This is a genomic window from uncultured Paraglaciecola sp. (genome assembly GCF_913058035.1).
Lineage (GTDB): Bacteria > Pseudomonadota > Gammaproteobacteria > Enterobacterales > Alteromonadaceae > Paraglaciecola.
The window spans coordinates 1-57,671 of the sequence record NZ_CAJXPA010000005.1 but is presented as its reverse complement, the minus strand read 5'-3'; the positions used below and the strand labels follow the sequence as shown (position 1 = coordinate 57,671).

The following is a 57,671-nucleotide window of genomic DNA, read 5'->3' as shown; positions in this document are numbered from 1 at the left end:
TGAAAACCAGTTATCAGTAGGCGATACGATCGAACTCAAGTTATTTATCAAAGAAGAAGCCACAGCCATTTTTTGTTTTGCTGAAGTTATTGCTTGTAAGCCTGTGGAGGATAAGTACCATGTGTCTATCATTTTTACTCGCATCCGTGAAGAAGACCAAGACTTATTAGTCAAAGCCAGTTTACACTTGCAGGCAGCAAATTTACGCAAACGCAAGAGCCAAGAAAAAACTTAAAAAAGAACGAGAACGAAATTAATTAATGACTCACAGTATTTTTTCGCCACCTTTACCGCACAATACTCTTAAATCAAAAAATGATGTTCGTCATTGGGGTAATCTCCAAGGCAGCAGCACGGCATTAATATTAGCTAATGCAGCAAAACTAGCCACCGGCCCGATATTATTAGTTACCGCAGATACGCCGAGTGCTATTAAGCTCGAAAAAGAACTCGATTATTTTTTACAGGGTCGAGCCGTTGATGTGCAACTTTTTCCAGATTGGGAGACGTTACCGTATGACAATTTTTCTCCTCATCAAGATATCGTTTCCCAGCGCCTAGAAACACTGTATCAACTTACCCAAAACGAGCGAAGAGTATTTATTGTACCCATCAATACCTTAATGATGCGTATGGCACCCGTAGATTATATTAGTAAATATTTATTAATATTAAAAATCAATCAAAAGATAAATATTGATGACTTTCGCTCAGGGTTGGAGCGTGCTGGATATTTGCATGTCAATCAAGTGATGGGACATAGTGAGTTTTCTATTCGTGGCAGTATTATTGATTTATTTCCAATGGGTAGCCAACACCCCTATCGAATTGATTTATTCGATGATGAAATAGACACCATCAGGCACTTCAATCCAGAAACTCAGCGATCTGGTGACAAAGTTGATGAAATTAAACTTTTACCTGCAAGAGAATTCCCTACGGATAAGGATGCCAGTTTATTGTTTAGGCAACAATATCTCGGCAAGTTTGCTGCAAATAACTCTAAAGAGTCTATTTATTACCAAGTAGGCAAAGGTCTGATGCCAGGTGGTATCGAATATTATTTGCCTTTATTTTTCGACAAGACCGCAACTTTATTTGATTATCTTAACCAAGATACAACCATATTAATGCACGGTGATTTACAAGTAGCCCATGAAAATTATTGGAAAGATGTTACTCACCGGTACGAACAATTACGCTATAACCTTGCAAGGCCTTTACTCCATCCAGCCGATATTTATATGCGTTATGAAGAACTTTTTGGAGCTCTAAAAGAGTGGCCAAGAGTTCAGATACAAAACGAAGTTCTAGATGCTAAAAGCGGGAGTTATAACTTTGCCACTGCATCAGTGGGTGACGTCGCGCTTAAACCACAAAATAAATTACCTTGGGCATCACTCAAACAACAAGTAGAAGAGTGGCAACAACGAAAAGTTAAAGTGTTGTTTAGCGCTGAGTCTGCTGGACGCCGAGAAGGGCTGTTAGAAATACTGTCAAAAGCTGAAATTAAGCCCAAGGTTTTTGAACATTTTAATGACTTTATGAAAAGTGCTGAGACGATTGGTATTTCAGTGGGAGCGGCCGAATTTAGTTTTTTACTGAATGAGCCTAAATGTGCTATCGCTTTTATTACTGAAACTGAGTTACTTGGGCATAAAATCAGCCATCGTCGCAAGCGTGATAAACGCCAAGGCACTGACGAAAATGCCATCATTCGTAATTTGGCAGAATTACAAGTAGGCCAGCCAGTGGTTCATTTTGACCATGGCGTGGGTCGTTATTTAGGCTTGCAAACATTAGACGCAGGCGGGATTACAACAGAATATTTAACCATAGAGTATGCCAAACAAGCCAAATTATACGTGCCTGTAGCGTCTCTTCATTTGATCAGTCGTTATAGTGGTGGTGATATTGACCATGCGCCTCTGCATCATTTAGGTACCGACACTTGGACAAAAGCCAAGAAAAAAGCAGCTGAAAAAGTGCGAGATATAGCTGCCCAGTTATTAGATGTTTACGCCAGACGAGCAGCCAAGCCTGGACATGCTTTTAAAATTGCTTGGGATGAATACCAAGCCTTTAGTGATAGTTTCCCGTTTGAAGAAACCATTGACCAGCAAAAAGCCATCAACGCTGTTATCCAAGATATGGGGTCAGGCAATGCGATGGACAGATTAGTCTGTGGTGATGTAGGTTTTGGTAAAACCGAGGTTGCAATGCGTGCGGCCTTCATCGCTGCTAACCAGGGTAAACAAGTTGCCATATTAGTTCCTACAACATTGCTTGCTAGTCAACATTTTGAAAATTTTAAAGAACGTTTTGTCAACTGTCCTTTTAGAATTGAAGTGTTGTCGCGTTTTGTCAGTGCCAAAGATGCGAAAGGAACCGTTATAGCTATCGGTGAAGGTAAAGTGGATATAGTGGTTGGCACTCATACTTTACTGCAAGACCGCCTTAAATTTAAAGATTTAGGTCTAGTCATCATCGATGAGGAACACCGATTTGGTGTTCGCCAGAAAGAGAAATTTAAAGCGCTTCGTTCAGACGTTGATATCTTAACCTTAACTGCAACACCGATACCAAGAACATTAAACATGGCCTTAAGTGGTATGCGCGACTTGTCTATCATCGCCACACCTCCAGCTAAACGTTTACCAATCAAGACCTTTGTGCAACAACGTAATAAAGGATTAATACGTGAAGCCATCATGCGAGAAATCTTGCGTGGTGGACAAGTCTACTTTTTACATAACGAAGTAGACACCATTGAACGTACTGCTGAAGAAATTGCTGAAATAGTGCCAGAAGCACGTATCGCTATTGGCCACGGTCAGATGCGCGAACGTGATTTAGAGAAGGTCATGTCAGACTTTAATCATCAACGTTTTAATGTATTATTGTGTACTACGATTATTGAAACTGGTATTGACGTACCCTCAGCCAATACAATAGTGATGGACAGAGCTGACCATCTTGGTCTAGCGCAACTTCACCAATTACGTGGCCGCGTTGGGCGTTCTCATCACCAAGCTTATGCTTATTTATTAACACCTCATCCAAGACGTTTAAGCAAAGATGCAGCAAAACGTCTAGATGCGATTTCATCCTTAGAAGAGTTAGGAGCTGGTTTTGCGCTGGCAACACACGATCTAGAAATTCGTGGTGCAGGTGAATTATTAGGTGATGGTCAATCAGGCCAAATTTCAAGTATCGGCTTCACTTTATATATGGACATGTTGGACCAAGCGGTTGAAGCACTCAAAGAAGGAAAAGAACCCTCTTTAGAATCCGCACTTGCTGAACAAACTGATATTGACTTACGTCTACCCGCATTGTTTCCTGATGACTACATTCCTGATGTGAATACACGTTTGTCCTTATACAAAAAACTTGCTGGCTGCAAAGATGAAAGAGCTGTCAATGAGCTACAAATAGAACTGATAGACAGATTTGGTTTGTTGCCACAAAGTGCTAAAAATCTATTAGATATGGCCATGCTTAAAATAAAAGCCAAACAAATTGGTATCTCCAAAATAGAAGGCACGAATAAAGGTGGATTTGTTGAGTTCTCACAGAAAACCCAAATTGACCCGAGTTTTATTATTAAGTTGATACAATCACAACCGAAAATTTACAAACTAGATGGCCCACAAAAACTTAAATTTAACGTGCCTACTGAATCAGCCAAAGATAGACTTGAGCTGTTCAATAGAATACTAACCGAGTTTAGCCAACAATTACGAGTTGCTTAATGACAGATAAAATAACCGTGCATCCTATAAAAAAAATAGTTTTGGGTGCTTTTTCTGTAAGCTGGGCAATTGCTTTTTTACTCAGTACCAGCGCTTTAACTCAGGCTGTTCATGCAGCTGAGCAGGAATGGTGGTTTGATGTTGAAGTGATTATTTTTGAACGTAATATAGATGCCGCTGATATATCTGAAAAATTCAAACAGTCTCGACTTGAGCAACCTGCAAATGACGTTATAGATTTAATTACACCCTATTTGAATCCCAATTTAAGCTATCTACGGGCGGGTTTACCTTATTGCCGAAATTCAAATCGATTAGCAGTAAAAACTCAATATGAACAAGACTTTAGTTTTCCCTTACCAGCGCCCGAAACAGAAAAGTCATCCGTAACGCAGACAGACAAACAACTAGAACAACCAAATCAACAATCAGGTCTTAATTTATCTATTAACCCTGATGAAGTAACTGAAAACACTGTTCAATATGAAGTTACTACAACAAATATCTTTGTTCAGCCCACTGACGAAGGGTCTCCAATACAGTCAACCGATGCCAGTTCTGATGTCGAAAATATTAGCCTATTTGACTCATCCCAAAATAATAGTACTGACTTAGCGTTACAAACAAATAGTGATATACCTGCTGAATTTGATTTAGTTCGACAACCCATTAAAGTTGAATTTATTGAATGGCAGATACCTAGCGAATTTCTTTGTGCTTACGCAGAACAGATTGACCCATCTTTTGCGTCAATGAACGCTTTGAAAGAAGATACACCGATTGCTCAATCAGCATATACAATCAAGCGCGTTCCAGACATCATCAATGGTGTTGAGTGGCAAAAAAGACGCAGCGCATTTTTGTTGCCTACTTCGACGATGTATATGCGCGACCTTTATGAAAAAATTAAAAGGCAGCGAGATATCACCCCAATATTACATCTAAACTGGCGCCAAGAAGTCAAGTTTAGTCGAGCTAAAGGCCAAACATTCAGGCTATTTGCAGGTGAAAATTTTGCTCAGAAATTTGATGCTAACGGTTTAGCTGCTGTTGATGACACGGATAGTTTGTTTGATAAATTGAATCAACCAACAGACGACTTTTACATACCCAAGCAGGAACTGGCAGGTTTAACACCAGAACAGCAACAAGTAATATTAACACGTGTTAGTGGCGAAGAACGAGAAGCGGTTACAGATGACTTATTGACAAGGATTGCCACTGCTTTAGCAGATGATACACCAGTTAACCTTGAGCAAGACATGAATACTAACCAGCAGGGCAAAATTGCTGACTCAGTCATGCTCAAAGAACTCTGGCAGTTAGACGGGGGGATAACTGTATATCTTCGTAATATAAATCGCATACCCTATTTGCACATCGATAGCACTTTGGATTTTAGACAGCCAATATTTGACCCAGATAAAGTTCAGCAAGTAAAAGGTTTGCCATCTAGTTTGCCTGACCAAAGTGTAATAATTGTGAACGAACTACCACAATCAATGGCTTTTCAACCCAACCTTCAGGAACCGGGCTCTCAAGAACCGAATTTTTTACAAAGCGTTAATTTTAATCAGCTCAGACGCGTTATCAGTAAACAAGTGCATTATTTTGACCATCCACTATTTGGTATGATTGTGCGCCTTAATCGTTATCGATGGCCAGAAGAAGACACCGAAATTAACAAAAACGAACTATAAACTGAAGAAATAAATGTATATTTATAGCAGCTCGAGGTCGACCTTAAGGGTATCAATCATAATTAGGCTACAGTTGTTACCATAACCACTTCGCCTTAATGGTAGAGCATTAAGAAAACCGTCTTAAAGACGGTTTTTTGTTTTAACACACAATCTTTACCCAATTAAAATGAGTAGTTCAACCGCGCATAGTAGTAACCACCTTGCCAATCAACAATGTTAGCAGACCAGTAAATAGCGCCACAACACATGTCGCCTTCATCTTCGTCTGGGTAAGTGTCTAATATGTTTCGGGCACCAGCAGAAACACTCAAACTATCACTGACTTGATAGTTCACTTCCACATCAAATAATACACTAGCATCGTACTCTTGGATGTTAGTACCGGCTGAATTAGTGGCGTTTTCATAAGCACCATATACATTTGCCCTCACCAGTAAAGTCAACATATCGAAATCATGTTTTGCTGAAAGCACACCGCGCCATTCTGGAAGGGCATTTTCTAAATCAAATTGATCTTCGCCATTCAAATATTCAGACACTACATCAATGTTTGTATCGATTTCTGTTGAATTATAGTTAACTGAACCGGTCAGCAAAGTATCACCCATTGTATAAGTGGCTACAAAATCAAAACCTGAAGTGGTTGTATCAAATGCATTTTGAAAATAGTTTACACCACCAATAGTATTTGCCCCATCAACGCCGGCAGCATCAAGAGCTAAAAAGTTATTATAAGCTTCACCTGATGTCGTATCAGTTGACACAGCTAAGGTTGAAACAGCATAAAAACGGTCTTCTAGAGCAATGCTATAGAAATCTAAAGTAATATTCAAATCATCAACATTACCCGTAAAACCGATGGAGTAGTTAACCGATGTTTCTGGTCTTAAAGCTTCTGCACCTAATGCTTGGCCTACAGGACTGATAGCAGGGAATAAACCCGTGGCAACTGGGAATCCGTTGGGCAGTCGAGTCGAAACATTTGTTGTCCCTTGTTGACCAGGGGTGGGTGCACGGAAACCCGTACCCATAGAACCACGCAAATTAAAATCGTCAGTTAAGCTGTATTTAAACGCAACTTTTCCTACTAACTCGGAACCAAAATCAGAATAATCTTCATAACGTAATGCACCTTGAACAAACAATGCATCAGAAACATCAGTACTCACGTCTATATAGATACCAGCCATGTCACGTTCGTATTTACCTGAGTATTCAGGCGAGTACCCTGGGAAACCGTTTGAACCGACTCCAACCGCTGTGTAAACCGCATCACTGCTATCAGCACAATCCAAGGTTGAGCCGTTTGCAATTACTGCTAAGCCGGCTGCAGTTGCAACATCATTGTCACAGAAACCCCAAGGGTCACCTAAAGAATAAGGTCCTGCCGCATAGGAATCCACATCGTTACCTACTAACTCATAGCTTTCTTCCATGTAGGTTAGACCAAAGGCAAACAGCACTTCGTTTTCCATACCCATATCAATAATTTGGACAAAATCTGCAGAGAACTGTAATTCCTCGTTAATCAAATCACCTGGGCGAAATGAAGTAGGCGAATCAGGACCCATTGAAGGATTAATAGTATTCTTGAGTGTATATTGAATTTCATTTGAACCAAAACGACCGCTGAAATCATAAGTCATTCCATTAGAAAATTCACCTTCCAGACCACTCAAAATTGACATATCGGTGATGTCACCAAAAAATCGCGGTGTAAAACCACCTGGGAATTTTTCTAAAGGACTATAGAGTCCCCCATCTTCGGTTCGTAAATTTTCAATCGTGCCATTGCCAGGATAACGATAATAAAAACTACCATCTCCTTCACTTTCAGAATAATTACCAAATGCGTAAAACTTCATGCTGTCGCTGATTTCATAACCAGAGTTAAAGAAAAGACGCACCGCAGAGTTATTAGGTTGGCCCCAAGGTTGGACGACACTCTCTCCACCTAAGTTGGCAGTGCTTAGACCAGCAACATACGTTTCATCAGAATATCCAGAAAGTGTATTATCGAAACGGCCACCCCCTAAATAATTATCGTTATTGGGATCTAAGCAAGCGTTGCCAGTACAGTATTGCACTGAACGCGACGTAGATTTAGTATCAGAATATTCACCTGAAAGGCTAAAGAAACCTTTATCACCTAAAGCAAAACCCATATTACCGGTCATGGTAATTTGTTCACCATCCCCCTCATAAAACTGCCCAGTGTTAAGGGAGAATGAACCGCCTTCGTCATTATCCTTCAATACAAAATTGATGACTCCAGCAATCGCATCTGAGCCATATTGAGCGGCGGCACCATCGCGAAGCACTTCTACTGCCTTAAGTGCTGAAGCAGGAATAGTAGCTACATCAGGTCCTTGTGTGCCAGAACCTCCAATCTGCACCAGAGCTGAACGGTGTCGGCGTTTTGAATTAACTAACACTAATGTTTTATCAGTCGGCATACCGCGCAAAGACGCAGGACGAATAAATGAAGCACCATCGGAAATAGGTTGACGTGTCAAAGAATAAGAAGGCACCAACGTTTTTAAAATGTCGTTAGTATCTGAAAAAGGAACAGATACTAAGTCACTCTCAGTAAAAACATCCACCGGTACAGGTGAATCAGCAAGAGATCTAGGCGCTCCTCTGGAACCAGTTACAACAATTTTTTCTAAATTAGGTTTGTCTGTCTGGTCTGTGTCTTGTGCAAGAATGCTCTGTGATACAAATATTAGTCCTGAAGTCGCTGCAATTGCAGGCAATGTTCGCCTGATAGATTGACTAAGTTTATGAAGTTTGAGCATGTTTAACCTCTTATTATGTCTGATATGTGTGTTTCTGGAAACGAAGTGCCTAACACTTTAATAAACGTTAAACACTATTTTTGAAAAGTGGGGTGAGTTCGTGCACTGCACCTTTTTAGGTAGCAAAACATTAATAAAACCGGCTTATCAATTATATTTAGCAACACAAATGCCAATCAGACATGCAAATTTCATGTCTTCCCCCCTTGTTTTTCTTATGCCCATTAAAGTCCTCTATATTACTGACATTGAAAGAATTCAGTGGCATGGTAATTGTATCCAAAAAGTATCGAGCTATAAAACGTGTAGTTAAAACTAGGTAAACATTCATAAAATAACGACTAAATGTGCATTACAGGCTCGATTGCACAGCTATGTTGCAAGACTCAATTAACAGGTATGAACACCGAATGAATAGTAAGCAGCTTAGATACTTTTTAAAAACGGCGGAAAAAGGCAGTATTACTGCGGCGGCGAAAGCACTGGATATAGCGCAACCGGCTGTAAGTCAGCAAATCTCTAACTTGGAACACGAATTATCAGTGCAATTGTTCGAGCGAGACTTCAGAGGGGTGAGGTTAACTATAAGTGGTAAAAAATTCTATCTTAGAGCTAAATCTATTGTAAGTCAGATGAGCATCGCTAAGAGTGAAATTGTTGATAATGAAGCAAATCCATCAGGTCACATATCTCTCGGTATAACTCAGGCCGCTTGTAATGTATTAGCTATTCCATTAACTCAGGCCATTCAGAAAAATTACCCCAATATAGAACTGACATTGCAATGTGGAACAACTGATTTTATAAATCAATGGCTGAGCAGCGGGCAAATCGACTTAGCCATCACCTATGAAAATACTCATTTGGATAAAAACTTTTTCAGCACACCGCTAATTAAAGAAAATATTTATCTTGTCGTTGGTACTGAAAAAAAATCTAACATGTATCAAGAGCTTGTCAAAAAAGATAAAATTGAATTAAAGCAGTTAACAGAATTTGAAATTATTCTACCGCAACAAAATGATCCCATAGTACAAATGTTGAATCGTTACGAAACTCAAACCGGAGTGAGGATCTGGGGCAAACCCAACTTTGGTTTGTTGATGACAAATTTACGCTACGTTACCGACGGGTTTGGGTTGATGCTTTTACCATCCTCAGCTGTCTTTCATTTAGAGAAGGCGAAACAATTAAAGGCTATATCTGTTATAAATCCAGAGCTTACACGCACAGTTCTATTGCAAAACAACACAAAGAAAACGTCAAGCCTTGCTATGCAAGTGGTCAGTAAAACTGTTTTGAATTTAGTAAAAAAAGCCCATTCCTTGGGCGACTGGAGAGGTCAGTTATTATTTTGAATAGTTATGTGCAAGATAATGTGCAAGATAATATTTAAGGGTGTATTCAAGATAATGCTAATGTCTGTTCCAATGCTCTTGGCAATGCATTGACATATTTTTGCACATCAGGGATGAGACCCATACTCACTCGAGACCAATGATCATAATCGTGATAAATGCCTCGAATTAACACATTTTGTTCAGCCATTTTTTGTCGAAATATTTCAGCATTGCCTTGTGCCAAATCGACAAATATAAAATTAGTCGAAGAAGGCAGTGCCTTTAACCCATTTGCCTTAAGTGCATCCAACACCATTTCGCGTCCCTCAACAATTTTTGATTTGGACATCTTCAAAAAGGCTTCATCGTTATAACTGGCAATAGCCGCAGCTAATCCAGCTTGGTTCATGGCATACCCGCCCAAACTAAAGCGGTTAATATTAGCGGTATTTTCTTCAGACGCCATCATATAACCCACACGCATACCTGCTAGGCCATATATCTTAGAAAAAGTTTTAGCGATTATTACGTTATGCCCTTCTCTGACCAAAGAAACCATTGAGTTGGTCTCAGGCATATCGGTGACTTCATTATAAGCTTCATCCACCAACACTAATGTTTTCTTAGAAGCCTTTATACAAAAATCCCTTAACTTTCCAGCATCCAATAAACACCCAGTAGGATTATTTGGATTAGTAACGTGTACCATAGCGACATCACTATCAATAGCAGCATACATGGCATCTAAATCAATACTTAAATCAGCAGTTTTGGCTATACGTTTGATTTTTGGTCCGCCAGTTTTCTGTGGAGCCTTAGCCGTGGTATCCCAAAACAAATCAGGTCCTAGTATTAGGCCTTTTGTAGCAGCAGCGTTAGCAGCATAAGACAACACACCGCTGGAGCCAGCACTCAATGAAATTTGGCTACTATTCAAGCCATTTTTCTCGGCTATCATATCAACCAATACTTTGTAGGGCTCTGCAGCATAATATGCGCCCTTAGCGCTAGCTTGCATGATAGCTTTCATTGCACTTGGGCTTGGGCCATAAGGATTTTCATTGGCGTTAAGTTTAGCAATACCCGCAGTTGGTCCATAGTTAATAACCGGAGCAGTATGATGTCCCGCAAGCGCGTTACCCGACAAAGAAACCAACCCACCTGCTGCTACTGCAGAAACGGTTGCTATAGTCCCGCGTAAAAATAATCGTCTACTTAAATTGTCTGTCATGTCATTATCCTTTCGTTGTCTCTAATTAGATTTAAAATGCTTTGTAATACATAGAAATGGACACCACCACCAAGTAAAGTCCAAACATTCGCTTTAGACTGACCTCGTCCAAACTATGCGCCCATTTAGCACCTATAGGTGCTGTCAATATTGAACCCGCACTGATGGCAACAAGCGCAGGTATATTGATATACCCAACTGTACCGTATGGAAGATTGATGACGTTGTGCCCCATCAGCAAAAATCCAATTGCTCCAGGTAAACCAATAATAAAGCCAACACCTGCAGCCGTGGCGACTGCTTGGTGAACACTGCGATTACAAATCACCATTGTCATGACTGTAATCGTTCCACCGCCTATCCCAAGCAAAGCCGAAAACCCACCTAAAAAAGAAGCTAACCCTGCTTTAAATGCGCCTTGCGGCATAGTTAAGGTGTTTGAAGAACCACTAAAAATTCCTGGAAATAAAAAATATATTGAATAAAATAAAACACCTGTAGCAAACACAAGTATTAAACTCTCTGGACTTGTTTTCGAGGCTATATATAAACCAATTAACACCCCAATAACCAACCAGACTGACCAGTCTTTCAAAATTGCAAAGTCAACGGTATTCATTTTTTTATGTGCTTGCACAGAACGGGCACTTGAGACAACAATTGATGCCAAAGAAGTACCAATAGCGACTTTAATGAGTTCCCCCGACGATTCAGTAAAAAATGGAAAAACCGCTAATAAAGCTGGAACCACAACAAATCCACCACCATTTCCAAACAATCCAGCTGTAATACCCGCAATTGCACCCGCTATACATAGCGTGCCTACAAACAACAACAGTTCAACTTCCATAACACCCCTTAGCAAAATTTTCTATAAATGGGAATACAGGAGAAAGTGCTGTACCAAATCTACATAGCAGAATTGATGCCAGCCTTGTACGGCCACTATTTACACGGAGAGTGATCAAGATCTAATTTTGATTTGCACTAAACTAGTTATCTAGTGCGCAAAAATGATGCAAAAGGAACTATGTGATTACTTTATTAACTGACAACAAATTGGTCACAGATATCAATCGTTACCAAGTTAAAACATAGCTTATTAGAAGACGTACTAACTTAAGATAAAGTCACGTAGCTCACTGCAGTTATTATAAATGCTAAGATTATATTGAGCATTAAACCTTCTCTGGCCATGGTCTTAATGCTGAATTTATCCATGCCATAAACTATGGCATTAGGAGCAGTAGCAACAGGTAACATAAATGCACAACTAGCACTGATAGCTGCTGGCATCATCATTAAAGCAGGATCAATACCAGCTGCAACACCAGCTGCGGCGAGTATTGGCATCAACAATGTTGCAGTGGCCGTATTTGAGGTGATTTCAGTTAAAAAAGTCACAAACAAACATATACACAAAATTAACAAGGGCACTGGTAGGTCAGATAATCCCGTTAAACCGTCTCCCATCAAAGTACTTAGTCCGGAGGCAGAAAACGCTTTTGCTATACATATACCACCTGCAAATAACAACAACATGCCCCATGGAATGGACACAGCGGTATCCCAGTCAAGTAATTTATCTGACTTGAGTTTATTGGTTACTTCACCAAATTTACTATTTTTAACAGGGGTCTTTATTGTTTCAACTTTATTTCCATTAGGAATAATAAACATTAGCACCACCCCGGCCAAAGCAATGCTGCTGTCGCCGATACTTGGCATATTTAGCCATACTGTCCAATAGGGTCTAAACATCCATGCTAAAGCAACCATAACAAATGTTATTAGCACCCGCTTTTCAGCTGGTTGCCAAGCGCCGGATCTGGGTAAAATATATTCTTGACTGCTCTCCAGATTACGGGTTAACCACCACGCAATAATCGGAATACCTATAACAACTATAGGTACACCTGTTTTCATCCATTCTATAAAACTGATTTCTTTACCTTGTGTTTCAAGATAAACACTCATAAAAATAATATTTGGGGGTGTGCCGACTGGGGTACCAACCCCACCTAAGCTGGCTGCATAAGCAATACCCAGCAACATAGCAATAGTCAGCTTAGGATCTTTTACATGCTGTAAAACTGCAAGCGTAATAGGTAAAAGCATTAAGGTTGTGGCTGAATTGGAAATCCACATACTGAGAATGGCAGCGGTCAGCATAAAACCAAATACCAACCGTTTAGCACTTTTACCGCCAGTTAGATTTACTAGGTAAAAAGCCAATCGGCTATGTACATTAGATTTTTCCAATGCCTTTGAGAGCATAAAAGCACCCATCAATAATAAAATAACGTGACTGCCCAGCGCTGATGCAGACTCTTTATGAGTCAACACCCCCGCCATAGGAAAGCCAAAAAATGGAATAAGCGACGTAACAGGAATAGGCAGCGCTTCAGTTACCCACAACATGGCAGTTAACAGCGTGATAGAGGCTGTAGAAGCAATCAAGTGGGGCTGACCAACAGCTATTAGCCCAAAATACATAACAATGGAACTAATAGCCGAAAGTAAGATTAGTTTATTGTTAGTTTGCATAAAATTGGTCCAATACTTTACAAGCAACTTGATGGTCAGTATTTTTTTTCAGGTTAGAAAAATCTAAACTAGGATTTTTCATGAGGCGTTTAATTCTATCTAAACTCTTTTTATGTAAGCTCAAACCTAAGGGTAAACCATCAATCACCTTTACTGCCCCTTTGGGATCATTGCACACTAACACCATGTCGCAACCTGCTTTTATAGCCTGCTCGGCACGCTCTACAATATTGCCTATTTGTACCGCACCTTGCATAGACAAATCATCAGAAAATATGACCCCATTAAAGTCCAATTCTTGGCGTAAAATCTGATTGATCCAGATTTTTGAAAAACCCGCAGGTAAGTTGTCTACATCAGGATAAATAACATGTGCAGGCATCACCGCGTCAAGTAAACCTTGTTGGTGAATTGATGTGAAAATTGACATGTCAAGGGCAAATATGTCTTCTTTACTACGGTGATCAACCGGTGTTGCTATATGAGAATCCTCACGAACGTTTCCGTGGCCTGGGAAATGTTTACCGGTGGCAGACATACCAGCTCGGTGCATCCCTTTAATAAATTCGCTGGCTAATTGAACAATTATTTCAGGGTCTTGATGAAAACCACGATCACCAATCACTTCAGATACACCCTGTATGTCGAGCACAGGAGCAAAACTAATATCAATATCGAACGCGAGTAATTCTGCAGCCATTAACCAGCCAAATTGCTCGCATAAATAGCCTGATTCTATAATATTTTCATTTGTTTGAAGGATGATACTACCCATTGCAGGAATTTCACTAAATCCTTGACGAAAGCGCTGCACCCTTCCCCCTTCATGGTCTGTAGCAATAATAATGTCGTTACGCGTAACACTTCTTATGTGCCGAACCAAGTCAGAAAGTTGTTGTTGGTCGTGGTAGTTACGGCTGAATAAGATAAGTCCCCCAACTAAGGGATGGTCGAGGATATCTATCTCTTCATGTGTCAGTTCAAAGCCTGACACGTCTAACATTAATGGCCCCATTAATTAACGCTCTTCTTTTATTGGTACACAAATTTAAAGTCACACTATAGGGAGGATCATTTCCTGTAGTCAATCAAATAATCCAAACGAAAAATATGACTTTCAATCTCTCCCATGGTTATACTCTAACAAATAGTAATTTATGTTGTTTTCAATGAAGTTTAAAACCGTAGGTTTAATTGGCAAACAAGCGCATCAAGGTGCAAATTTAAGTCTCAAGGCGTTAATAGTTTATTTGACTAAACGCGGTTGTCGGGTGCTAGTCGAAAAACAAACCGCACATAAATTAGATACTAATGGTTTTGAACCTACAGATATAACAGATATTGGTAAACAAGCTGACTTAGCTATAGTTGTGGGTGGTGATGGTAATATGCTTGGTGCGGCTAGGATCCTGGCAGAGTTTAATGTAGCTGTCGTCGGTGTTAACCGAGGTAACTTAGGTTTTCTGACCGACATTGCTCCTGAAAATTTTGAACCACAACTTGACAGTATTTTTGATGGCGAATGCCAAATAGAACAACGTTTCTTGCTAGAAGTGGAAGTCTATCGAGATGGTAAAGTACAAAGCAAAGACTCTGCGGTAAACGAAGTGGTTATTCATCACGGTAAAGTAGCACATATGATGGAATTTGAGGTGTACCTCGATGATAACTTTGTATTTAGCCAGCGCTCAGATGGGTTAATCGTGGCTACCCCAACAGGCTCTACGGCTTATTCGTTATCCGGTGGAGGTCCGATCCTTACGCCTAACTTAGATGCTTTAACCTTGGTACCGATGTTTCCTCACACATTAAGCAGCCGCCCCATAGTGGTAGATGCCAACAGCATAGTAAAGTTAAAAGTATCGCCTGAGAATACCGATAATATGCAAGTCAGTTGTGATAGTCATATTGTACTAACAGTGTTACCAGGTGACGAAATTGTTATAAGTAAAAACCCAGCGAAGTTGTCTCTGATTCACCCCAAAGACTATAATTATTTCAATGTGTTACGTACAAAACTTGGTTGGGGTAGTAAATTATATTAATCAATTTATGTATTTTTTAAGAAACATGGTGGTAGTAGTTAAAAGTTTAATTTTTGGAAACGATAGAAACTACATATTGCAGTCACTGACTGAAAAATTTACATTTGAGCATTCATTGAGTTTCTACATATCAGCGTCACAAGAACTAACTTCCAAAGGCCCCCTCCAAGATCCAAAGCAGACCTTAAGCGTTATTCAGTGAACAAAACAGTGCTAAATGCTAAAATAATGGCGAGTATTCATGAACAATTCAGTTCAATTAGAATATTTACATTTTTGAAACGCTGGAAGATGAGCGTTAAGATATTAATTTGTATCCCAATATCGGCAGTATTTACAAATAGGTTACTTTAATAACGGGTCAAAAATACAATTAACCATAATGATGTGATTAGCAGAGAACTAAAATGGATGACAAAAACATAAGTATTGGAGTTGAATAAAAAGATTGGCTTAATATGGAGCCAAATTCTTCAGATTACCCAGTCACTGTTAGAGCAACAAGACAGGATCTTACGTTGAGCTTGCCGAATAGTTAATTTATGGACAAAATGCGGGATTGGCGGGGGAAGTATCATACTGATTTAGTTCAGTTCAACTGGCTAATCTGCCCTAGACTTCGGGCAGTCAATTTCTGTAAATGCTGAAATTTGAAAATCACTTTGCGCCCAGACGTTGAAAAATGTTCGAGAGTATTAATGTTTAACACTAAAAACTAATGTTTGAAACTGACCAGAAAGAAATTCGAAAAGTATCTCACCATTTTGTCAAAGCTGCTAAAAGATGCATCGCCAATAATAAATTCGGTCTTATGCCATAAAATCACTTCCCTTAGTGGTGGTAAAGTAGAACGTCATTTTTCATAAAATCAGATGACATGGTGCCTTATGTTTTCTAAATTGACGTCCACTTAATGTTCATAATGGAGTGAAAGTCGGATATTTTTCTTTTACTAATCAACTGTATCTACGTTATTCATAATTTAAGACAAGCACCTCAGGTTGATGTGCAAACCAGTTTTTAACTGGTTTGAGATGCTATCCGGATTTTACAGATACTTTTTTACTGTTCAGATCAGCTACTTTCTGCTCTTCATTTATTTGTGTAATACTTCCATTTACTTTTGCTCCGCTTGAAATACTAATGGAATGATGCGTAATGTCACCACTGACATCAGCTGTCTTTTCTAACGTCACTTCAATCGCATTAATAGCACCAGTAACCTTACCCTTAATGACAACTTCTTGTGCGTAAATTAGACCATCAACCCAGCCTTGTTCTCCAACTGTAAGGCTGTGAATACGAATTTCACCTTCAAATTTACCATCTAATTGCACCAAACCTTGACTGGTAACATTACCTTGAATCACCACATCTCCTCCAATAATAGAGGGAGTGCTATTTTTGTTTATGACTGCAGGGCTTTGTGCGTCTTTATTTTTAGAGAACATGTTTGAGCGCCTTTGTAAGTTTTAGTGGATTGATTGTCTTAGCATCAAAAAGAACTTCATAATGCAAATGAGTACTGGTGCTGCGCCCTGTATTGCCCATAAGGCCGATAACAACATTCTCACTAACATATTCGCCTTCTTTAACTTTTATCTTGTATAAATGACCATAGCGTGTGGTAAAACCATTTAGATGATCTATTTCTATATAATTACCATAACTGCCATTTTTACCTGCTCGTTTAACTTTTCCATTGGCCGGTGCATAAATCTCAGTTTTGTGCCATCCAGCCAGATCAATCCCTTTATGCATGGCTTTTTTATTAAAAATTGGGTCTTTTCGATAACCATATCCACTCGAAATATAATAATCTTTTACAGGTAGTTTTACTGGCACATTCTTTAGCGAATTCTCCAACTGCCTTAAATCAATTAGTTCATTAGTAAGTTGATGATACTTATCTGTTGTATTTTTACTAAGTTCAAATAATGGTCCCCCTTGGGCGTAGACGGGTTGAGTGGATTGATGGTGAATCATATCTATACTAATGCCCGTTAAATTGAATACTTTAACCAGTTGCTGTTTTCTTTTTCTGATCCTTGATGACATGTTTTCAAAGCTATTATTTTGCGCTGCTTCAAGTGAATTCAGTCGATTCTCTACCTGAATTAAACTTTTTAAAACGGAATCATGATTAGTTTGCATATGAGCATTTGAATGACTGATAGGCTTCGATGCATCTGATGTATCGGTAGGTGCAATTTTTTCTGGCAGTGAATCTAACAAGTCTTGCAACATTACTTGCTGTTGTTGCAGTTGAGATAATTGTTGATTTAATTGTATGTTTTTTGTCTGGTATTCTGCTGATAACATATTTAAATCAGTTTGAGATTGTTTTAAATTGTCTTTAGCCTGTGAGACCTTTTCATTCAAAGAAAAATATTTGATGGTTGAATAACTAAACCAAGAAAAAATAGTTAACAGAAATAAAGCCAAAACAAGTTGAATAGAAGTTGTGATAGGGAGATATTTAATTTCACCATTTTGGCGAATTAATAACTGCCTGTATGGGAAATACGCTTGAGTAATTTTATTGAACTGCTTTACCATTATTTATTTATAATTCTATTTTTGGGATAACATATCAAAGTTCAGCACAATAAAAAAGACTCTTAAACATATGACATACTTAACAACACGTCCATGACATTAGGTGAAAGTACATATTTTGAGGCTCTTGAGATGTCTACATTTTATTAGGTATAGGTAAAATAAAACGTTATCTTTAATAAAATGAAGTTATATTTTTCTTAGTATTTTATATATCGACATCCCTTTTATATCAGTAGTGCTCGGACTGTCGACGAACTGGCATCTATTAATCAACTGTTTTACGAAATTCAAAACTTAAAATACGTGTCCCCTGTTGTCGGTGTTGTGCAAACTAATTTTGAATATTGCTTTTGATTATGTTGATGAACACCTTTTATTCAAACAGACTTACTTGAAACGACAATCTTCTTTTCAGGGCATTAATTCGATGACTTCGTCATTATTTGTAATCAGGTGGCTGAGTATTTTTTGAGTCACCAATGGATGTTTATTAGACACATCATCAACCAACAAGGCGGCGCTTTCTGTTATTCGCCGCCCACTGCAGCTCGGGATGGCCGCCTGCAACTAAAACCATCGGCTTTTAAAACTGAATACAACCAGGTGCTTGGTGACGACCTACACAGCGTATTTGTAAAACACCATATTTCAAAGGACCGGACTTGAGCTACGCTTTAAATTCTGACCGTACATACTTAGGTAAATTTTTATCTTGTTGACCTATGCAGGTCAGAGACTGGGAGTCATATTTTTCAATAATTTGACAACGAAGGATCTGCTCTGGTTTATGACGATCGTACTTCACCGTCCTCTTTTATGGCATCATTTACGATTGACAACCACCACCCCGAAACTGTTATTTTATACAATATAGGTGTATTTTTTAATGCAGTTATGCTGAGACTTTGCAGTTCAAAGATGCGGGCATTAACGGTAGAAAACTAATTACCCCACCGTTTGCTTCACGCCCTGTGTCATTCAACATATCTTTTATGCCGCTGACTGGTGAGACTTTCCTTTGCACATTGTTGCGCATAATACTGCTTGAGTGCATCTATGAGGCGATTAGCTTTGTAACCCTTATATCGACTGCCGAATGGCGCTGCTAAACTGAAGGCGCCACTGTTTAGTTGTGGTGACTACTCGGACGTAAAGCTTTCACTTTGTTCGAGTAGTTAAATATCATATCTAAGGCCAAATCAACATCAGATAGGTCGTCTTTGGCACCACCTGGAAACATTGCCTGACTATAACGCGCCAGTGTTAACACATGGATAAGAAAGATGCTGACGAAACTGTATTTATGCAACGCATATACATCAGGGCCTTTAAACAATTCGATCGCAACAGCAATCTTACCCTTGTCGTTTTTACGCAGTTCATTTAACCAGCTATCTATGGATTTGAGTGTCTGAGAAACAACGTTAAAACGATGTTTCTCACTGTCATCAATTTGCACACACATCATGCTTTTTTTACCCAATCTAAACCCAAAAAAATTGAGTACATACCTTAAAACATCACAACACATAACAAACCTCTAGGGGTGGAACTTTTTTATGTGTTATTTATTCTTCGAAAAAAATACAGGCTGCGCTTAATGGCGAGCCCTGAGTATTCGTTATGAGTAAAGTCACTTTTTACATCGACAGAAAAGCGGCAATTGTCGAATGTATATCGCTCAATATTTGTATACAACGAGCACATAAGCTAAACAATCTAAGTGAAGATAATTGAGGTTGAAGGTCTATAAATGGCTATTTGTGACCTTTCATAATAAAATGATATCTGACTCAACCGAGTTAATTGCAGAAGGAAGGAAAATTAGCTTTTCTAAAAGTATAAATACAAAGTACGCGCTCAAAGCAAGTTTTTAACAGTGTAAATTGAACACCGCTATAGATAATTGTGTTTAAATAAAAGTAGTTTCTAATTATTAAACAAAAACTAGTAGATTGGTAAATGAAAAAAATTAAAGATTGCTGTTTATAACACGCTGATACTCTTAGCATAATAATGCTAAGTTAAGTTTCTATAATTTGAGAAGTTTGCTAAAAATCAGCCATAATGAGATATCAAATTTGTAAAGTCATTAAATTATGGTTAATTAAAGTCGAGGCCACTTCTTTAACCATTAAGCAATGTTTGACATGACTTAACCTAGGGAGAGATAGTGATGTTCGATTCAAAAAGTAATCAGGATATGTTTGATTACGTCAATATTGTTATTAACATGGTGCGCGAACCCTTAATAATGTTGGATCAGGATTTAAGGGTAGTCAATGTGAGCTCTGCTTTTTATAAGCTTTTTATGGTTAAACCTGAAAATACCATTGGGCAACTTATTTATGATCTAGGAAATCAACAGTTCGAAATCCCTTTATTGCGAAAACTACTAGAAACTGTTTTACCGCAGAAGGCTAGTTTTTACGATTTTGTGATTGAGCACAATTTTGCTCTTACTGGTTGTCGAACCCTGCTGTTGAACGCTCGACAAATGGCACAAGCTGAAGACAGAGAAAGTATTATCTTACTGGCTATCGAAGACATCACTTTTCGAGCTGATGAACTGGACATTGCTAACGAAGAGATTGCTTTTCAAAACGAAGAAAAAGATAAGCGAGTAGATGAATTAGTCATTGCCAAAAAAGAGAAAGCTAAGCGAGCAGATGAACTAGTCATTGCCAAAGAAGAGAAAGCTAGACGAGCAAATGAATTAGTTATTGTCAGAGAAGAGAAAGCTGAGCTGTTAGATGAACTAGACATTGCTATAGAAGAGAAAGCTAAGCGAGCAGATGAACTAGACATTGCCAAAAAAGAAAAAGCTGAGCTGTTAGATGAACTAGACATTGCTATAGAAGAGACAGCTAAGCGAGTAGATGAATTAGTCGTTGTCAGAGAAGAGAAAGCTAGACGAGCAGATGAATTAGTTATTGTCAGAGAAGAGAAAGCTGAGCTGTTAGATGAACTAGACATTGCTATAGAAGAGAAAGCTAAGCGAGTAGATGAATTAGACATTGCTAAAGAAGAGCAATCTAAACGGGCAGATGAATTAATTGTTGCGAACAAATTACTTGCTTTTCAAAACGAAGAAAAAGATAAGCGAGCAGATGAGTTAATTATTGCGAACAATGAACTTGCCTTTCAAAACAAGGAGAAAGACAAGCGGGCACATGAATTAGTCATCGCCAATAAAGAGAAGGAACTTCTTCTGCGCAAACTACAGCGCGCGGCCAGTGTATTTAGCCACGCCAATGAGGGCATCATGATTACCGATGCCACGGCTAAGATTACTGAAGTTAACAGCACATTTAGCCGCATCACGGGTTACACCTCTGATGAAGTGTTAGGAAAAAACCCAAAAATTCTGCAATCAGGTCGTCACTCGCCAGAATTCTATAACGAAATGTGGCATACACTACTAACACGAGGCCGCTGGCGTGGCGAACTATGGAATCGCCGAAAAAATGGTGAGGTTTTCCCCATAATGCTCACCATTAGTGCTGTAAAAAATGCTGCCGGTTTTGTGCAGCATTACGTTTCATTATGCACTGATATTACAACAATGAAGGCGTACCAGGGGCAACTAGAACATATTGCTTACTATGACGTTCTGACCAATCTGCCCAACCGTGTATTATTGGCAGAACGTTTAAGCCAAGCTATGGCACAATGTCGACGTCGAAATCTGTCATTAGCAGTGGTGTTTATGGATTTAGATGGCTTCAAAGAAGTCAATGACAACCATGGCCATAAAGAGGGAGATGAATTACTCATTACTGTGTCTCAACGTATGAAAGAAGCGCTTCGTGAAGGAGATACGTTAGCACGTATTGGCGGTGATGAATTTATTGCTGTAATGATAGATTTAGAAAGCTATGAGGAGAGTAAGCCAGTACTAGATCGTCTATTAAAAGCCGCGGCTGCCCCGGTTAGTTTGAATGGTAAGGCTATGAATATTTCAGCAAGTATTGGTGTTACCCTTTATCCACAAGACGGCTCAGATGCAGACCAACTGATGCGCCATGCAGACCAAGCTATGTATATTGCTAAACAAGAAGGTAAAAACCGTTATCGCCTATTTGATACCAAACAAGAGAATGCGAGCAAAACTCAGTCAGAAAGTATAGGTGATATTCGTTCAGCCATGAAATTGCGGGAATTTGTGCTGCATTACCAACCAAAAGTAAACATGCAAACTGGTGCAGTAATAGGCGTAGAAGCTTTAATTCGCTGGCAACATCCGGTGCTTGGTTTATTGCTACCTTTAGAGTTCTTACCGGTAATTGAAGGTCAAGACCTGAGTCTAGAACTAGGTGAATGGGTCATAACCAGTGCATTGAGTCAAATAAGTCAATGGCAACAAATGGACATTAATCTACTTATCAGTGTCAATATCAGTGGTTACCAAATACAACAAAGTAATTTCGCAACTCGCATAGCGGATCTATTGGCAGCTTATCCTGAGGTTAGCCCAGACTATTTAGAATTTGAGATACTGGAAACCAGCGCGTTACATGACATCAGCAAAGTGTCTTCAACGATGAACGCATGCCATAAGCTAGGCTTACGCTTTGCTTTAGATGATTTTGGAACTGGGTATTCATCACTTACTCATCTGAGACGTTTGCCAGCACAATTGATTAAAATCGATCAGAGCTTTGTGCGCGACATGCTAGACGATATTGACGATTGCGCGATTGTTGAAGGCGTAATAGGTCTCGCCAAAGCATTCCGACGTGATGTGATAGCTGAGGGTGTAGAAACCATTGCTCATGGAACAGCACTATTGGGATTGGGTTGTCAGTTGGCTCAAGGTTATGGCATTGCCCGACCAATGTTGGCTAGTGATATACCAGCATGGATTACTCATTGGGAAACTGATCATACGAACCTACTGTCTCCTTCGAGCAAGCGATAGTAATACTTGTTGGAACAACGCGACTGTCCCCCTGAGCAATCACTAGTGACATTTGTCTTAGTAACTAAACTATGAAGAAAATCCAACGGCCAAATTGATCTCGCAATACTATATAAAATTCAATGCTGTTCAGTTAGAAAAGCTGGCTAAATTTTAATGTAGAGCATCCATTATGTTTCACGGGGGGTTTGAGTACCAATACTGATAAACAGCTGATAAAATTCAGTGCTTAATATTGCTGTTTTACTAACGAGCTCGAGCGAACGGTTGAACATGTAAAATTCAATAATCATCTCGTAAATTAAGATATTTCAGCAATGCTTTTAGCTGTTATCGCAAGATTAAAGCTTAATTGTGGATCCGAACCAACTTTAATAATAAGTTCTTTGCACGAAGCGGTACTAGGTACTAGGTACTAGGTAATATGTTCTTATTGCTCGAATTATAACATCAGATTCCATTAGGGTCAGTGCAACAATCTTGAATTTACCCAAAGGAACTTCGGCGCCAAACCAAATTGAATTAATTGACAACTGCTGAGTCGGCTTCCGAGTTTTCAAGTCAGAACCGAGCCCTTTTACTGTTTTGTGACAACGTCTACGTCAACATTTTCAAAACAGTATTTCAGTGTTGTTTTTGATCACTGTTGATTCGTGACGCTTAATAAAATGAGTAACTTTATTTTTTCGAAGAATAGCTATCTGCCACTCTAACAACGCTCTTTTTCTCAACCTAAGCCTTACAAAGATTGGGCTGGCTATTGGGTAGTTTAGTACCAAAAATAATCCAATAGCAAAGTATCATCGACTAGTGTTAATGAATTTAAAGTACCTCTTAATTTCACGTTTCTTAGGACTGTTTCAATCTTATTCAGTTCTTTTTAACAATAAAAATTGGTTTTTTGTTATTTAACTACTGTACAGTTATTTATTTAGATTTAAGATTGAGCAGTAGCTAAAAGTACCCTCCAATTTATATAATTTTAATTTTATTACTGTATCAACCTATCCTTTTGATATATATAGATTAAATATAATTATGAAAATAATACTGCAATAAAAATTTACAGATATGTAGACACTGACCAAAAGCATGTTTATATTCACAGCACTGTATATATAAACATGCTTTACTGTATGTATTACCGAGGACCGAAAATGCTTACCCACCTATCTATTCGTAATTTTGCTGTTGTTAAAACACTAGATGTTGATTTTAGACAAGGCATGACAGCCATTACCGGTGAAACAGGTGCGGGTAAGTCGATATCAGTTGATGCATTAGGGTTGTGTTTAGGTGACAGAGCTGACAGTGGGATGGTTCGCACAGGTGCAGACAAAGCCGAAGTAAGTGCAGGTTTTAATGTGAGGCAACTACCCGCAGCACAAAGGTGGCTTGAAGAACATGAATTGTTAGATCATGATGAAGTGCTCATAAGACGCGTAATATCTTCAGAGGGACGCTCAAAAGCTTTTGTTAATGGAATACCTGTACCTTTACAGCAACTGAAAATCTTAGGTCAATTTTTATTAAGCATTCATGGGCAACATGCCCATCAGCAAATATTAAAAGGTGACAATCAACGTAACCTCCTCGACCAATATGCTGAACACGACACATTGCTGAATAAGGTTGCAGATTCTTATCAGGTATTAAAAACACAACGTCAACACTATCAAAATTTATTGGAAGGTCAGCAGCAGCGTGAAGACCGTGGCAGACTGTTATCTTATCAAATCCAAGAACTAGACGATTATGCTTTGGCAGAAGGTGAATTTATCTCTTTAGAACTTGAACATAAAAAACTCAGCCACAGTCAAACATTACTAGAACAGAGCCAAATTAGTTTTCACCAACTTTATGAAGCAGAAGACTTCAATGCTTTGTCTGCCGTTCAAAGTAGTATTGACCGCTTAACCGAGTTGCAAGAGCATGACCCAAGTCTGGCTCCTATTGTAACTATGCTAGCTGAAGCTTGCATTCAAATAGACGAAGCCTCTAACGAACTCAGAGCTTACACTGAACAACTTGAAATAGACCCCATGCGCATGCAGAACGTTGAAGTTCGTTATTCGCAAGCTTTAGATTTATCCAGAAAGCATAATGTTCAACCCGAGACGTTATATAATTTTCATCAACAACTCGCCACTGAGTTTAGTGAATTAGTCAAAGACGATTCATTGTTAGAAGAATTGAAAGAGCAACTTCGCGAGCATGATAAACAGTATCATCAGGCTGCGCAAAAACTTAGTTTATCAAGACAAAAAGCAGCCAAGTCTTTTGCTAAACAAGTAGAAAAGCATATACACCAAATGAATATGGCCGATGCAGTATTTAAGATTAATGTTGAGCATCACATAGAGGGCACACCTAACAAACTCGGGTTAGATTCTGTGAAGTTTTTAGTATCGACTAACTTAGGGCAAGCTTTAGATAACCTTGAGAAGGTTGTATCAGGTGGTGAATTGTCCCGGATTGGTTTAGCTATCCAAGTCATTAGTTCAAGCAACAATGATGTTGCCACCATGATATTTGATGAAGTTGACAGCGGTATCAGTGGTTCAACAGCTTCGGTAGTAGGTCAATTGTTACGAGAATTAGGCGATAATGTACAAGTCATTTGTGTCACTCACCTACCCCAAGTAGCAGCCAGAGCGCACAATCAAATGTTTGTCACAAAGTTTAGTGATAAAAAAACCACAGAAACACATATGATTTGTTTACAAGAAAGTGAACGAATTGAAGAGTTAGCACGTCTACTAGCTGGAGACACTATTACCCAAACAGCCATAGAAAACGCCAAAGAATTGTTACAAATCAGCAATTCATAACAATTAAGCATTGATTGCGCTTATACGGCTGGGTTAGGATGCTCCGCCCTCTAGGTGAGAGTTAGTCTCTTATCTAGCCGTTTTTGTTTTTTATATGCTGAGATATTGAGTAATAATGAAGTTTAAGAATTTACTGGTTATATTAGCCGCCACCATCATGTTGTCAGCTTGCGCTGATTGGATTTTCCGAATTGACATACCTCAAGGTAACTTTTTGGACGAAAAAGATGTTGAAAAGCTTAGGATTGACATGACAAAGGAGCAAGTTGCGTATGTGTTAGGCAAACCTGTTCTGGAAGATGCATTTGACCATGACACTTGGTATTACTTGTACCAAATGAAACGCGGTATGAAGCAGCGCGGTGAAGATTTTCGCAAGGAACTCACAATTAAATTTGTTAATGGCAACATTACTGAAGTCACAGGTGATTTTGAATTGTCCGAAGATTTTGATATACCTCTGGACCAATAAGTTTCTAATTTAAATTAATTGTCAGTGCCCAGCTTTTGAATTTTGAATAAGCTGGATTCTGATTTACCTAATTACTTTAATAGGTTGAACACGTCTTATTGGGCATTGGCATATTAACCTGATGCTCATAGGCAATAGTCCGGACTATTGCCTAAACAGTATTTTTTAGGTGTAGTGGATAATTTTATATTCGAATATTTACTGCCTAATTATATTTTATCTGCCCTCAATATTTCTCAAATACTTTTTACTGGTCAGTCCTTGTACAAGGATATGCTATTCATGTGAGGCTAAAAAAGCAGAGAAAGCTATTAGCAAATTAACTTCTAGGTGTCTCACATATTTTACTACTTCATTTAAACTTTATTTTCGCCTGACTTTAAGCGCAAATGAACAGTTACCTCTTCCCTATTATGATATAAATGTTTGGCTTGCAATAAATACTTACCTGCTTGATTGGCCTGCATCACCTCATCAATAATCCCTAAAGCACCCTGAACTGACTCATAACGTTTCTTCATGGGTAATTTCAGGTTGAACATAGCCTCTTTGCAACGACCATCTGCCACCCAATTAGCCATCAGTTTTGCAACTTTTTGCGGTTGCTCAATCATATCGCAGACTAACCAGTAAACATTTTTCTTCTTAGGTTGAAATTTAAATCCATCTTCTGGGCAATAGGTCACCTGCCCTGTTTCCATTAACCCTGCATCCATAGCTCCATTATCAACAGCCTGTACAAACATGCCTCGCTGCACAAGTTGATAGGTCCATCCACCGGGGCACGCGCCCAAGTCAACGGCATAGAGGCCACCCTGCAGACGCACGTCATGCTCTTCTTTAGGTATAAAGGTCTGAAAAGCTTCATCCAGTTTCAATGTAGAGCGACTTGGCGCATCGTGAGGAAACTTTAAGCGCAAAATACCTAGCGCTAAGGATGAATTATTATGGGTAAATGAATAACCAATATAAGCCTTATCAGTTTTTGTGAAAAACACATGTAAAACAGGCTTTTTATTATTATCTTTAGTCGTTAGTCTGCTCTTTTTACGTAAAGCTTGTCTAAAGGGTACGCTTATCTTTCTACAAAATTTCGACAGTTCTCTGCCATCTGTTGTATCGGCATATTCAACTCGTAACTCACCACATAGCGGAAATCCTTCGCAAGCGTCTAAAAGTGGAGTAATACGGTCTGCAACATCCATATCTTCAATCACTTGTTTACAAGCAAATTGCTGGCGTGCAAAAATTAGGTTGTTTAATATCAGCTTGTTTGCTAATAACTCAGCATGTTCTTCCTCATTACAATTAAATAAAACAAAGCCACTGTTGGCTTTAGTTTTCGTATAACCAAAAACCTCCAATAGAGCGGCTTTCTCTTGCACTTCATTAGCTACATCATTTTCAAAACCACTGCGGCAATACAACAATAATCCAGCCATTAATTTGCCCCTTTTAAAGCCGCAGCAATTAACAGCGCCCAACCCACAATAAAACACACCCCACCAATCGGCGTGATCGGTCCAAACCACTTCAGTTGAGTCAGGGCCAACATATACAAACTGCCACTAAACAAAATAATACCCGCGAACATAAAGCCTGCACTGTAAAAAAGTAATGATTGGGGCACTTGGCGATACAAAATAGCTAACAATATTAAAGCGAGGCTATGATACATCTGATACTGCACACCTGTTTGAAAGGTGTTTAAAAGTGTTTCAGATAACTTACTTTTGAGGCCGTGAGCCGCGAATGCACCTAAAACAACTGATATCATAGCGCTGCAAGCAGCGAGACTTAGTAGGATTTTCATCAGAAATTGACTCATAAGATAGATTGATATCTAGCAAACACCCTGTTGTGTTTGCATAAGCGATGATCATAACAAAACCAGGCCTTGTTAGTTATCAAATAAGTTATTTGCCTGCTATTGAGTGTTCTTGCCAAGCGACATGACACTCAATAGCAACAAAATTGTTGATGCTGTGTGGTTAGAGCTGGGTAAAAGGCTACTCGTTAAAATATGAGAATGGACATTAACCTTTATCCTCTCTCACTTTACGGTATATTTAACATATATAACTATGCTTTTGATATTATCTAAAAGTCTGCGTACACACGAACACCTGCGATAAAGGGCATACCCGCAACAAACGTCGGTAAGCCGAAGCCACCGCCAGTGTTTCCTGCATCAATGATATAATCTTCATCCAACAAGTTGTCGGCGTATAGTTCGACTTTCCAAGGGCTGTTCTCTTTACTCAACTTGATAGATACATCTGTCAGCCAATAAGCATCTTGCGCTAAATCAGGACGATTACTGCTCTCAAAAAAGGTCTCAGTCTGGTAAGAGCTTATTAAATCAAATGCAACATTGAAATGCTGTATTTTGACCGACTTATTAAAGAAGAACGCTGCGCTCAGTTCTGGTGCCAATCGGAAAGTATTACCACCATAATCAAACCTTGAACCAACATTTGTATTTTTGTCAAACTCGGCATCCAATAAACCCAAGTTTGCCCCTACCCGCAAACTATCATCAAACACGTAATCAATGGTAGATTCAAAGCCAAACATATTCGAATCGCCCACAGTCACAGTTTGACTTTCTAATGTTTGGTTATCTGTAAAGCTTTGCTGGAAATTTTGATAGGTGTAAGCAAATAGCGCCGCAGTAAATGACAGGTCTTTAGCATAATACTTCAGACCAATGTCATAACTGTCTACGGTTTCGGCTTCGACAATAGAATTTTCTCCAAAAGCATTGGCGTCTACCACAGGTGAACGCCGACCTTCTGCGTAGTTGAAGTAAATTGACATATTATTTGAATAGTTATAATTCAAAGATAATCGCGGTAGCGTTGCTGTAAAATCCTCTTTAGCAGATGCGCTAAATGTATTAAAAAACGTATCTTTCGAAAATCGTGTTTCATCTATGTAGCGCACGCCAGCTGTAATAGCTAAGTCGTCAGTCAATTCATAAGTGCCTTCGACAACAAAAGAGTTGATATCCAATTTACCTTCAAAAACGAATGGCCCATTAATCGTTGTGGTCGAAGTAGATGGATCACTTATAGGCGTTCCGTCTGCATTAAATAAAGAAGCAATTAACAACTGCCTCACTGCAGCGGTTTCTTCAATAGTTGCGTCAGTGCGGACATCATTGGTCAAAGAAATATTAGGAAATTGAACCGCAAGTTCAGCTAACTTTGCGTCAAGAGCACCGCGTAAAACAGGATCAACCAACTGCACAAAGGGAAGGACCGATTCGTCATTTGTAGAAGAAAAACCAATAAAACCTGCAAAGGGTCCATCTGGGGTATATACCAAACGTGCACCGAATCCGGATAAATCAGCATTGTTTTCGAAAAATGCATCTTGGATACGTAACCCAGTACCATCCGCATCAAAATACTCTTCCACATCTACATTTTTAACATAACCATTGACAGTTAACGTTAAACTGTCATTAAGATAATGGGTCACTGCGACATCATAAGATTGCAGTTCTCGATCAATACCAATCAATGAACCGAAACCTAGCTCTGCTGCAGAAAAAGGGCTAGTATCTCCGTTTAGCGGTGCAATCGAGCCACTTTTGAAAGATATGCCAGGCTGATCATTATTTTCTATAGATGCACGCAGTACAACGTTGCTATGTTCGAAATCAGCTCTTAGAGTAGCTCTGACTGCTTCGACCGATACTCCATTTAAATCTCCTCCTGCACACGATTGAGACACACCATTTTGATCGGTAATAAAGCCAGAAGGATTATAAGAGTCAGGTCCACACCCTTTGTTTTCAATAATGCCATCTTGTTCTCGGTACATCGTCGCTAAACGAAATGCCAGAATATCGTTAATAGGGGTGTTGACCATACCGCGGAATTCCACTGCCCCCTCAGTGTTTGTAGCCAGTCTTACACTCGCTTCAAACTTATCAGAAGGAAGAGCAGAGATAATGCTAATAGCGCCATTTGCAGCAGCTGCGCCGAATAATGTTGGTTGAGCACCTTTTAAGACTTCAATACGATCAATATCATATAGGCCCACACTCGCTACTGTTTTTTTACTGACGTCAATACCATCCTGATAAACAGAAATACGCGGTGTCGAAGTAACACTGGCTGAATCGTCGGTAATGCCTCTGATGTTAAATGATGGCAAGCTCACACCTTGCTCTTGGATCACAACATTAGGTAAAAAACGGGATAAGTCATCTAATTCTGTGGTGTTGGTACGATCTAAAAACTCTCCTTGGATAACATCCATAGTGACAGGCACATCCAAAATAAATTGTTCGCGTTGCTGCGCTGTAACGGTAATCTTTTCAATACCGCCTTCTCTACTCTCAGCTTTAACTGCATGAGAAATTAACATACCAATGGTACTTAAGCTGAATATCAATATCGGCAACTTACTCATAAAAACCCTTTCAAATTATTAGATAAATAGAATCAGACGCAGTTCTGGTCTTTTGACCGAAAGACGCCTACAGCACAAGGGCATAATGAGTTAGTTTTGTGTCATTAATATTGCATTGAAATTAAGCTTTAAAGAAAAGCAAAACGGTAATTAAATGAGTTTGAGGGAGACATTCAATATTCGAAGCGCTCGCTGTCTAAATAAGATAGTTAGGTAGCGATATTTGAGAATTATGATAGTTTGAATGTAAATGCTGGATTAAACAGGCTAATACACATCAATTCTTGGGATCATATTAGTGACAATGACTTAAAGATGCGTTCTGATAAACGCAGCGCTATGCTCAATTGCCTTATGTAAATTTACTTCTAAGTTGTGGCCAGATGCCTTGCGCGGTTTAAAACTATGATCACCATCAGCTAAATAACTAACTTGAATCTGCTGAGACAAATTAAAGCTAGCAATCTCCTCACGCTTGCCAAAGGTATCCCTTTCGCCTTGCAGTATTAATAGTGGTTTATTGATACTTAATAAATGTTGAGTACGTAACTTGTCAGGTTTACCTGGCGGATGAAAAGGGTACCCCATACATACGCAGCCTTCTGCTGTCGACTCTTCTAATAACATGCTTGCTATTCTTCCACCCATCGACTTTCCGCCAATAAAGATAGGTAAGCTATTGTCAATTTGATTAAGCAACTCGGTAAACTGTGACAGTAATTTATCAGCTCGGTCCGGCGGCCGCCTCTTTCCTGACTCTTCAGCTAGCTGCATGTATGCAAAATTAAAACGTACTACATTAATTTTATGTTCGGCAATGCCTTTCGCCATCAATTGCATAAATTCACTATTTTGACCCGCGCCCGCGCCATGAGCGAAAACAAACGTTGCAATAGGATTTTGTGCTGTATTAATCAAAGTATTGATCATCTTCCTCTTCTTTTACTTGTGCCAATAACCATTCTCGAAATGCCGAGATTTTTCCTAAATCGGCCTGTGACTGATGGCAAACTAAATAATAAGCACTTCTAGTGATTAACTTTTCCTCGAATGGACATATTAGTCGCCCTGCTTCAATTTCTGGTCTCGCTAAAAAACTGTATCCTAGAGCGATCCCTTGCCCTAAAGCTGCGACTTGCTGAACTAACAAAGAATGACTAAAAATAGGACCGTGGTTCACATTCACGCCTAATACGTTAAAATGGCGTATCCATTCTTGCCAAGATTCTCTTGAGGAGTCGTGTAATAGAGTATGTCGACCAAGATCGTCTAACTTCATTAGGGGTTTGTCGCCTTGAAACAGCAAAGGGGAACACATAGGGGTAAGATATTCGGTATGCAGTTTATCCGCTATTAAACCAGACCATTTTCCCTTGCCAAAATAAATTGCCACATCCACATCATCAGTTAAAAACCCTTCATCACCATCTACCGCTTTTATCCGAAGATCAATATCTGGATTTAGTTGACTAAATTTACTGATCCTAGGAACTAACCACTGAATTGCAAAGCTTGTTTGTAACGCAACAGTAATTGCGCCCTTTCCACCTTTTGCCACCAAACGTTCTGTTGCGTCATTGAGCGAATTAAAAATATCTTTCAAGTCAAGATAATAACTTTGCCCTTCCTGGGTTAAAAACAACGCACGATTTTTACGTACAAAAAGTTTCATAGATAAAAACTCTTCTAACGCTTTTATTTGATGACTCACTGCTGCTTGAGTAACAAATAGTTCATCGGCTGCACGCGTAAAACTAAGATGTCTAGCTGCCACTTCAAAGGCTTTAAGGGAATTTAGAGGAGGTAATCTGCGATGCATAAATAAGATGTCAACTAATAATTTATCAAACACCATTAAAGCATTAGTTTTTCTAATGCACAAGCATACAAAATGTCATTTTATTAGCTTCATGCATGGGTATACAATCCTGCTCGTGGTAAATATTTATTGTTTTAAAACAACAAATAAAACCTTCACAACTTTTTTTTAAATAAAAAAAACTTAACATTTAACATTACTAAACTAAAGGTTAACAAAATGAAAACAACTTACACAATATTGGCTATTTTAGCTTCAGTATTATTTACTCAAAGTGCAACAGCAAAGCTTGGGGTTAATCGCATTAAACTTCAATTTGAAAATACAATTGGTATAAATATTGAGAGCGAAATAGAAAACAACATTAATTTGATGTTAGCAAATGTTCAATCGCACTCCACTCAAGCAGATTTAGTGAAACAGTTTGATATCGAAACACTTGAATCACAAGCGAACGAATTAGTTCAAAACGTTGGTAAAAAATTACCTGAGTTCAAATTTAAAGTTATTATCGCAGAGTAAATTGTTCCAAGGGTTTATCTGCCTGTTATTACCTATTAGTAAGTTATCGCTGTGCAAAGGCTGCCGTAAAAAGTATTAAGAGCCTAGTACAGCAAAACTTACGCCGCTGTTAATACCACTCAACCATCAATTCCATTCAACCACTAATCAGCACTTGTATCCAACGGTGCAAAACCTTTCACTAATTCATCTAGTGCCTTCATTTGTTGTAAATATGGTTCTAATTTATTCAACGCCAATGCACATGGTCCATCACATTTAGCTTGATTAGGGTTAGGATGAGCTTCAATAAACAACCCAGCTAAACCCAACGCCATGCCACTTCTTGCAAGCTGTGCCGCCTGAGCACGCCGACCATCAGCTGAATCGGTTCGCCCGCCAGGTTTTTGCAAAGCATGAGTCGCATCGAAAATGACTGGTGCGTAAGCTTTCATCTCGTCCATAGCCAACATATCTACCACTAAATTGTTGTAACCATAACAAGAGCCACGCTCGCACAGTATAATTTTGTTATTTCCCGCTTCACCAAACTTAGTAATGATATGACGCATTTCGTGTGCTGCTAAAAATTGTGGTTTTTTCACGTTTATAGTAGCGTTTGTTTTAGCCATGGCTACCACCAAATCAGTTTGGCGAGCTAAAAATGCAGGTAATTGTATGACATCCACTACTTCTGCTACGGGTGCTGCTTGATGTGTTTCGTGAACATCTGTTATCAAGGGCACACCAAAGTTGTGTTTAATTTCTTGAAATATTTTTAGACCTTCTTCCATCCCGGGACCACGATAAGAATTAACAGAAGAACGGTTTGCCTTATCAAAAGAGGCTTTGAATACAAAAGGAATACCTAATTTATGTGTCACCTCTTTATAGTGTTCGGCAATACGCATTGCCATATCACGGGATTCCAGCACATTCATACCACCAAAAAGTACGAAAGGTTTATTATTAGCCACTTCAAGGTTGCCAATGGTGAGATTTTGTAAATTTTGCATAGTGAGGTCTTTATATCTAATAATTTATCTTATTTAACTAGCATATCAAGCTGAGCGAATTCTGGGTATCTGAAAAGTAATATGTACAGTTAATTTTACTGCATCGCGAAGCCAATTAATCATGCACATTCAACTAATTATTTATTTGACTTATATTTCGGGTACTTATATTTAGGGAAAAGTGGCGATTAGATAAAATAACCCGTAAAATAATGTGTTCAATTTTTGTGACTCGATTAAGACTTAAAATCTATTGGGTTACAGCACAAAAATTATTTTCAGAGGTAAGTACATCCCGCTATGACAAAAAAGCTATTTATTAAAACCTGGGGCTGCCAAATGAACGAGTATGACTCGGATAAAATGGCCGACCTATTGAACTCGACACATGGTTATCAAGCTACAGACACAGCTGAAGATGCGGATATCATATTGCTTAATACCTGCTCAATTCGCGAAAAAGCGCAAGAAAAAGTATTTCATCAGTTAGGTCGCTGGAAAAACCTTAAAAAAGATAAACCCGATCTCATCATCGGTGTCGGTGGCTGTGTAGCATCACAAGAAGGTAATACTATCCGTAAACGTGCACCGTTTGTTGATCTTGTTTTTGGGCCACAAACCCTGCATCGTTTGCCAGAAATGATCAATCAGATCAAAGGTGGAAGTAAATCAGTTATTGATATCAGTTTTCCAGAAATTGAAAAGTTTGACCGCTTACCAGAACCCAAAGCAGATGGCCCAAGTGCATTTGTATCAATCATGGAAGGTTGTTCCAAATACTGTACCTTCTGTGTTGTGCCCTACACACGTGGTGAAGAAGTCAGCCGCCCAGTAGATGATGTATTATTAGAAATTGCACAACTAGCAGAACAAGGTGTGCGTGAAGTTAATATGTTAGGTCAAAACGTAAACGCATTCAGAGGACCAAATTTCGATGGCAGTATTTGTACCTTTGCAGAATTATTAGAATTAGTTGCTTCTATTAATGGCATAGACCGAATTCGTTATACTACTTCACATCCTGTGGAGTTTACTGACGATATAATTGACGCTTACTCACAAATTCCTGAACTAGTTGACCATTTGCACCTACCGGTACAATCGGGTGCTGATCGAATTTTAAACTTGATGAAACGCGGACATACTGCGATTGAGTATAAATCTAAAATTAGAAGACTTAAAAAAATCCGTCCTAATTTAAGCATGTCATCTGACTTTATAATTGGTTTTCCTGGCGAAACCAATGCTGACTTTGAAGCCACAATGGACTTGATTCAAGCTATGGACTTTGATTTGAGCTTTAGTTTTATCTATAGCGCACGTCCCGGCACACCTGCAGCTGACTTACCTGACGATGTTACTGAAGAAACAAAAAAGCAACGTTTAAGTTTGTTACAACAACGTATCACTCAGCAGGCTTTGCGTATTGCCCGCAGTATGGTGGACAGCGAGCAACGTATTTTGGTGGAAGGTCCAAGTAAGAAAAATCCAATGGAGTTATCTGGACGTACAGAAAACAATCGTGTGGTGAACTTTGAAGGTACACCCAAAATGATTGGCCATTTTGTTGATGTTAAAATAACAGATGTGTTTGCTAATTCATTAAGAGGTCATGTTATAAGAACCGAAGACCAGATGGACTTGCGAAACGAATTAGCACCCCATACTATTTTAGCTAAAAACCCAAATAAAGTTGACGACTTAGGTGTCGGACAAGTTGCCGTCGTTTAGAAATAATCCCAGCAAAACCTATCAGTAAAGAGACTAAACATTTGAGTAATCTTGTAAGCAGTGAAATTGTATTAGAGCCTTCAGACAACAAACGTTTATCCAGCTTGTGTGGACCACTGGATGATAATATCAAACAAATTGAGCGCCGCTTGGGTGTAGAAATCACTTATCGTAATAACGAATTTAAAGTGATGGGGCAATCACAACAATCTAGCGGTGCAGCGCAACTTCTCAAGTTACTGTACATGGAAACGCAGCCAGTTCGCGGTGAGGTTCCAGATATCGAGCCAAACAAGGTACATTTAGCTATTCAAGAAGCAAAATGTTTGGAGCGGGCCGAAGCGGGTCAATACGGTAAAGAAGTGCACATTAAAACAAAGCGAGGAGTTATCAAGCCTCGTAATCCTAATCAATCACAGTATGTGACTAACATTATTAATCACGATATTAGTTTTGGTGTGGGCCCTGCAGGTACAGGTAAAACTTATTTAGCCGTTGCTTGTGCGGTAGAGGCATTAGAGCGTCAAGAAGTTCGCCGTATATTATTGACTCGCCCTGCTGTGGAAGCCGGTGAAAAATTAGGCTTTTTACCGGGCGACCTATCACAAAAAGTTGACCCTTATCTTCGCCCTTTATACGATGCATTATTTGAAATGTTAGGTTTTGAAAAAGTAGAAAAATTAATCGAGCGTAGTGTAATAGAGGTGGCGCCTTTGGCCTATATGCGTGGTCGTACTTTAAATGATGCCTTTATTATTTTAGATGAAGGACAGAACACCACAGTAGAACAAATGAAAATGTTCTTAACTAGGATTGGTTTTAATTCTCAGGCGGTAATCACAGGGGATATTACTCAAGTTGATTTACCCCGTGGTGTACGTTCAGGTTTACGCCACAGCATAGAGGTATTGAAGGATGTGAATGATATTTCTTTTAACTTCTTTAGTGCTAATGATGTAGTACGTCATCCGGTTGTAGGACGAATAGTTATGGCTTATGAAGAATATGAAGGCAAACAAGAAAAAGAGCGACTAGAAAAAAAAGCACAGCAAGAAGCCGTGGCTAAAAAGGATGAAAATTCCACTAAGTGAATTATCTGTGAGCGCTATTTTAGATCTACAACTTGCCAGTGATTGTACTGACATGCCTACACAAGAAGAGATTCAATTATGGCTAGATACATTATTGTCTTATCAGCAGCTTACTGATAAAGAAATGACGGTGCGTATTGTTGATGACGCGGAAATCCAACAACTTAATCAACAATATCGTGGCAAAGACACAGTAACCAATGTGTTGTCTTTTCCTTTTGAAATGCCTGAACTAGTTTTGCCAGAAGGTATTGAAATGGACGAGTCGATATCTAATTTTTTAGGTGATATTGTGATCAGCGCACAAGTTGTCAAACAAGAATCAAAGCAACAAAACAAATTACTTAAACATCATTGGGCACATATGTTGATCCATGGAACCTTGCATTTGCTAGGCTATGATCACATTGAAGAACAAGAAGCTGAGGAAATGGAAAGCATTGAAATTGCTATATTACAAAAATTAGCCATTGACGACCCGTACCATAATCATTAAAGATACATACATATAATATTCAATGCATAAAGCTTTTTACTTAAACTAACCTAAATAACGAGATCATGAGCGAAGATAACCCCCCATCTACTAGCGGTTCTGCCAATAAAGGCTGGATTGAAAAGATAGTCCAGTCCTTCACGGGAGAGCCGAAAAACAAAGAAGAATTGTTTGAAGTCATCACTGATGCCGAACAGCGAGAGGTCATTAACCCTCAAACCAGAGCGATGATTGAAGGAGTAATGGAGGTCAGTGAGATGCGGGTAAGGGAGATAATGATCCCAAGAGCGCAGATGCGCACCATTGACATTGAACAAACTGTTGAACAATTTTTGCCTATCCTCCTTGACTCTGCCCACTCCCGCTTTCCTGTTATTAACGAAGACAAAGACCATATTGAAGGAATATTGTTAGCGAAAGATCTCCTTAAATATGCCTTTGCTCCTGAAATAAAATTTGAGTTAAAAAATATTCTTCGTCCAGCCGTCATAGTGCCAGAGAGCAAACGAGTAGATGTCTTACTCAAAGAGTTTCAGCAGAAACGCTATCACATGGCCATAGTAGTAGATGAATATGGTGGTGTATCAGGCTTAGTCACCATTGAAGATATTCTTGAACTTATTGTTGGTGAAATTGAAGATAAACATGATGTGGAAGAGGACGAAAACGAAGGTATTCGCCCACTAAACAAATATACTTTTTCGGTTAAAGCACTCACATCTCTGGAGGATTTTAATAAATTCTTTGAAACCAAATTTGATGAGGAAGAAGCAGACACTATAGGAGGTATTGTTTTAAAAGCTTTTGGGCATATGCCGGAACGTGATGAAAAAGTCACTATCAATAATATCAAGTTTAAAGTAACTAATTCAGATAAAAGGCGCTTGTTGCAGTTAAAAGTCACTTTGCCAGAAACGGAAGCATAGCTCTGAGCATTACACAAAGCGCGTACCACGTGTCGTTCAATCTGAAGCTGCTACTAACATGCTTATTTGGTGCGTTACTGACGTTAGCTTACGCACCGTTTTCGTTTTGGTTGGTTACTTTCGTCAGCATTACTGGCTTGATTTATTTACTCAGCCACTCCTTACCCAAACAAAGTTTTAAGCTTGGTTTTGTTTTCGGTCTAGGTTGGTTTGGTGCAGGTGTGAGTTGGGTGCATGTCAGTATCGCCGATTTTGGTGGTATACCACTGATTGGCTCCATCAGTTTGATGTTACTGTTAAGCGCGTATTTAGCCTTATTCCCTGCTTTGAGTTGTTATTTAGTTGCTAAATTTTTTACTCCTAAACTTTGGCCTTTGGCCTTCCCCTTTATTTGGTTAGTTGTTGAGTGGCTAAGAAGTTGGTTACTAACAGGTTTCCCTTGGCTCTCTCTAGGTTATAGTCAAATACAAAGTCCACTTGCAGGGTGGTTTCCTGTCATTGGAGAGTTTGGTGTTTCTGGTCTAATCATTTTAATCTGTGCGGTGATTGCAGTCTGGTTAACTGATAAAAAATGGCTACCTAGTGTTATTGTTGTCACAGTGATATTTGTATCAGGATTCGCGTTAAATCAATATCAATGGGCTAAACCGACGGGCGAAAGTGCGCGTATCGCTATGGTACAAGGCAATATTGAACAAGCCCTTCGCTGGACCCCAGAACAAGATCAGCCAACGATGGACAAATACAAAACCATGACGGCCGATCATTGGGATAATGACGTTATTATATGGCCAGAAGCCGCTATTCCTAAACTAGAACCTGTGGCCACAGATTATCTTAGTGAAATGGATAACATCGCCGCACAAACAAACACGGGTTTAATCACGGGTATAGTTAACTACAATTTTGAAACACGAGAAGCCTACAACAACTTAATTGCTTTAGGACAGAGGTACCAAGATGATACAGATGAGGGGAAAACATCTCGCGGTCACTATCATTACTTTCACGCCAATCGATTTGCTAAACACCACCTATTACCAATTGGCGAATTTATTCCTTTTGAAGACTGGATACGTGGTTTAGCACCTATATTTGATTTACCTATGTCATCTTTTAGCCGTGGTGATTATCAGCAGGTTAACTTAGAAGCAAAAGGTTATCACTTTGCTCCAGCAATTTGTTTCGAAATCGCTTTTCCTAGGCAAATATCCGCCAACTTATATCATAACACCGACTTTATTATCACTGTCAGTAACGACGCTTGGTTTGGCGGCTCACATGGACCAGCACAGCACTTAGAAATTGCCCAAGTGAGAGCCAAAGAGTTTGGTTTACCTGTTTTACGTGCAACGAACAACGGTATTACGGCTTTTATTGATCACCGAGGTCAAATTCAAAGTAGGTTACCGCAGTTTGAGACGGCTGTTCTGAATGATATAATCCAACAAGTAAAGGGTTATACACCATACCGAACTTTTGGTGATTGGCCTGCATGGTGCTTGTCTCTAGTAATATTTTGTATTGCCTGTTGGAATAAAAAAAAATGGAAGGATAGTTGATCAAATGTATAGCCAAACCCGTGATCCTAATTTTACTATTCGCTCAGCAACTGTCAAAGACACGGCACTTATTCTTAGATTTATTCGAGAGTTGGCCGATTACGAAAAGCTATTACACGAAGTCGTTGCCGACGAAGCCACACTGAAAGAAAGCCTATTCGGCGATACACCCCACGCCAAAGTAGTAGTTGGTGAATATGATGGAGTCGCAGTTTCATTTGCATTGTACTTTCACAATTTTTCGACATTTCTCGGTCGACCCGGTATTTATTTAGAGGATTTATACGTGCAACCTAATATGCGCGGTAAAGGGTTAGGTAAAATACTCTTAGGTTATTTAGCAACCCTTGCCCTTGAACTAAAATGCGGGCGTCTAGAATGGTGGGTATTGGATTGGAACAAACCCGCAATCGACTTCTATAGGTCTTTAAGCGCAGAGCCTATGGACGAATGGACTGTGAATCGTATTACAGGTCAGGCATTAAATAATTTAGCTAAAAAGTTATAGTTATAGGTGACTCTTAATGTCTGCTATTTATAATGCTGCACCTCACTATATATGCCTTAACCGGTACCCTGCTCTATTGACTTAACGCCAATAATTAATGCCTTAATTTTATCAATGGGCGTCAGTACTACTACGTTTCCTGTAAGCACCAAAACAAAACCAATCACGGTACTCGTCTGCCATACAAACCCCTCAAAAATCATACTCAGTGTCACAGCCACTACAGGAAACAACACCACCGAATAACTCGCTTTTTCGGGTCCAATGTCTTTTAACAATACAAAATAACAAGCAAAAGCGATGACGGTGCCAAATATACTTAGGTACAAGAGTGACACTATGTATGGAAGCCGAGTGTCTATATTAAATTCAGTGCCACTGTTCAAAGTAAAAGCCAGTAGAAATAAGCTACCATATAACATGCCCCATGCATTGCCCTGCATAATACCAATATTATTTCTTGAGTTACGCACGCTGGTCATATTGCCCAATGAGGCTACAAAAGTTCCACCTAATGAAAGGCCTAAACCGATTATTGCTTCACTGGCAAAATCCAAGGTTTTAACGTCTTGCCAAAACAATCCTACAATACCTGCTAGGCCTAAGGTTGCTCCGATGAAGATACGAGGCGCGATAGGTTTGCCAAAAAAAATTCGGGTATTGATGATGTTCATTATTAATAAAGTAGAAAACGCTATGGAGGTCATAGCAGAGGTTAGGTAATCTTGCGCCCAATACAAAACTAAGTAATTAAAACCAAAGTTGCAACAAGCTAACGTCATAAAAAAAAGATGATTTTTAAAGCAAAACTGCATAGGTAATTTTTTTATGAGGCAATATGCCCACATCAGCAATGCAGCAATTGAAAAGCGGTAGACTAAAGATACCTCTGGCGGTACAACGCCTAACTGGTATTCGATAGCAAGCCATGTAGAACCCCATATAAGTACTGTAAAAATATATAAAACTGTGCTTCTCATTATGTACAACGTTCCATCTAAAAACTTAGAACCTAGTTTACCTCGCCTAATGAAGACCCAACAGATACATTCCATTTAAATAATGAGTAAATCTAGAGTTTATTGCTTTCGCAGAATGTGAAATAAAAATCTATGAGTTGATATACAGATAAAGCATAATTTATTAATGTCAGCATATGTGTTTTTTAAAGGCTATTTAGGGGTTATTTAAATAACCCCTAATCACGTCTTACATACTTTAAATTCAAATTATTTTTGCATGATTTGTAAATAGTGCCCTGAATACTTGATGCCTGTTCTGTTCTTTTTGGTTAACTCCAATCGGACAATTTTGTAAAGACATTTCATAGTTTATTGTTTATACACTGGTACTGGCTGTATTGAGTCGTTCCTGATTGGAGTACTTGTTACTAAGTCGTGACATATTGCTTATATCTTCGCGAGTCGGTTGGGCAATTTACAATATCCAGTCATATTTCAAACTGCCAAATAAACGTACACCCACCGCATCATCCCAGCAAGCCCCAAACCGCACATTGAAGCGCGTATACCAACACCCCTTAGCATTTTGCCAAAGCGCCGTCTGGTATATTAGGAGCCCCGGTCACTGTGGAACACGAATCCTGTTTGGGCTGTATCAAATTTACCGCCTTGGTAACAAGTAGCCTTACTTATCAAATCCGTCGTCATAGGCTTTTTATGTGCCAACTCACAATTTGGCGTGAGTATAAATCCAATACTATTGCCAAATATATCCAGTCTTGAGCTATCTTTAAATAGGTGATGTCGCCACCCCACCTCATTGAGTGCCAACGGATTGAAGTTCTGTTTTATGAAGTTATCCGCAACTTTATTGCCATGTTTACATTCTATAGTGACTTTATAAGCGAGTCTTTGTTCCACCTTCAACTTCAATTTTTTCATCGACTTTCGGATTAAATATCGGCTGGTGTTAAAGCCTTCCTCATTCAGTTTTTTAGACTGCTCTCTAATGGCTTTGAAGAGCACCACGGTCCGTCGACACAATAATTACTCCTGCCACGTTATCAACTTCTTCAGGCGGCGTATGCCAGGTATAAAACGCAGACTTGCCTAGCTTCATAACACGGCACAAGATACGAACCGGATAATTCATAGCTTGTGCCTTTATATAACAAAACTTGACTTCAATACCTTTCCTTCGCGAAGAAGGCACTTTTAGATTTAAGTGGTTATCTTCAACCAACGATTTACTGATTATCTGTTGCTAGTACAGCTATTTCCCGCAGTAAGCATATTAGTGGCAATCCCAAATGATTTAGCCGAATCTGGCACTGAATGACCTTGATATAACATCAATGCAACGGCTTTAGTTTTGAATCATTTTGGGTATTGCTTGAAGCTACATTTTTGTGACATTTCACCTTGATATTTGACGGTTAATGGTCTCCTATTAAAGCGTTCGGTACCTTATCACCACAACATTCGTCGATGTTCTGGTGTAAGCCATAATATAGTTTTGTCTACAACCACCAGTGAGGATCAGAATATTGAGGTTGATTGTTTTCAGTGAGCTCTTTATCCACTGACATTGTCTAGAGTCACCCATTCCCGACAGATGACAAACTAAATAAAAATAGAAGTTTGTATTTTTTAATTAGCTATTAAGGCTTGTCTTAAGCTATCAGTGTTATGTTTGCCCTGAGCCTATTAATTACCATCTCATTTATGACCAGCATGATTAAATAACAAAGATAATAGTTAATGAATCTACTTTAGAAGATTCTGTCCTTCAGTAAATAGGTGCTTTTACTACTTTTAATTGGTTATTAAGAAAAAGAAAGCCATCAAGATGCAGTCACGAAATGTCAAACAATAAACTAAAAGAAGAACCTTTACCTACTTCTGTATTAACTAAACAATAACCCGCACTTCTTTTCAAGAATCCGTAAACCATGCTTAAACCCACACCTTTAGCAGCATTAATTTTTCGCGTAGTAAAAAAAGGGGTGAAGATTAAGGGTAGATTGGTTGAAGTGATGCCGGCTCCAGTATCCGTTATGGTTATTTTCACATATTCTTGAGGTAAGATCAGTTGTTCAAAAGCGTCTTTTTGCTGCGGTATAAATACTTTCTTTATATCGATAAATATCGTTGATTTCCCTAATGGATTTTCGAACATTGCCTGTGAGGCATTGAGCACTAAATTACTAATACATTCTTCAAGCATCACCCGATCTACATAAACGTTACAGGGTTGATCACAGAGCTCTAATTTTAAGATATGATATGCTTCAATGTTTTCTTGCAGCCCATTAGCCATAGATGATAAACAGTCATTCAGGTTAAACTCTTCGTTGTTTAATATATTTTTTTGAGCAAATACCATCAAAGATCGTGTCAAATGTGTGCCTTTGTCTACCGCACGGGATATCGAATATAACAAAGGGTAATAAGGTGAGGAATCCTCAATAATTTCAAGTAGCAAATCATTGTTGCACATGATGATCGCTAGAATGTTATTAAAATCATGAGCTGTTTGGCCTGCTGTTTTCTCTAAGGCTTGCATCATATCTTGCTGTTTTAGCTGCTTGTTGCGAACGATTAATTGGCTTGGAATGAGTAATTTAGCTTGCCAGATCCAAAGTTTAGTTTCTTGTTGAACGGGGTAAATTTCAAATTGTATTTGTGTCAGATCACCTTCATTATTTTTAATCGCGAGTTGTTCTAGAACAGCTGAACTTGTCTTGAAAGCAGAATTTAAACTAAGAAGCTGGGAATCTGATGTATTAATCCATTCTGAGCAGGGACTGTCGATTAAGTCTTTTTGGCTTAAACCAGTAATAAACTCAAAAGATGAATTAACCCCCAGGATACGTGCCTTTGTAAAGTCAGTTTCACCATCAGTTATCATGATGATATCGCTGCTTTTAAGCATAAATGTATTGAATAAAAAATGTTCTAGCTGTTTATCAATATTAGCTGAATTATGATGCATTTAACCGCCATGATTTTCTAACATTAAACTGTGGACATAGTCCTGTAAAAGCAATTCAAATTACATGAACAAGCAATAATTAATCTAAAGTCATATCTGCTAACAAAACTAATTGTGCCAATAGCGCTACTGATTTTATTTCAAGTTTATTAAATATACTCGCTCTGTGTGCTTCTGCAGTTCGCTTACTGATAAAAAGTTTGTCTGCTACGTCTAAAGCAGTGCTTCCATTAGCAATAAGTTTTGCTATTTCGAACTCCCTGGCTGACAACTTTTCAAGCAGTGCATAAGCTTCGTGACATTGTTCATGATGTTTGTCTATTTCTTTAAAAGTGACCATGGCATTTTGAACTTTTTCAAGTAACACATGATTAGGTGCAGGTTTTTGTAATAACGTATATGCCCCATCAGTCATCGCCATCACTGCAGTTTGGACGTCTACTTTTCCGGTATAAATAACAATAGGTATTCTAATATTTCTATCTTTAAGTAATTCTTGGAATTCTAAACCACCCATCTCTGGCATATGGAGATCTAGAACAATACAGCTGTCTCTGTCACTTAGTCTGTGTTCTAAAGCAGCAGACGCAGTAGCAAACGATTTCACTGTGTAACCTGCAAATCTGAATATATTTTCAAGAGTAAAGCGAACATCATATTCATCGTCAATAATATAGATAGAGCCTTTATTCATACAAAACTACCCTTTTATCTAACCACTAAAATTTAAAAGTTTTGTTTAAAATCACATAAATAAAATTCTAAAAATCTGGTTTACCTAATGACAAAAAGCCGCAACTCATAAATTAAAAAAAATTTCACTATAATTAAAACCCAAAAGCGTAATAAAAACAATAATCTTGCGATTTAATCTGCAGCTTTAATTCGACTAAATGTGCACCTAAATTTTGTTAAAAACAAAAGAAATATTTTTATTAATGTCCAGTAACAACAACAGTAAAAACGTAGTACTCGCCAGACACGGTAAATGATGTAATCCCCCCCGTTGACGATAAACTAACGCATATCAGCCAGTAGATTTTTAACTAATGTTTATTGTTTAAAGGGAAAAGGTTTAAAAATAGTGACAATTACTGCAGACATAAAACAGTATGCTTATTAAAATACCCATTTAAATGTTTTTTTGTTGTGGATAATAAATTGGCACCAATTGATTCTTTCTTCACAACCCTGACATGTTAATGTGATATTACAAGAAGTTAAATATAAGATTCTCTATGCACTTCGATTACATCATCATTGGTGCCGGTTCAGCCGGCTGCGTATTAGCTGCTCGCTTATCTGAGAACCCTGAAAATTCTGTATGTTTGCTCGAAGCAGGTGGTCCGGATAACAGTGTTCTCATACGTGCGCCCATAGGTGTGGCTGCCATGTTACCAACTAAAATCAATAATTGGGCATTTAAAACTATTCCTCAAAAAGGCTTAAACGGCCGTCAAGGTTATCAACCTAGAGGCAAAACTTTAGGGGGAAGCTCATCAACTAATGCCATGCTATACGTGCGTGGAAATAAGTGGGATTATGATACTTGGGCCAATTTAGGGAATGAAGGTTGGGCATATAAAGATGTACTACCTTATTTTAAAAAATCAGAAGGTAATGAAGTCTACTCCGACGAATTTCATAACAACGACGGTCCCCTAGGCGTATCGAACCCTACTGATGCTAGCAATCTTAATAATATGTTTTTTAGTGCATGCGAAGAACATGGTATTCCTTTTGTAGACGACTTTAATGGTGCTAAGCAGGAAGGTGCATTTTTTTATCAAAGAACGGTTAAAAATGGTGAACGTTGCAGTGCAGCGAAAGCATTTTTAACTCCTAATTTATCTAGGCCTAACTTAACGGTTATTACGCACGCTGTGACAGAAAAGATTCTGTTTGATGCTACCAAGGCCATAGGAGTACGTTATAAAAAAGGTAACCATGCAGTGGAAATAAAATCCACAAAAGAGGTTATTCTCAGTGCTGGGACGTTTGGATCCCCTCAAGTATTAATGTTATCTGGAGTAGGAGCGACCCAGCACCTATCAGAAAAAGGCATAGCCAGTGTTCATGATTTAGCGGGCGTGGGGCAAAATCTACAAGACCATATAGATTATGTGCAAACTTACAAAGTATCCAGTAAGGCAGATACATTCGGTATTTCTCTAACTGGAGGATTTAGGATTATTAGATCCATGTTTCAATGGAAAAAAAGTAGAACTGGCAAGATAACCAGTACTTTGGCAGAATCAGGGGCTTTTTTCCATACAAAAAAGGGATTGAGTGCTCCAGACGCACAATTTGTTTTTGTTCCTGGGATTGTTGACGATCATGCGCGAAAAATAAATACGGGCCATGGCTATAGCTGTCATATTACGGTCTGTCGCCCTGAAAGTCGCGGCGAAGTGAAATTGCAGAGCACCGATCCAACAGACACGTTGTTGATCGATCCTAATTTCTTGGGTGATGAAAAAGATATGCAAACGATCATGGCTGGTGCACAAAAAATGCAGACAATTTTAGAAGCAGATGCTTTCAGTGATATAAGAAAAAATATGCTGTATGTGGTCGAAAAAGATAATGCACAACAATTAGAGCAAGACATACGTAACCGTGCTGACACCCAATATCATCCAGTAGGAACCTGTAAGATGGGACCTGTGACAGATAACTTGGCGGTGGTTGACTCTGAGCTGAGAGTTCATGGTCTAAAAGGATTAAGGGTAGTCGATGCCTCTATCATGCCTAATTTGGTCAGTGGCAATACCAATGCACCCACCATCATGATTGCTGAAAAAGCAGCAGATATGATCTTAGCAGCCAATGCCTAACTAACAGGTTTAAACAAATACACGCAAAAAAACGAAGGTAAATAAAATCTTCGCTTTTTTATGTGAGTGAAGTGTCATCCTGAATATTGTCTATTTGCGGAGTTCTCTGCGTAATAATTTACCTACAGATGACTTAGGTAGCTCTTGCATGAATACAATTTTTTTCGGGATTTTGTAGGCCGTTAACAACACTTTACAATGAGCTAAAATGTCACTTTCAGACACCTCAGATTTAACAGTAATATAAGCACATACTTTTTCGCCTGTTTTTTCGTCTGGCTCGCCGATAACGGCGGCTTCTAATATTTCATCGTGCTGCGAGAGTACATCTTCAATTTCATTCGGATATACATTGAAGCCAGATACAATAATCATGTCTTTTAAACGATCGACAATCTTAATGGTGCCATCCTCTAAACAAATGCCTACATCCCCTGTTTTGAAAAAACCGTCTTTAGTTATCGCCTTCGCAGTTTCTTCGGGCATATTCCAATAACCTGCCATCACTTGTGGACCCCTAACCACGATTTGGCCTTCTTCAACAATCTGATCGTTTTCATCCCAAAGCTGTATTTCAGTACCCTCTACAGGCTTACCTACAGTGCCAAGACGCTCTTTTCCAGGTCGATTGAAACACACAACCGGTGAAGTCTCAGATAAACCATATCCTTCTGAAATAGAACAACCGGTAGTAGTTTTCCACATATTGACCGCTGTGGAAGTGAGAGCGGTACCACCAGAAATTGTTATTTTTAATGCAGAAAAATCTAATGCTTTGAACTCTGGATGCATACACAAACCTACAAATAAGGTGTTAATACCCGCAAAACCAGTAAATTTAAAAGGTTTGATGGCTTGCACAAAAGCATCCATGTCACGTGGATTAGGGATCAAGATATTAAGATTGCCACTGGTGGCAAATACCAACATATTTACACTAAATGCATAGATATGATAAAGAGGTAAAGGACAGACAAATATTTCTTCACCTTCAGTACAACCTTCCTTCAAAACTAATCGAGTCTGTTCTGCATTCGCCATAACGTTGCTATGAGTCAAACAAGCACCTTTTGATACACCTGTGGTACCTCCGGTATATTGCAACACTGCGTTGTCACTCAAACAGTTTGGTGGCCTTGTGGCTAAAACTGCATCTGCACAGTCGGATAATATTTGATTAAAGCTGACACAGCCGCTCGGCGCATTCATATCGCCGGTTAACAAGTCCGTGGCGCCAGTCGTTATGACCAATTCAATGTCAGTGTGTTCTTTAACTTCATTAAATTTTGGTAATAAATCGCTCAATAGAATAATCGCTTTAGCACCAGAATCTATGAATTGATGCTGCATTTCTCTGGGAGTGTACAATGGGTTAGTGTTAACAATAACTAATCCTGCACGAAGCGCCGCGTAAGCAGCAATCGGATATTGATTCAAATTGGGCAGTTGAATAACAATGCGGTCACCTGGCGACAAACTTTTTTGCTGTTGAAGCCAGCAGGCTAAAGCCTTAGATTTTGCATCAATTTGAGCGAAACTCAAGGTTTGGCCTAAACAAGAAAAAGCAGGCTTATCAGCATATTTCAATAAACTGTGCTCAATTAGGTCAGCAATATTATTAAACTCAAGATTAATCAATGTTTGGGTCATATTTTTCTTCTTAGTTGGTACTAGCGAATATAAAGCTTGTAGATAAGATTATGCACGGCTGTGCCAAAAGGGGGAAATAATAATTTTCCAAAGCTTAATCGTCCACGTGACAAAATAGATTTAGCATGAGAAAAAGTCTTAAAACCCTCTGAGCCGTGATAACTTCCCATACCGGAGGAGCCAACTCCTCCAAACGGTAAGTCTTCGGCAGCCACATGAAAAGCCGCATCATTAATACATACACCACCTGAATGAGTACTTTTTAATATTTTGTCTTGACAGGTTTTGTTAAAACTATATATATACAAAGCGAGTGGTCGTTCGCCATCGTTTATATATTCAATCGCTTCATCTAAGGTGTCATATTCAAGAATAGGTAGCAACGGCCCAAAAATTTCTTGTTGCATAACCTGCATCTGGTTATTAACACCATGGATTAAGGTAAGCGGCATTTGTCTGGTTTTCGCACAACCCGGATCACCACCTAAAGGTCTAACAACAGCTCCTTTGGCTAGAGCATCATCAATTAATGATTGCAAGCGAGTATGTTGAGCTGGATTGATAACACTGGTGTAATCTTTATTGTCCTTTACCGATGGGTACATACGCTCAAATGTTTTCTCGATCGCATCAATTAACTGCTGGGTTTTTCCTTTAGGACAAAAAATATAATCTGGTGCGACGCAGGTTTGACCGGCATTCAGAGTTTTACCCAAAATAAATCTATCTACGGCAATATTAATATCCATATCATCTGCAATAATAGCAGGTGATTTTCCACCTAATTCCAATGTGACGGGAACCAAGTGCTCGGCTGCAGCACGCATCACCAATTTTCCTACATTAGTTGAGCCTGTAAAAAATAGGTGATCAAAAGGTAAGGATGAAAATACAGCTGCAACACTTGCATCGCCTTCGACAATACTTATTTTATTAGGCTCAAAATATTTGTCTACTAACTGCTTAATAATACTCGCAGTATGAGGTGTGTATTCAGACATTTTTATCATGGCTTTGTTACCTGCGGCCAGCGCAGCAGTGAGTGGGCCTAAGCCCAAAAAAACCGGATAGTTCCAAGGTACAATTATGCCTATCACACCCAGTGGCTGATACTCCACTCTGGCAGATGCAGGCTGCAGTAACAAACTTAAATGTCGCTTACTGGGTCTCATCCACTTCTTTAGATGGTCAAGAGAGTAGTTAATCCCTTGAACTGTGGTGAGGATATCACCAATTTTTGAATCATCACTAGAACGGCTTCCAAAATCCTGATCCATTGCCTTTATTAAGGCATCCTGGTTTTCCAGTAATAACGCTTTTAATGCTTTTAAATCTTGCTGTCTTTGCTGAATTTCGGGAAAAGGCGTTTTCTTAAAAGTGTTTTTGAGTGTTGTTAAAATGTCAGTTAAATCGGTTTTTATAGCGTCTTCAGTCATTAGTTTGTCTTTTCCGAATAAGTTATATCTAGAGTAATTTATACTCGAGGATGATATGGATGAAATAAGAATTTGTTAAAATAAAAACCAATATAATAACTAATTGATGACAAACCATTAAATGAATTTATGCCAAATGTTTATCTTTACGGTATTCGCCAGGTGCAAAATTGGTCCAACGTTTGAAAGCACGGTTGAAATTACCAATATTGGCAAAACCAACTAGGTAACCCACTTCACTCAAAGATAGATGACTTTGTGTAATGTATTCCAGTGCGAGTTTCTTTCTCGTTTCTTCTAATAAATCTCGATAACACGCATCTTGCTCGCTTAGTTTTCTTTGCAGATTTCGGAGACTCATACCAATCTGCTTAGCAATATCAGTTTGAGTCGGCGTGCCTAAAGGCAACATGTCATGGATACTATTTTTAACTATTTGCACAACGTCATTCTTATCGAGCCTTGAAAGAAATTCATTCAGCATCTTTTCGTGGGATTGAGTGATCAAAGGATTCCCCCCAAGTAGAGGTTCTTTCAAAATAGTGGTATTACAGCTGAATGAAATTTCATCTTGGTCAAAATTCACTAGGCAATCAAAAAAATCACCCAGAAACTGAAACGTGTCCCCGGTATTCGACCAATTCAGATTGACTTCCTGGGGTTTAAAATTGTGGCTTGAGCATTCTCTGGCAAATTTAACCAAGGTCGCAATAAAAATGATGATAGAATTTTGGGATAAAACAGGTCTATTAGTAGACTCATAAAGAAATGGCGTGAGTACTAATTTACAGACCTTAGGACCTTCTTCTATCTTGATGGAACAGGTGTTAGAAACCACTTTTTTATAGCGTTCAATACGTTTGAACGCGTCATATAAATTGTTAGACGCCATCATTGCATAGCCTAGTGTATGGAAGGTGCCGGGATGAAAATTTTCAGCTACAGTTATTGCAAAATCATGACGTTTTTTTAAATGATTACAATATTCGATTAACTGAGACACTCTTTCAGCAGAAATCCTAGATTCTGGGACTTTAAAATCAGACGTTTTAATACCGCAATCAGCTAAGACGCTATTAAAATCGATGCCCCATTCGTCCATGGCTCGTTTTATGGGGATAAGCCAGCCACTGAGCACTGAAAAATAATCTGTCATACTAAAAACTTGTCGCTTTGAATAAGTTATTAATTAGCATATTGCATCATATGATAAGTAATTGGCATAGAGATTATGTTTTTTATTTTTTTTATTTGTATCATTAATGTAGGCATTTTGTTTAAATTCAATCTGGTCTGACCTATTTGGTTAACAATTAAACATGGGAACTATCATGTCCACTAGCAAACACACAAAAAAGTTACTCGCTGCTGCAATAACAACAGCTTTATTTTCTTATTCAGCTACAGCTGCAGAATTTTATTTTGGTGAAGATGACGATGTTAGTCTTCAAATCACCTCACGACTTTCAATAGGTTCTAGCTGGCGGTTACAAGATGCAGATCCTTATTACATTGGCACAACAAATGGTGGCACTGGTAACACATCCACCACAGACGATGGCAATCTTAACTTTGGTAAAAATGACGCTTTTTCTCAAATCATAAAAGGCTCTCATGATTTTAACCTAACCAAAGGAAACATTGGCGCGTTTGTACGGGTTAAATATTGGCATGACTTTGAATTATCTGATGGTGACAGACCCCATGGTAATTCTGGTAATGGTTATACCCCTGGTGAACCATTAAGTGACGATGGTTTTACCCAATTTGGCCAGTTTTCTGGTATCGAGTTAATGGATGCTTATATCTTTGGTACCTTTGACATAGGTGATGTTCCATTAGACGTCCGTTTAGGACGTCAAGTTGTCAGCTGGGGTGAAAGTACCTTTATTCAAGGCGGACTCAATTCATCTAACCCATTTGATGTGAACGCATTACGTCGCCCAGGTGCTAGCCTAAAAGAAGGATTATTACCGGTTGGCATGTTGTTTGTTAATGCGGGTTTGACTGAAAATCTTAGTGTTGAAGCTTTCTACCAATATGAATGGGAAAAAACCCAAATTGACGGCTGTGGTACATATTTCTCTGGTGCTGATTTTGCGGCTGATGGCTGTAACTTTGTATCAGTTGGACCTCTTGGCGATCAAGCCGGTCTGGCAGCAGGAATTGCGGCAAAACGTCAAGCTGACGTAGAGCCCGACGACGGGGGCCAATATGGTGTTGCTTTTCGTTATTACGCACAAGAATTGAATGATACTGAGTTTGGTTTTTACTATATGAATATTCACTCTCGATTACCGTTAATCAGTGCAGTGCGTGGTTCCTGGCGTGGATTTAATCCAGCCTTACCGGTATTTTTACCTTGGGCTAATGCAGTTGAATTAGATGCAGCCTTCCCTACCCTGGCTGCTGGAGCCGAAGCAGGGGTATTGACACCTGAGCAGATGGGACAATTTGGTTTAGCTAGCCTTTTACAATCTACAGGCGTAGAACGAGATACCATCGATGCTCTTAACCCTGGTTACAAAATCGAATTTCCAGAAGATTTAAAATTTTATGGTCTTAGCTTTGCTACCAATGTTGCAGGTTTTGCCTTGTCTGGTGAAGTATCTTATAAACCTGACACACCCATTCAGATAAGTGGGCCAGAAATTCTTAACGGAGTGTTGTCTGAACAACCATTTCTTCGTTATTCCTCTCGAGTCCTGGCTGTTAACCCCGGAGAACTTTCAAGAGGTTGGGATGAGTTTGATGTCACCCAAATTCAAATAACTGCATTACAGTTTTTTGATCGTGTATTAGGTTCATCTCGGATGACTGTCATCGCTGAAGCAGGTGTTATTTTGACTGATGATATTGAAGCTGCAGACCAAAAATATGGTCGAAACTCAGTATTTGGATTAGGAGATTTTGATGCAGGTGGTGGCATTAACTGTACAAACTTAGTCGCTGCAGGCGCTCTTTCGGGTGACTGTAAAGATGATGGTTATGTAACAGATACTGCATGGGGTTATCGTGTTAGAGCCCAGCTTGCATATCCTAATGTATTTGCTGGTGTATCTCTTTCACCCACAATTGATTGGCAGCATGATGTGTCTGGTTACTCACCCGATCCAGGTCAACAATTTAATGAAGGCGCTAAGTCATTTGGCGTATCTCTAGAAGCCGTTTATCAGCAAACTTATTCAGCCTCTATGAGCTTTAGGAGCTTTAGTGGTGGCGATTATAATATTTTGTCAGATAAAGACTTTCTTGCATTAAGTATTGGTATTACGTATTAAAAGGATAAAACAATGAAAAAATTATTCACTTCTATAAGTGTATTATGTTTGAGCCTAGCAGCGCACAATGCTGTTGCTAAAGTAACAGCAGAAGAAGCGGCAAAACTAGGCACTTCTCTAACGCCAGTTGGAGCACAAATGGCGGGCAATGCTGCGGGTACAATCCCAGCATGGACCGGTGGCCTAAATACTAAAAACTCAAAGCCAAGCGAGGACCCTGGTCGTCCATCGAATCCCTTTGCTTCTGATAAAGTGTTATTTGAAATAACCAATGCAAACTTGTCAACTTACCAAGCTAATTTAAGCCCTGGCCAAATTGCGATGTTTAATAAATATCCTGATTATAAAATGCCAGTGTATCCAACACGTCGCACAGCTGCATATCCTGAAAAAATTTATGATGTTATCAAAAAAAATGCAGTGACTTCAGTGCTAGTGCAAGGTGGTAATGGGTTAAAATCTTTTGATACAGCAATTCCTTTTCCCATCCCACAAGATGCTAACGAGGTAATTTGGAATCATATTACTCGCTTTCGTGGAGGTACCGCTAAACGAGAATTTACCACTATACCTGTACAAGCCGACGGCTCATTTGTAGAAGTAAAAATGAATGACCAATTAGTTTGGCCTGAATTTCTTGAAGGTGGCAGAGATGCCGAGAAAGACGCGAATATTCTTTTTTATTACCTACAAGTCATTACGGCACCTGCACGTTTAACGGGTACTGCTTTATTAGTTCACGAAACTATTGACCAAGTAGAAGAAGCCCGAAAAGCTTGGGTATATAACTCTGGACAAAGACGAGTACGACGTGCACCTAACGTTTCCTATGATGGACCTGCAGCAGGTACTGATGGTTTAAGAACCACGGACAATTATGATATGTATAACGGAGCACCAGACAGATACAACTGGAAATTAGTCGGCAAAAAAGAAATGTACATTCCGTACAATTCTTATAACTTGATGAGTACTGATATAAGCTATGAAAACGCTGTACAACCGGGGCATTTAAATTCTGACAACTTACGTTATGAGTTACACCGCGTATGGGAAGTAGAAGCGACACTAGCTGAAGGTGAGCGTCATATTTATGCCAAGCGAACCTTTTTTATAGATGAAGATACATGGGGTGCATCAGTTATTGATCATTACGATGGTCGTAACGAATTGTGGCGTATGTCTGAAGGTCACAATGTGATGTTTTATGATGTAGATACACCTTGGATGGTAGCAGAGACCCTGCATGACCTAAATTCTGGACGGTATTTGGTGACAGGCCTAAGTAATGAAGAACCTAGATTCATGACTTGGGGAGGAGTGGAACAGCGCAAAGCGTTCTCCTCATCAGCTCTACGACGTCTTAGTCGTTAAGTTGTAAGAAAAAAAAAGGCTGAAATATTCAGCCTTTTTTTTCTTCAATGTTCTTTAATAATGAACATGCAACTTGTGTTGTTTCGGTTCAGAAGTTTAAACAAAAACTATATTAAAATTTCAATCCACTATTTCACTAACATTGCTTGCATTACAAAATGAATGTGAACAAAAAACATTCAGCTAAAAAAATGACGTAATCGTTAAATTATTCTCCCCACAAATACGAGCGCTGCCTCAGGAAAGTTTGTTTGAATAAAAGCAATTCATCATCACAAACATAAGCAATATTCAGAACTGGTTTGCACAATGGTGGAAGTTCTTATTTTGAATTTTGAATGACGTAAAAACAGTTGAGTAATACCAACAGCTCGCCAACAGCCGGGACATTATTGATATAAAATGAATGTCGATATACTTCTTACCTATTCTCCTCAGGATACAATAAAGCCGAGTGTACAATGTAATTTTAACAGATTAGGCATTTAGCCCAAAACCTTGGACTTTTCAAGGCTATAAACATCAAAAAATGCCCTAAATAGTCAAACGCAGCAGTACATCAGCACAAACGTTTACCAAATTACCATGCGTGTTTTGTTAAATATATTTACTCGCGATAAGTGAATTTTACTACATGGGTAGAAAAATTAACGCGATTACATCGTTACTATAATCGTTAGTAGTTTTATACTCACGGTATCCCTTAGCTGCCGATACACCCAAAGTATAAAATTGTTGTGTAAATTCATAAATCACTGACAAACTTTTACCATCCTCGATATTCAGGTATTGTTTTGGTATATCAAGTTTACTGCCAACTTCAATATTGCTATTACTCGATACTGAAATAATCATACCGTCACGCTGACAATAGACTGCAAAAGCGCCCTCCATAACATGGCCCTTTTCATCACTTGGAAGTGATTCATCTAACATTGTACTGAATTGTGGTTCACTATCAAACACGATGCCTATGCCACCCACTATCTTGGTTGAGTCAGCTAAGTCACGCACCGCCGCATTGTAAATATAAGTAGGTCTATGGTTATATAAGGGTGTGACAACAAACGACGAAACACTATAGCACTGACTATTCTCGAGTTTCAACGCGTTGTGATAACCTGTTGTATCATCTAGTTTTTGACCGATAATGTGTAATTCATCCTGATTAGAAACAGCTACCACTATCCCCTTACTATCATATAAATATAGGTTGGTATAAACCGTATACAAGTCGTTAATATGACTGAGAATATTTGTGATTTCTTGGCGCTCTTGCTGACTAGTTTGAAGCTTCACTAATAATTCGCGGAAGGCAGAGGTTAATGCCCACCAACGAGAATCATTAGCACGTTCGAAAAGGTTTCGATCCATAATATTGACTGACAGTGAGGCTAAAAACTTTGCGTCGTTTAATTGTGATGAGACCACTGTATCTTGCAAACTACTGATAGAAGAACTAAAGACATTAGAAATATTGGTACCAATTTCCTGAATTGCTTCCAGTACTGGCATAAATTCCCGAGCTTTTTTTCGCGCTGAGGTAATCTTGCCGTTCAGTACCACTAAACTAAGGTCGTTATTCACCTCAACTGAATTTTTGGAGATCAGTTTTAACTCTGTTGGAAACAGCCTACCTTGCTCAATCAACTCAGAGGGAATTGAGATCTTACTTGTCTGAGTGCTACCACTAAAGTTCTTTAAAGGTGTCATTACCATGCCACGCCAACCTAGACCAAAGAAGCCTTGATAGCCATTCGTTTCACATAAGGTATATAAGCAATATTCCCCCCTAAACTTGACGATACAAGGCGGTTCAGGATAGTTAATATGCTTACCAATGCCTAAGTAACTCTCATTACTGCTTGCAGTAACAACTCCGTTACCATCAACTAATGCGATAATACTTGGGTCATTATTTTGCAAAAGATCACTGAATATTCCTTTCATCTCGTCATTAAAACGAAAGCAGAGGCAAATTACACCCACTACCTCCGAATTGATAAGGTTATCAGCTGTGATCTTACAGGAGTAAATCAGTGATTGATTTTTATCTGGCATCAAGTCGCTGTATCTGAAAACCTCAACATATTCGTCATGGGAGTTAATTGTCTGTTCAATAAGCGGATCTTTGCTATGACTGATAGGATTGTTTTTATCTAGGTGGCAGCGCACCTCACCCTGTGGACTAAGGATAATAATTTCATCATAAACACTGTACTTTTTCACATACTCAAGCAGTCGTTCACGGAGTAAATGCTGTGCCTCATTATTGGGCTCAGGATTTTTTAGAAAGGTACGAATATCAGCATCTGTTGAGAGAAATCCAACATCTGCAGTTCTTTCAAAGAGGTTACGGATCAATATATCAATCGCAACTTGGGCACGGGAACTATCATCGTGAGCCCGTTTTTTTAGATGCTCAAGTAACAGGTTGTGGATAAGTCTTTGCTGTAAATCGGCAAACTTAGATTTAGTTTCTTCCATGTCATTAATAATGGTCTCGGCTATATTGTAGCTGTTTATCTTGCCTAAAAGTGCGATTTTATCCCACCAAACACTGAGTGCTTGCAGCTTAGACTCATAATTTTTAACTTCGTAAAGTTCCTCTTTTAAGCAATTCTTATTTTTTTCCAATACAACGTCCATACTCACCTCTTTAGACAATTTAGAAAGTAAAATGTAAATTTTTTGTTATTGGAAGGCAAAAAGCGGGCCAAAATAATGATTGATTTCAAACATCTTTAACAAAGCATTTATCACTCTATTTTTAATGCTCAACATTAAGCGATAGCCATCTTGACCAACCGGTCAAGATGGCTATCGCGCCTCAGAGCGCAATATAATGGAAGAGTT

40 protein-coding genes and 1 pseudogene (1 of these 41 running past the window's edge) are annotated in these 57,671 nt (G+C 38.9%); 18 read left to right on the top strand and 23 right to left on the bottom strand.

Going from position 1 to position 57,671, the window contains the following annotated elements:
* The 3 genes in view from QZ562_RS01615 to QZ562_RS01605 are tightly spaced (at most 25 nt apart) and all read left to right on the top strand, a layout consistent with a single transcriptional unit that may run on beyond the window.
* Positions 1–235, top strand: the 3' end of a protein-coding gene (locus tag QZ562_RS01615) for a PilZ domain-containing protein (RefSeq protein WP_293756069.1). The gene continues 359 nt to the left of window position 1, outside the view; the window shows 235 of its 594 coding nt (coding positions 360–594); the start codon falls outside the window, past its left edge; it ends in the stop codon at positions 233–235.
* Positions 236–260: 25 nt separating this feature from the next.
* On the top strand, positions 261–3,755 hold the full coding sequence (gene mfd / locus QZ562_RS01610; RefSeq protein WP_293756067.1) for a transcription-repair coupling factor: 3,495 nt from the start codon (positions 261–263) through the stop codon (positions 3,753–3,755).
* Positions 3,755–5,455, top strand: a complete 1,701-nt coding sequence (locus tag QZ562_RS01605; protein WP_293756065.1) for a CsiV family protein — start codon at positions 3,755–3,757, stop codon at positions 5,453–5,455. The genes mfd and QZ562_RS01605 overlap by 1 nt, the downstream gene beginning before the upstream one ends.
* A 164-nt stretch (positions 5,456–5,619) precedes the next feature.
* Here the strand turns inward: QZ562_RS01605 and QZ562_RS01600 are convergent, their stop codons facing one another.
* The gene (locus QZ562_RS01600; RefSeq protein ID WP_293756063.1) at positions 5,620–8,256 is read right to left on the bottom strand and encodes a TonB-dependent receptor; all 2,637 of its coding nucleotides are present in this window, start codon (positions 8,254–8,256) and stop codon (positions 5,620–5,622) included.
* Positions 8,257–8,666: 410 nt separating this feature from the next.
* Here QZ562_RS01600 and QZ562_RS01595 point away from each other — a divergent pair, with 410 nt between their 5' ends.
* Positions 8,667–9,614, top strand: a complete 948-nt coding sequence (locus QZ562_RS01595) for a LysR family transcriptional regulator (RefSeq protein ID WP_293756061.1) — start codon at positions 8,667–8,669, stop codon at positions 9,612–9,614.
* 46 nt (positions 9,615–9,660) lie between these two features.
* Here QZ562_RS01595 and QZ562_RS01590 read toward each other — a convergent pair whose 3' ends face one another.
* The 4 genes from QZ562_RS01590 to nagZ form a co-directional block, all read right to left on the bottom strand.
* Positions 9,661–10,827, bottom strand: coding sequence for a histidinol-phosphate transaminase (locus QZ562_RS01590; protein ID WP_293756059.1), 1,167 nt, complete (start codon positions 10,825–10,827; stop codon positions 9,661–9,663).
* A gap of 31 nt (positions 10,828–10,858) precedes the next feature.
* A complete protein-coding gene (locus QZ562_RS01585; protein WP_293756057.1) occupies positions 10,859–11,677 on the bottom strand; it encodes a sulfite exporter TauE/SafE family protein in 819 nt (272 codons plus the stop codon).
* A gap of 269 nt (positions 11,678–11,946) precedes the next feature.
* On the bottom strand, positions 11,947–13,374 hold the full coding sequence (locus QZ562_RS01580; RefSeq protein WP_293756055.1) for an SLC13 family permease: 1,428 nt from the start codon (positions 13,372–13,374) through the stop codon (positions 11,947–11,949).
* Positions 13,364–14,389: a beta-N-acetylhexosaminidase gene (gene nagZ / locus QZ562_RS01575; protein ID WP_293756053.1), complete on the bottom strand. Its 1,026-nt coding sequence runs from the start codon at positions 14,387–14,389 to the stop codon at positions 13,364–13,366. The genes QZ562_RS01580 and nagZ overlap by 11 nt, the downstream gene beginning before the upstream one ends.
* A 154-nt stretch (positions 14,390–14,543) precedes the next feature.
* Here nagZ and nadK point away from each other — a divergent pair, with 154 nt between their 5' ends.
* Positions 14,544–15,419, top strand: coding sequence for an NAD(+) kinase (nadK, locus tag QZ562_RS01570; RefSeq protein WP_293756052.1), 876 nt, complete (start codon positions 14,544–14,546; stop codon positions 15,417–15,419).
* Positions 15,420–16,456: 1,037 nt separating this feature from the next.
* Here nadK and QZ562_RS01565 read toward each other — a convergent pair.
* The 3 genes from QZ562_RS01565 to QZ562_RS01555 all read right to left on the bottom strand — a co-directional run bounded on the left by QZ562_RS01565 (position 16,457) and on the right by QZ562_RS01555 (position 19,449).
* Positions 16,457–16,870 (bottom strand): polymer-forming cytoskeletal protein, encoded by a 414-nt coding sequence (locus QZ562_RS01565; RefSeq protein WP_293756050.1) that lies wholly within the window; start codon positions 16,868–16,870, stop codon positions 16,457–16,459.
* Positions 16,860–17,978 (bottom strand): M23 family metallopeptidase, encoded by a 1,119-nt coding sequence (locus tag QZ562_RS01560; protein WP_293756048.1) that lies wholly within the window; start codon positions 17,976–17,978, stop codon positions 16,860–16,862. The genes QZ562_RS01565 and QZ562_RS01560 overlap by 11 nt, the downstream gene beginning before the upstream one ends.
* Before the next feature lie 1,129 nt (positions 17,979–19,107).
* On the bottom strand, positions 19,108–19,449 hold the full coding sequence (locus QZ562_RS01555; protein WP_293756046.1) for a hypothetical protein: 342 nt from the start codon (positions 19,447–19,449) through the stop codon (positions 19,108–19,110).
* 1,071 nt (positions 19,450–20,520) lie between these two features.
* Here QZ562_RS01555 and QZ562_RS01550 point away from each other — a divergent pair.
* From QZ562_RS01550 to bamE, 3 genes are all read left to right on the top strand, one after another.
* Positions 20,521–22,902 (top strand): EAL domain-containing protein, encoded by a 2,382-nt coding sequence (locus tag QZ562_RS01550; protein WP_293756087.1) that lies wholly within the window; start codon positions 20,521–20,523, stop codon positions 22,900–22,902.
* Positions 22,903–24,059: 1,157 nt separating this feature from the next.
* Entirely contained in the window at positions 24,060–25,733 is a 1,674-nt protein-coding gene (recN, locus tag QZ562_RS01545) for a DNA repair protein RecN (RefSeq protein ID WP_293756044.1), read from the top strand.
* A gap of 115 nt (positions 25,734–25,848) precedes the next feature.
* Positions 25,849–26,205, top strand: coding sequence for an outer membrane protein assembly factor BamE (gene bamE / locus QZ562_RS01540; protein WP_293756042.1), 357 nt, complete (start codon positions 25,849–25,851; stop codon positions 26,203–26,205).
* Between the two features lie 356 nt (positions 26,206–26,561).
* On the opposite strand, the gene rlmM is transcribed toward bamE, so the two are convergent.
* From rlmM to QZ562_RS01515, 5 genes are all read right to left on the bottom strand, one after another.
* Positions 26,562–27,647, bottom strand: a complete 1,086-nt coding sequence (gene rlmM, locus QZ562_RS01535; RefSeq protein WP_293756040.1) for a 23S rRNA (cytidine(2498)-2'-O)-methyltransferase RlmM — start codon at positions 27,645–27,647, stop codon at positions 26,562–26,564.
* The gene (locus tag QZ562_RS01530; protein WP_293756038.1) at positions 27,647–28,018 is read right to left on the bottom strand and encodes a DUF423 domain-containing protein; all 372 of its coding nucleotides are present in this window, start codon (positions 28,016–28,018) and stop codon (positions 27,647–27,649) included. Before QZ562_RS01530 ends, rlmM begins: the two co-directional genes overlap by 1 nt.
* Positions 28,019–28,305: 287 nt before the next feature.
* Entirely contained in the window at positions 28,306–30,630 is a 2,325-nt protein-coding gene (locus QZ562_RS01525; RefSeq protein WP_293756036.1) for a TonB-dependent receptor, read from the bottom strand.
* Positions 30,631–30,939: 309 nt separating this feature from the next.
* Positions 30,940–31,560 carry an alpha/beta family hydrolase gene (locus QZ562_RS01520; RefSeq protein WP_293756034.1) on the bottom strand — a complete coding sequence of 207 codons (621 nt, stop codon included), beginning with the start codon at positions 31,558–31,560 and terminating at the stop codon, positions 30,940–30,942.
* Positions 31,541–32,449, bottom strand: a complete 909-nt coding sequence (locus QZ562_RS01515) for a transcriptional regulator GcvA (protein ID WP_293756085.1) — start codon at positions 32,447–32,449, stop codon at positions 31,541–31,543. Before QZ562_RS01515 ends, QZ562_RS01520 begins: the two co-directional genes overlap by 20 nt.
* 219 nt (positions 32,450–32,668) lie before the next feature.
* Between QZ562_RS01515 and QZ562_RS01510 the strand changes: the two genes are divergently transcribed.
* Positions 32,669–32,971, top strand: coding sequence for a hypothetical protein (locus QZ562_RS01510; protein WP_293756032.1), 303 nt, complete (start codon positions 32,669–32,671; stop codon positions 32,969–32,971).
* 143 nt (positions 32,972–33,114) lie between these two features.
* Here QZ562_RS01510 and kdsA read toward each other — a convergent pair whose 3' ends face one another.
* Positions 33,115–33,966 carry a 3-deoxy-8-phosphooctulonate synthase gene (kdsA, locus tag QZ562_RS01505; protein ID WP_293756030.1) on the bottom strand — a complete coding sequence of 284 codons (852 nt, stop codon included), beginning with the start codon at positions 33,964–33,966 and terminating at the stop codon, positions 33,115–33,117.
* Positions 33,967–34,266: 300 nt separating this feature from the next.
* Between kdsA and miaB the strand changes: the two genes are divergently transcribed.
* The 6 genes from miaB to QZ562_RS01475 all read left to right on the top strand — a co-directional run bounded on the left by miaB (position 34,267) and on the right by QZ562_RS01475 (position 40,280).
* Entirely contained in the window at positions 34,267–35,697 is a 1,431-nt protein-coding gene (miaB, locus tag QZ562_RS01500; RefSeq protein WP_293756027.1) for a tRNA (N6-isopentenyl adenosine(37)-C2)-methylthiotransferase MiaB, read from the top strand.
* Positions 35,698–35,738: 41 nt separating this feature from the next.
* Positions 35,739–36,788 carry a PhoH family protein gene (locus tag QZ562_RS01495; RefSeq protein WP_293756025.1) on the top strand — a complete coding sequence of 350 codons (1,050 nt, stop codon included), beginning with the start codon at positions 35,739–35,741 and terminating at the stop codon, positions 36,786–36,788.
* Between the two features lie 7 nt (positions 36,789–36,795).
* The gene (gene ybeY / locus QZ562_RS01490) at positions 36,796–37,284 is read left to right on the top strand and encodes an rRNA maturation RNase YbeY (RefSeq protein ID WP_293756083.1); all 489 of its coding nucleotides are present in this window, start codon (positions 36,796–36,798) and stop codon (positions 37,282–37,284) included.
* Between the two features lie 65 nt (positions 37,285–37,349).
* On the top strand, positions 37,350–38,210 hold the full coding sequence (gene corC / locus QZ562_RS01485; RefSeq protein WP_293756020.1) for a CNNM family magnesium/cobalt transport protein CorC: 861 nt from the start codon (positions 37,350–37,352) through the stop codon (positions 38,208–38,210).
* A 41-nt stretch (positions 38,211–38,251) separates the two neighbouring features.
* A complete protein-coding gene (gene lnt, locus QZ562_RS01480) occupies positions 38,252–39,772 on the top strand; it encodes an apolipoprotein N-acyltransferase (RefSeq protein ID WP_293756081.1) in 1,521 nt (506 codons plus the stop codon).
* A 4-nt stretch (positions 39,773–39,776) separates the two neighbouring features.
* Positions 39,777–40,280, top strand: coding sequence for a GNAT family N-acetyltransferase (locus QZ562_RS01475; RefSeq protein ID WP_293756017.1), 504 nt, complete (start codon positions 39,777–39,779; stop codon positions 40,278–40,280).
* A 56-nt stretch (positions 40,281–40,336) separates the two neighbouring features.
* Here QZ562_RS01475 and QZ562_RS01470 read toward each other — a convergent pair whose 3' ends face one another.
* From QZ562_RS01470 to QZ562_RS01450, 5 genes and pseudogenes are all read right to left on the bottom strand, one after another.
* The gene (locus QZ562_RS01470) at positions 40,337–41,260 is read right to left on the bottom strand and encodes an EamA family transporter (RefSeq protein WP_293756014.1); all 924 of its coding nucleotides are present in this window, start codon (positions 41,258–41,260) and stop codon (positions 40,337–40,339) included.
* Positions 41,261–41,964: 704 nt separating this feature from the next.
* Positions 41,965–42,076, bottom strand: a pseudogene (locus QZ562_RS21200) (hypothetical protein); the annotation flags it as partial.
* Positions 42,077–42,248: 172 nt separating this feature from the next.
* A complete protein-coding gene (locus QZ562_RS01460; protein ID WP_293756011.1) occupies positions 42,249–42,395 on the bottom strand; it encodes a hypothetical protein in 147 nt (48 codons plus the stop codon).
* 702 nt (positions 42,396–43,097) lie between these two features.
* Entirely contained in the window at positions 43,098–44,237 is a 1,140-nt protein-coding gene (locus QZ562_RS01455; protein WP_293756008.1) for an ATP-binding protein, read from the bottom strand.
* 79 nt (positions 44,238–44,316) lie between these two features.
* A complete protein-coding gene (locus QZ562_RS01450) occupies positions 44,317–44,931 on the bottom strand; it encodes a response regulator (RefSeq protein WP_293756005.1) in 615 nt (204 codons plus the stop codon).
* A gap of 544 nt (positions 44,932–45,475) precedes the next feature.
* Between QZ562_RS01450 and QZ562_RS01445 the strand changes: the two genes are divergently transcribed.
* Complete coding sequence (locus tag QZ562_RS01445) at positions 45,476–47,074, top strand: GMC family oxidoreductase N-terminal domain-containing protein (RefSeq protein ID WP_293756002.1); 1,599 nt, start codon at positions 45,476–45,478, stop codon at positions 47,072–47,074.
* Between the two features lie 90 nt (positions 47,075–47,164).
* On the opposite strand, the gene QZ562_RS01440 is transcribed toward QZ562_RS01445, so the two are convergent.
* The 3 genes from QZ562_RS01440 to QZ562_RS01430 form a co-directional block, all read right to left on the bottom strand.
* Entirely contained in the window at positions 47,165–48,724 is a 1,560-nt protein-coding gene (locus QZ562_RS01440) for an AMP-binding protein (protein ID WP_293755999.1), read from the bottom strand.
* A gap of 20 nt (positions 48,725–48,744) precedes the next feature.
* The gene (locus QZ562_RS01435) at positions 48,745–50,160 is read right to left on the bottom strand and encodes a coniferyl aldehyde dehydrogenase (RefSeq protein ID WP_293755996.1); all 1,416 of its coding nucleotides are present in this window, start codon (positions 50,158–50,160) and stop codon (positions 48,745–48,747) included.
* Positions 50,161–50,287: 127 nt separating this feature from the next.
* Complete coding sequence (locus QZ562_RS01430) at positions 50,288–51,316, bottom strand: AraC family transcriptional regulator (protein WP_293755993.1); 1,029 nt, start codon at positions 51,314–51,316, stop codon at positions 50,288–50,290.
* 175 nt (positions 51,317–51,491) lie between these two features.
* On the opposite strand from QZ562_RS01430, the gene QZ562_RS01425 reads away from it, so the two are divergent.
* Positions 51,492–53,441 carry a DUF1302 domain-containing protein gene (locus QZ562_RS01425; RefSeq protein WP_293755990.1) on the top strand — a complete coding sequence of 650 codons (1,950 nt, stop codon included), beginning with the start codon at positions 51,492–51,494 and terminating at the stop codon, positions 53,439–53,441.
* A gap of 12 nt (positions 53,442–53,453) precedes the next feature.
* Positions 53,454–54,815 (top strand): DUF1329 domain-containing protein, encoded by a 1,362-nt coding sequence (locus QZ562_RS01420; RefSeq protein WP_293755987.1) that lies wholly within the window; start codon positions 53,454–53,456, stop codon positions 54,813–54,815.
* A gap of 630 nt (positions 54,816–55,445) precedes the next feature.
* Here the strand turns inward: QZ562_RS01420 and QZ562_RS01415 are convergent.
* On the bottom strand, positions 55,446–57,464 hold the full coding sequence (locus QZ562_RS01415) for a hypothetical protein (RefSeq protein ID WP_293755984.1): 2,019 nt from the start codon (positions 57,462–57,464) through the stop codon (positions 55,446–55,448).
* Positions 57,465–57,671: the final 207 nt, after the last annotated feature.

Coding starts and splice junctions, on each gene's coding strand:
- QZ562_RS01475 (WP_293756017.1), top strand. CDS start 39,777: ATGTATAGCCAAACCCGTGATCCTAATTTTACTATTCGCTCAGCAACT.
- kdsA (WP_293756030.1), bottom strand. CDS start 33,966: ATGCAAAATTTACAAAATCTCACCATTGGCAACCTTGAAGTGGCTAAT.
- QZ562_RS01455 (WP_293756008.1), bottom strand. CDS start 44,237: ATGCATCATAATTCAGCTAATATTGATAAACAGCTAGAACATTTTTTA.
- rlmM (WP_293756040.1), bottom strand. CDS start 27,647: ATGGCTGGATTATTGTTGTATTGCCGCAGTGGTTTTGAAAATGATGTA.
- QZ562_RS01450 (WP_293756005.1), bottom strand. CDS start 44,931: ATGAATAAAGGCTCTATCTATATTATTGACGATGAATATGATGTTCGC.
- QZ562_RS01590 (WP_293756059.1), bottom strand. CDS start 10,827: ATGACAGACAATTTAAGTAGACGATTATTTTTACGCGGGACTATAGCA.
- QZ562_RS01515 (WP_293756085.1), bottom strand. CDS start 32,449: ATGCATCGCAGATTACCTCCTCTAAATTCCCTTAAAGCCTTTGAAGTG.
- QZ562_RS01605 (WP_293756065.1), top strand. CDS start 3,755: ATGACAGATAAAATAACCGTGCATCCTATAAAAAAAATAGTTTTGGGT.
- recN (WP_293756044.1), top strand. CDS start 24,060: ATGCTTACCCACCTATCTATTCGTAATTTTGCTGTTGTTAAAACACTA.
- QZ562_RS01585 (WP_293756057.1), bottom strand. CDS start 11,677: ATGGAAGTTGAACTGTTGTTGTTTGTAGGCACGCTATGTATAGCGGGT.
- QZ562_RS01415 (WP_293755984.1), bottom strand. CDS start 57,464: ATGGACGTTGTATTGGAAAAAAATAAGAATTGCTTAAAAGAGGAACTT.
- QZ562_RS01565 (WP_293756050.1), bottom strand. CDS start 16,870: ATGTTCTCTAAAAATAAAGACGCACAAAGCCCTGCAGTCATAAACAAA.
- QZ562_RS01460 (WP_293756011.1), bottom strand. CDS start 42,395: ATGAATTATCCGGTTCGTATCTTGTGCCGTGTTATGAAGCTAGGCAAG.
- QZ562_RS01425 (WP_293755990.1), top strand. CDS start 51,492: ATGTCCACTAGCAAACACACAAAAAAGTTACTCGCTGCTGCAATAACA.
- mfd (WP_293756067.1), top strand. CDS start 261: ATGACTCACAGTATTTTTTCGCCACCTTTACCGCACAATACTCTTAAA.
- nagZ (WP_293756053.1), bottom strand. CDS start 14,389: ATGGGGCCATTAATGTTAGACGTGTCAGGCTTTGAACTGACACATGAA.
- QZ562_RS01555 (WP_293756046.1), bottom strand. CDS start 19,449: ATGATGTGTGTGCAAATTGATGACAGTGAGAAACATCGTTTTAACGTT.
- nadK (WP_293756052.1), top strand. CDS start 14,544: ATGAAGTTTAAAACCGTAGGTTTAATTGGCAAACAAGCGCATCAAGGT.
- QZ562_RS01520 (WP_293756034.1), bottom strand. CDS start 31,560: ATGATCAATACTTTGATTAATACAGCACAAAATCCTATTGCAACGTTT.
- QZ562_RS01595 (WP_293756061.1), top strand. CDS start 8,667: ATGAATAGTAAGCAGCTTAGATACTTTTTAAAAACGGCGGAAAAAGGC.
- bamE (WP_293756042.1), top strand. CDS start 25,849: ATGAAGTTTAAGAATTTACTGGTTATATTAGCCGCCACCATCATGTTG.
- QZ562_RS01440 (WP_293755999.1), bottom strand. CDS start 48,724: ATGACCCAAACATTGATTAATCTTGAGTTTAATAATATTGCTGACCTA.
- QZ562_RS01560 (WP_293756048.1), bottom strand. CDS start 17,978: ATGGTAAAGCAGTTCAATAAAATTACTCAAGCGTATTTCCCATACAGG.
- corC (WP_293756020.1), top strand. CDS start 37,350: ATGAGCGAAGATAACCCCCCATCTACTAGCGGTTCTGCCAATAAAGGC.
- QZ562_RS01420 (WP_293755987.1), top strand. CDS start 53,454: ATGAAAAAATTATTCACTTCTATAAGTGTATTATGTTTGAGCCTAGCA.
- QZ562_RS01470 (WP_293756014.1), bottom strand. CDS start 41,260: ATGAGAAGCACAGTTTTATATATTTTTACAGTACTTATATGGGGTTCT.
- QZ562_RS01525 (WP_293756036.1), bottom strand. CDS start 30,630: ATGAGTAAGTTGCCGATATTGATATTCAGCTTAAGTACCATTGGTATG.
- miaB (WP_293756027.1), top strand. CDS start 34,267: ATGACAAAAAAGCTATTTATTAAAACCTGGGGCTGCCAAATGAACGAG.
- QZ562_RS01530 (WP_293756038.1), bottom strand. CDS start 28,018: ATGAAAATCCTACTAAGTCTCGCTGCTTGCAGCGCTATGATATCAGTT.
- QZ562_RS01430 (WP_293755993.1), bottom strand. CDS start 51,316: ATGACAGATTATTTTTCAGTGCTCAGTGGCTGGCTTATCCCCATAAAA.
- QZ562_RS01435 (WP_293755996.1), bottom strand. CDS start 50,160: ATGACTGAAGACGCTATAAAAACCGATTTAACTGACATTTTAACAACA.
- QZ562_RS01600 (WP_293756063.1), bottom strand. CDS start 8,256: ATGCTCAAACTTCATAAACTTAGTCAATCTATCAGGCGAACATTGCCT.
- QZ562_RS01510 (WP_293756032.1), top strand. CDS start 32,669: ATGAAAACAACTTACACAATATTGGCTATTTTAGCTTCAGTATTATTT.
- QZ562_RS01445 (WP_293756002.1), top strand. CDS start 45,476: ATGCACTTCGATTACATCATCATTGGTGCCGGTTCAGCCGGCTGCGTA.
- QZ562_RS01580 (WP_293756055.1), bottom strand. CDS start 13,374: ATGCAAACTAACAATAAACTAATCTTACTTTCGGCTATTAGTTCCATT.